The organism is Paractinoplanes globisporus DSM 43857 (assembly GCF_000379645.1).
Classification (GTDB): domain Bacteria; phylum Actinomycetota; class Actinomycetes; order Mycobacteriales; family Micromonosporaceae; genus Actinoplanes; species Actinoplanes globisporus.
This window is the reverse complement of the sequence record NZ_KB903303.1, coordinates 1-57,671: the sequence shown is the minus strand read 5'-3', so window position 1 is coordinate 57,671 and position 57,671 is coordinate 1. Positions and strand designations below refer to the sequence as shown.

45 protein-coding genes (1 of these 45 running past the window's edge) are annotated in these 57,671 nt (G+C 70.9%); 25 read left to right on the top strand and 20 right to left on the bottom strand.

The window, feature by feature from the left end; translation table 11 throughout:
* Positions 1-2,112, top strand: partial view of an ArnT family glycosyltransferase gene (locus tag A3CQ_RS0117575; RefSeq protein WP_020512256.1) — the 3' portion only. Its footprint begins 24 nt before the window's first position; only the last 2,112 of its 2,136 coding nucleotides appear in the window; its start codon lies beyond the left edge, outside the window; the stop codon is at positions 2,110-2,112.
* 236 nt (positions 2,113-2,348) lie between these two features.
* Positions 2,349-3,854: a carboxylesterase/lipase family protein gene (locus tag A3CQ_RS53220; RefSeq protein ID WP_020512255.1), complete on the top strand. Its 1,506-nt coding sequence runs from the start codon at positions 2,349-2,351 to the stop codon at positions 3,852-3,854.
* A gap of 214 nt (positions 3,855-4,068) precedes the next feature.
* Here the strand turns inward: A3CQ_RS53220 and A3CQ_RS53215 are convergent, their stop codons facing one another.
* On the bottom strand, positions 4,069-5,142 hold the full coding sequence (locus tag A3CQ_RS53215) for a winged helix DNA-binding domain-containing protein (RefSeq protein WP_020512254.1): 1,074 nt from the start codon (positions 5,140-5,142) through the stop codon (positions 4,069-4,071).
* Positions 5,143-5,184: 42 nt separating this feature from the next.
* Positions 5,185-7,851 carry a hypothetical protein gene (locus A3CQ_RS0117560; protein WP_157296012.1) on the bottom strand — a complete coding sequence of 889 codons (2,667 nt, stop codon included), beginning with the start codon at positions 7,849-7,851 and terminating at the stop codon, positions 5,185-5,187.
* Between the two features lie 183 nt (positions 7,852-8,034).
* Between A3CQ_RS0117560 and A3CQ_RS53210 the strand changes: the two genes are divergently transcribed.
* Positions 8,035-9,186 (top strand): hypothetical protein, encoded by a 1,152-nt coding sequence (locus A3CQ_RS53210; protein ID WP_020512252.1) that lies wholly within the window; start codon positions 8,035-8,037, stop codon positions 9,184-9,186.
* An 81-nt stretch (positions 9,187-9,267) separates the two neighbouring features.
* A complete protein-coding gene (locus tag A3CQ_RS0117550) occupies positions 9,268-10,428 on the top strand; it encodes a TetR/AcrR family transcriptional regulator (protein WP_020512251.1) in 1,161 nt (386 codons plus the stop codon).
* 6 nt (positions 10,429-10,434) lie between these two features.
* Here A3CQ_RS0117550 and A3CQ_RS0117545 read toward each other — a convergent pair whose 3' ends face one another.
* Entirely contained in the window at positions 10,435-11,643 is a 1,209-nt protein-coding gene (locus tag A3CQ_RS0117545) for an oxygenase MpaB family protein (protein ID WP_020512250.1), read from the bottom strand.
* Between the two features lie 161 nt (positions 11,644-11,804).
* Here A3CQ_RS0117545 and A3CQ_RS0117540 point away from each other — a divergent pair, with 161 nt between their 5' ends.
* The 5 genes from A3CQ_RS0117540 to A3CQ_RS0117520 all read left to right on the top strand — a co-directional run bounded on the left by A3CQ_RS0117540 (position 11,805) and on the right by A3CQ_RS0117520 (position 16,227).
* Positions 11,805-12,803, top strand: coding sequence for a nitronate monooxygenase (locus A3CQ_RS0117540; RefSeq protein ID WP_020512249.1), 999 nt, complete (start codon positions 11,805-11,807; stop codon positions 12,801-12,803).
* A gap of 64 nt (positions 12,804-12,867) precedes the next feature.
* Positions 12,868-13,380, top strand: a complete 513-nt coding sequence (locus tag A3CQ_RS0117535; protein ID WP_020512248.1) for a SigE family RNA polymerase sigma factor — start codon at positions 12,868-12,870, stop codon at positions 13,378-13,380.
* Positions 13,381-13,414: 34 nt separating this feature from the next.
* Positions 13,415-14,683 carry a hypothetical protein gene (locus tag A3CQ_RS0117530; protein ID WP_020512247.1) on the top strand — a complete coding sequence of 423 codons (1,269 nt, stop codon included), beginning with the start codon at positions 13,415-13,417 and terminating at the stop codon, positions 14,681-14,683.
* A gap of 82 nt (positions 14,684-14,765) precedes the next feature.
* Complete coding sequence (locus A3CQ_RS0117525) at positions 14,766-15,035, top strand: YggT family protein (RefSeq protein ID WP_020512246.1); 270 nt, start codon at positions 14,766-14,768, stop codon at positions 15,033-15,035.
* A 76-nt stretch (positions 15,036-15,111) separates the two neighbouring features.
* Positions 15,112-16,227: an aminopeptidase P family protein gene (locus A3CQ_RS0117520; protein WP_020512245.1), complete on the top strand. Its 1,116-nt coding sequence runs from the start codon at positions 15,112-15,114 to the stop codon at positions 16,225-16,227.
* Positions 16,228-16,697: 470 nt separating this feature from the next.
* Here the strand turns inward: A3CQ_RS0117520 and A3CQ_RS0117515 are convergent, their stop codons facing one another.
* Positions 16,698-17,531: a hypothetical protein gene (locus A3CQ_RS0117515; protein WP_026205807.1), complete on the bottom strand. Its 834-nt coding sequence runs from the start codon at positions 17,529-17,531 to the stop codon at positions 16,698-16,700.
* A gap of 60 nt (positions 17,532-17,591) precedes the next feature.
* Between A3CQ_RS0117515 and A3CQ_RS63660 the strand changes: the two genes are divergently transcribed.
* Positions 17,592-17,720 (top strand): hypothetical protein, encoded by a 129-nt coding sequence (locus A3CQ_RS63660; protein WP_281171494.1) that lies wholly within the window; start codon positions 17,592-17,594, stop codon positions 17,718-17,720.
* An 86-nt stretch (positions 17,721-17,806) separates the two neighbouring features.
* Here A3CQ_RS63660 and A3CQ_RS57500 read toward each other — a convergent pair whose 3' ends face one another.
* Positions 17,807-20,950, bottom strand: a complete 3,144-nt coding sequence (locus A3CQ_RS57500; protein WP_026205806.1) for a cyclic nucleotide-binding protein — start codon at positions 20,948-20,950, stop codon at positions 17,807-17,809.
* A 272-nt stretch (positions 20,951-21,222) separates the two neighbouring features.
* On the opposite strand from A3CQ_RS57500, the gene A3CQ_RS0117500 reads away from it, so the two are divergent.
* A complete protein-coding gene (locus A3CQ_RS0117500) occupies positions 21,223-22,284 on the top strand; it encodes a CinY protein (protein WP_157296010.1) in 1,062 nt (353 codons plus the stop codon).
* A gap of 24 nt (positions 22,285-22,308) precedes the next feature.
* Here the strand turns inward: A3CQ_RS0117500 and A3CQ_RS0117495 are convergent, their stop codons facing one another.
* Positions 22,309-23,007 carry a TetR/AcrR family transcriptional regulator C-terminal domain-containing protein gene (locus A3CQ_RS0117495; protein WP_020512242.1) on the bottom strand — a complete coding sequence of 233 codons (699 nt, stop codon included), beginning with the start codon at positions 23,005-23,007 and terminating at the stop codon, positions 22,309-22,311.
* A gap of 75 nt (positions 23,008-23,082) precedes the next feature.
* Here A3CQ_RS0117495 and A3CQ_RS0117490 point away from each other — a divergent pair, with 75 nt between their 5' ends.
* Positions 23,083-24,516, top strand: a complete 1,434-nt coding sequence (locus tag A3CQ_RS0117490; protein WP_157296008.1) for a hypothetical protein — start codon at positions 23,083-23,085, stop codon at positions 24,514-24,516.
* Here the strand turns inward: A3CQ_RS0117490 and A3CQ_RS0117485 are convergent.
* Complete coding sequence (locus A3CQ_RS0117485) at positions 24,497-25,531, bottom strand: LacI family DNA-binding transcriptional regulator (RefSeq protein WP_084699124.1); 1,035 nt, start codon at positions 25,529-25,531, stop codon at positions 24,497-24,499. The two genes, A3CQ_RS0117490 and A3CQ_RS0117485, sit on opposite strands and share 20 nt — an antisense overlap.
* Positions 25,532-25,668: 137 nt before the next feature.
* Here A3CQ_RS0117485 and A3CQ_RS0117475 point away from each other — a divergent pair, with 137 nt between their 5' ends.
* From A3CQ_RS0117475 to A3CQ_RS0117460, 4 genes are read left to right on the top strand one after another with little or no spacing between them, the layout of a single operon-like run.
* On the top strand, positions 25,669-26,739 hold the full coding sequence (locus tag A3CQ_RS0117475) for a Gfo/Idh/MocA family protein (protein ID WP_020512238.1): 1,071 nt from the start codon (positions 25,669-25,671) through the stop codon (positions 26,737-26,739).
* Entirely contained in the window at positions 26,736-27,725 is a 990-nt protein-coding gene (locus tag A3CQ_RS0117470) for a Gfo/Idh/MocA family protein (protein WP_020512237.1), read from the top strand. Before A3CQ_RS0117475 ends, A3CQ_RS0117470 begins: the two co-directional genes overlap by 4 nt.
* Positions 27,722-28,744 (top strand): Gfo/Idh/MocA family protein, encoded by a 1,023-nt coding sequence (locus A3CQ_RS0117465; protein WP_020512236.1) that lies wholly within the window; start codon positions 27,722-27,724, stop codon positions 28,742-28,744. The genes A3CQ_RS0117470 and A3CQ_RS0117465 overlap by 4 nt, the downstream gene beginning before the upstream one ends.
* Positions 28,741-29,826 carry a Gfo/Idh/MocA family protein gene (locus A3CQ_RS0117460; RefSeq protein WP_020512235.1) on the top strand — a complete coding sequence of 362 codons (1,086 nt, stop codon included), beginning with the start codon at positions 28,741-28,743 and terminating at the stop codon, positions 29,824-29,826. The genes A3CQ_RS0117465 and A3CQ_RS0117460 overlap by 4 nt, the downstream gene beginning before the upstream one ends.
* Positions 29,827-29,868: 42 nt before the next feature.
* On the opposite strand, the gene A3CQ_RS0117455 is transcribed toward A3CQ_RS0117460, so the two are convergent.
* The 5 genes from A3CQ_RS0117455 to A3CQ_RS0117435 all read right to left on the bottom strand — a co-directional run bounded on the left by A3CQ_RS0117455 (position 29,869) and on the right by A3CQ_RS0117435 (position 36,037).
* Positions 29,869-31,815, bottom strand: a complete 1,947-nt coding sequence (locus A3CQ_RS0117455) for a cellulase family glycosylhydrolase (RefSeq protein ID WP_020512234.1) — start codon at positions 31,813-31,815, stop codon at positions 29,869-29,871.
* A gap of 82 nt (positions 31,816-31,897) precedes the next feature.
* Positions 31,898-32,911 carry a LacI family DNA-binding transcriptional regulator gene (locus tag A3CQ_RS0117450; RefSeq protein ID WP_020512233.1) on the bottom strand — a complete coding sequence of 338 codons (1,014 nt, stop codon included), beginning with the start codon at positions 32,909-32,911 and terminating at the stop codon, positions 31,898-31,900.
* A 70-nt stretch (positions 32,912-32,981) separates the two neighbouring features.
* Positions 32,982-33,806, bottom strand: a complete 825-nt coding sequence (locus A3CQ_RS0117445; protein WP_020512232.1) for a carbohydrate ABC transporter permease — start codon at positions 33,804-33,806, stop codon at positions 32,982-32,984.
* The gene (locus A3CQ_RS0117440) at positions 33,803-34,729 is read right to left on the bottom strand and encodes a carbohydrate ABC transporter permease (RefSeq protein WP_020512231.1); all 927 of its coding nucleotides are present in this window, start codon (positions 34,727-34,729) and stop codon (positions 33,803-33,805) included. The genes A3CQ_RS0117445 and A3CQ_RS0117440 overlap by 4 nt, the downstream gene beginning before the upstream one ends.
* Before the next feature lie 60 nt (positions 34,730-34,789).
* Positions 34,790-36,037, bottom strand: a complete 1,248-nt coding sequence (locus A3CQ_RS0117435) for an ABC transporter substrate-binding protein (RefSeq protein ID WP_020512230.1) — start codon at positions 36,035-36,037, stop codon at positions 34,790-34,792.
* A 337-nt stretch (positions 36,038-36,374) separates the two neighbouring features.
* Here A3CQ_RS0117435 and A3CQ_RS62115 point away from each other — a divergent pair, with 337 nt between their 5' ends.
* Complete coding sequence (locus A3CQ_RS62115) at positions 36,375-39,113, top strand: fascin domain-containing protein (RefSeq protein WP_020512229.1); 2,739 nt, start codon at positions 36,375-36,377, stop codon at positions 39,111-39,113.
* Positions 39,114-39,188: 75 nt separating this feature from the next.
* On the opposite strand, the gene A3CQ_RS0117425 is transcribed toward A3CQ_RS62115, so the two are convergent.
* Complete coding sequence (locus tag A3CQ_RS0117425) at positions 39,189-39,770, bottom strand: TetR/AcrR family transcriptional regulator (protein ID WP_020512228.1); 582 nt, start codon at positions 39,768-39,770, stop codon at positions 39,189-39,191.
* 121 nt (positions 39,771-39,891) lie between these two features.
* Between A3CQ_RS0117425 and A3CQ_RS0117420 the strand changes: the two genes are divergently transcribed.
* Both A3CQ_RS0117420 and A3CQ_RS0117415 read left to right on the top strand, forming a co-directional pair.
* Complete coding sequence (locus A3CQ_RS0117420) at positions 39,892-42,027, top strand: alpha/beta hydrolase (RefSeq protein ID WP_020512227.1); 2,136 nt, start codon at positions 39,892-39,894, stop codon at positions 42,025-42,027.
* A 26-nt stretch (positions 42,028-42,053) separates the two neighbouring features.
* Positions 42,054-43,109: a class I SAM-dependent methyltransferase gene (locus tag A3CQ_RS0117415; RefSeq protein ID WP_020512226.1), complete on the top strand. Its 1,056-nt coding sequence runs from the start codon at positions 42,054-42,056 to the stop codon at positions 43,107-43,109.
* A gap of 96 nt (positions 43,110-43,205) precedes the next feature.
* Here the strand turns inward: A3CQ_RS0117415 and A3CQ_RS53200 are convergent, their stop codons facing one another.
* Both A3CQ_RS53200 and A3CQ_RS0117405 read right to left on the bottom strand, forming a co-directional pair.
* Positions 43,206-44,093, bottom strand: coding sequence for an SDR family oxidoreductase (locus A3CQ_RS53200; protein ID WP_020512225.1), 888 nt, complete (start codon positions 44,091-44,093; stop codon positions 43,206-43,208).
* Positions 44,090-45,463 (bottom strand): FAD-binding oxidoreductase, encoded by a 1,374-nt coding sequence (locus A3CQ_RS0117405; protein ID WP_051115272.1) that lies wholly within the window; start codon positions 45,461-45,463, stop codon positions 44,090-44,092. The genes A3CQ_RS53200 and A3CQ_RS0117405 overlap by 4 nt, the downstream gene beginning before the upstream one ends.
* A gap of 67 nt (positions 45,464-45,530) precedes the next feature.
* Between A3CQ_RS0117405 and A3CQ_RS57495 the strand changes: the two genes are divergently transcribed.
* A complete protein-coding gene (locus A3CQ_RS57495) occupies positions 45,531-47,132 on the top strand; it encodes a bifunctional AfsR/SARP family transcriptional regulator/alpha/beta hydrolase (protein WP_157296004.1) in 1,602 nt (533 codons plus the stop codon).
* Here the strand turns inward: A3CQ_RS57495 and A3CQ_RS0117395 are convergent.
* Positions 47,129-47,644, bottom strand: coding sequence for an ester cyclase (locus A3CQ_RS0117395; RefSeq protein ID WP_026205801.1), 516 nt, complete (start codon positions 47,642-47,644; stop codon positions 47,129-47,131). The genes A3CQ_RS57495 and A3CQ_RS0117395 overlap by 4 nt on opposite strands.
* 63 nt (positions 47,645-47,707) lie before the next feature.
* Between A3CQ_RS0117395 and A3CQ_RS0117390 the strand changes: the two genes are divergently transcribed.
* The gene (locus A3CQ_RS0117390; protein WP_020512221.1) at positions 47,708-48,346 is read left to right on the top strand and encodes a TetR/AcrR family transcriptional regulator; all 639 of its coding nucleotides are present in this window, start codon (positions 47,708-47,710) and stop codon (positions 48,344-48,346) included.
* A 6-nt stretch (positions 48,347-48,352) separates the two neighbouring features.
* Here the strand turns inward: A3CQ_RS0117390 and A3CQ_RS0117385 are convergent, their stop codons facing one another.
* Positions 48,353-48,898 carry a CGNR zinc finger domain-containing protein gene (locus A3CQ_RS0117385; RefSeq protein ID WP_020512220.1) on the bottom strand — a complete coding sequence of 182 codons (546 nt, stop codon included), beginning with the start codon at positions 48,896-48,898 and terminating at the stop codon, positions 48,353-48,355.
* Positions 48,899-48,992: 94 nt separating this feature from the next.
* On the opposite strand from A3CQ_RS0117385, the gene A3CQ_RS0117380 reads away from it, so the two are divergent.
* Positions 48,993-49,610 (top strand): LysE family translocator, encoded by a 618-nt coding sequence (locus A3CQ_RS0117380; protein WP_020512219.1) that lies wholly within the window; start codon positions 48,993-48,995, stop codon positions 49,608-49,610.
* Positions 49,611-49,637: 27 nt separating this feature from the next.
* The gene (locus A3CQ_RS0117375) at positions 49,638-50,555 is read left to right on the top strand and encodes an NADP-dependent oxidoreductase (RefSeq protein ID WP_020512218.1); all 918 of its coding nucleotides are present in this window, start codon (positions 49,638-49,640) and stop codon (positions 50,553-50,555) included.
* 96 nt (positions 50,556-50,651) lie between these two features.
* On the opposite strand, the gene A3CQ_RS0117370 is transcribed toward A3CQ_RS0117375, so the two are convergent.
* Both A3CQ_RS0117370 and A3CQ_RS0117365 read right to left on the bottom strand, forming a co-directional pair.
* Positions 50,652-51,431, bottom strand: a complete 780-nt coding sequence (locus A3CQ_RS0117370; RefSeq protein WP_157296002.1) for a hypothetical protein — start codon at positions 51,429-51,431, stop codon at positions 50,652-50,654.
* 276 nt (positions 51,432-51,707) lie between these two features.
* On the bottom strand, positions 51,708-55,892 hold the full coding sequence (locus A3CQ_RS0117365; RefSeq protein WP_157296000.1) for an NB-ARC domain-containing protein: 4,185 nt from the start codon (positions 55,890-55,892) through the stop codon (positions 51,708-51,710).
* Positions 55,893-56,047: 155 nt separating this feature from the next.
* Between A3CQ_RS0117365 and A3CQ_RS0117355 the strand changes: the two genes are divergently transcribed.
* Positions 56,048-56,251 carry a hypothetical protein gene (locus tag A3CQ_RS0117355; protein ID WP_026205799.1) on the top strand — a complete coding sequence of 68 codons (204 nt, stop codon included), beginning with the start codon at positions 56,048-56,050 and terminating at the stop codon, positions 56,249-56,251.
* A gap of 2 nt (positions 56,252-56,253) precedes the next feature.
* Here the strand turns inward: A3CQ_RS0117355 and A3CQ_RS60840 are convergent, their stop codons facing one another.
* Positions 56,254-56,397, bottom strand: a complete 144-nt coding sequence (locus tag A3CQ_RS60840) for a hypothetical protein (RefSeq protein WP_157295998.1) — start codon at positions 56,395-56,397, stop codon at positions 56,254-56,256.
* Positions 56,398-56,752: 355 nt separating this feature from the next.
* Here A3CQ_RS60840 and A3CQ_RS0117345 point away from each other — a divergent pair, with 355 nt between their 5' ends.
* A complete protein-coding gene (locus A3CQ_RS0117345) occupies positions 56,753-57,646 on the top strand; it encodes an IS982 family transposase (protein WP_020510166.1) in 894 nt (297 codons plus the stop codon).
* Positions 57,647-57,671: the final 25 nt, after the last annotated feature.

Below are 57,671 nucleotides of genomic sequence, written 5' to 3'. Positions count from 1 at the left end.
CCGGCGCTGGATTCGCCCGGTTCCGCGCCGAAGCGCCGCTCCTGGCTCGGCGACCCGGCCTGGTCCCGGCCCGCGCTGTGGGGGCTGCTGGCCGCGACCGCGGTTCTCTACCTGTGGGACCTTTCGGCCTCCGGCTGGGCCAACGAGTTCTACGCAGCCTCGGCCCAGGCCGGCTCCCAGTCGTGGAAGGCGTGGCTGTTCGCGTCGCTCGACGCCGGCAACGCGATCACGGTCGACAAGCCGCCCGCGGCCATGTGGGTGATGGGCCTGTCCATGCGGATCTTCGGGGTGAACAGCTGGTCGCTGCTCGTGCCCCAGGCGCTGATGGGCGTGGCGAGCGTCGCGCTGCTGTACGCCGCGGTGCGCCGGTGGTTCGGCCCGGTGGCCGGCCTGCTGGCCGGGGCCGTGCTCGCGGTCACGCCGGTCGCGGTGCTGATGTTCCGCTTCGACAACCCGGACGCGCTGCTCGTGCTGCTCATGACCGCGGCCGCCTACGCCACGGTCCGCGCGGTCGAGAAGGGCTCGTGGAAGTGGCTCGCGCTCACGGGCGTACTCCTGGGATTCGGTTTTCTCACGAAGATGATGCAGGCGTTCCTCGTGTTGCCCGGGTTCGCGCTGGTCTACCTGGTGGCGGCGCCGATCGGGCTGTGGCGGCGGGTGCGTGACCTGCTGATCGCGGGCGCGGCGCTGGTCGTGTCGGGCGGCTGGTTCGTGCTGCTCGTGTCGCTGTGGCCGGCGTCGTCGCGGCCCTACATCGCGGGTTCGACGAACAACACGCTCTGGCAGCTCGCGATCGGCTACAACGGGCTCGGCCGGATCTTCGGCGGCGACGGCAACCCGGGCGGGAACGGCGGCGGTCCCGGCGGAGGCGGTGGCGGCGGTGGCGGCATGTTCGGCGGGTCGACGGGGATCACCCGGATGTTCGGCGACTCGTTCGGGCTCGAGATCTCGTGGCTACTGCCCGCTGCTCTGGTCGCGCTGGTCGCGCTTCTCGTCGGTACGGCCCGGGCGCCGCGCACCGACCGCACGCGGGCCGCGGCCGTCATCTGGGGCGGGTGGACGCTCGTCACGGCCCTGACGTTCAGCTACATGAGCGGGATCGCCCACCCGTACTACGCGGTCGCGCTGGCGCCGGGGATCGCGGCGCTGGTGGCGATCGGCGCCCGGGTGCTGTGGGGATGGCGCGCACATCCGGCGGCCCGGGTGGGACTCGCGGGGATGGTCGCGGTCACCGCGGTCTGGGACTTCGAACTACTCGGCCGGGTGTCGTGGGCGCCCGGGCTGCGGTGGTTCGTGCTGGTCGGCGGCATCGTCGCGGCGGCGGCCCTGCTCGTGCCGGGGTCGGCGCTGCGCCGGGCGGGTGTGGTGGCCGTGGCGACGCTCGCGATCGTGACCACCGGGGCGGCCGGTGCCGCCTGGGGGGTGGGGACGGCCGGGACCGCGCACACCGGGTCGACGCCGACGACCGGGCCGGCCGGGGTGTCGACCGGCGGCGGCTTCGGGCGCGGGGGCGGGTTCGGCGGGGGCCGGGGCGGATTCCCCGGCGGCGGCGCCTTCCCGGGCGGCGGCACTCAGGGCGATGCGCAAGGCGCTTTCCCGGGCGGCGGCGCGTTCCCCGGCGGCGCGATCCCTGGCGGCGCGATCCCTGGCGGCGCGATCCCTGGCGGCGCGATCCCTGGCGGCGGGCAGAACGGCGCGCCGCAGGCCGGATCGGACCAGAACGGCGCGGGCCAGAACGGGGGCGGCTTCGGCGGAGGCGCGGGCGGAGGCGGCCAGGCCAACTCCGAGCTCGTCGCACTGCTGAAGGCGACCACCACCCGCTGGGCGGCGGCCACGAACGGCTCGATGCAGGCCGCGCCGCTGCAGCTGTCGAGCGGCAAGGCGGTCATGGCGATCGGCGGCTTCACCGGCAGCGACCCGTCCCCGACGCTCGCCGAGTTCCAGGCCTACGTGAAGGCGGGCGAGGTCCGCTACTACATCGCCGGCGGTGGCATGGGCGGCGGTCGGGGCGGTGACAGCTCGATCAGCGAGTGGGTGGCGCAGAACTACACCTCGACCACGGTCGGTGGCAGCACCGTCTACGACCTCTCACAACCGACGACAGTGGGTTAACTCTCCGCGTACGGGAAAGGAAGGCCCGCCGTGACCAAAAGTCACGGCGGGCCTATTTTCTGCAACCTAATGTTTCGGGATTGTTTCGTGACCGGCTTGACCGCGGCGCGTAACGATGAAACAGACCAGCTCTCGCGCCGCGCTCGCGACCGGCGCCATCGTCCTCATCGGACTGCTCGCCCCCTCGCTCGTCTCGCGGCGCGGAAACCCCCGCCCAGGGCGGCGTATCGACCCTTGTGGAGACCACCGGCGGGAAGGTGCGCGGTCTCCAGCAGACCGGGTACAACGAATGGCTCGGCATCCCCTACGCGGCGGCGCCCACCGGCTCACTGCGCTGGACGGCACCGAAACCCGCCGCATCCTGGCACGGGGTGCGCGACGCAACATCCTTCGGGCACCGCTGCGTGCAGGGCAGTGGGTGGGATCCCGGTTACGAGAACCCGATCCTCACCGAGGACTGCCTCTCACTCAACGTGTACGCGCCCAGCGGCACGCGGGGTAAGCGGCCGGTGCTCGTGTGGATCCACGGCGGCGGCTTCACCGGTGGGGCGGGGCAGGACACCGACCCGCGCAAGTTCGTCCGGCAGGCCGGCGCGGTCTACGTGACGATCAACTACCGGCTCGGGGCGATGGGCTTCCTGAACCTGCCCGGGCTCGGCTCGGCGGCCGGGACCTTCGGGCTGCTCGACCAGCAGGCGGCGCTGCGCTGGGTGCAGGCGAACATCGCGCGGTTCGGCGGCGACCCGCGGGATGTGACGATCGCGGGGCAGTCGGCAGGCGGGAGCTCGGTCTGCGACCAGCTCTCGTCGCCGACCGGGCGGGGGCTCTTCGCGCGGGCGATCATCATGAGCGGCGGCTGCAGTCTCGGGTCGACGGCCTCGGCGCAGCAAGCGTCGCAGGCCTTCGTGCGCGAGGCCGGATGCTCGACGGCCGCCGACGTGGTCGCCTGCCTGCGGGCGGCGCCGGCTGCCACCCTGCTCGCCGCTCAGCAGCGGGCCGGGGTGCGGCCGTCGGTCGGCGGGGTGGCGTTCCCGGTGGATCCGGCCGACGCGGTGCCGGCCGGGAACTTCAACCGGGTGCCGGTGCTGCTCGGGCAGGTCAACAACGAGCGGGCGCTGTTCACCTTCCAGAACTACGACTACGCGGGCAAGCCGGTGACCGCCGCGCAGTACGAGGCCCTGGTGCGGTCCACGTACGGCGCCAATGCCGATCGCGTGCTGGCGCAGTATCCGGTGACCGCCTATCCCACGCCCGGCGAGGCGTGGACGGCCGTAGGCAACGACTCGACGGCCACGGTGCGTGAAGACGTCATGACCGCCTTGTCCTACTATGTACCGACTTATGCGTATGAGTTCTCCGAGAGCGACACGCCCCAGTTCACCTCGATCTACCTGATCCAGCAGAAGAGCGAGACGGCCCGGAACTTCCCCTTCGGCGCCACCCACGTCGACGATCTCGGCTATCTCTGGGACTACCTCGGGCAGACGCTCCCGTACGACGACGACCAGCTGGAGCTGTCGAACCAGATGATCGCCTACTGGGGCCGCTTCACCGCCTCGGGCGACCCGAACGGCGACCGCACCCCGGCCTGGCCGCGCTACCGCACGTCGACGGCGCAGATGATGTTCCTGAAGGCGTGCGACACCGCCCCGGCCGGTGGCGACTCCCCCGCCGCCTGCTCCACGGTCGCGGACGACTTCGACACCGAGCACAACACGGGCTTCTGGCGCTCCCTCACCTAGGTCGTCGCCGTGGATGAACCACTAATGCTTGCCGCCAAGCAGCCCAATGGTGGTAGCGACTCGATCCAGATCGCCCACTTGATGCGCCTGGCGGCCAGGCGTGGGCGTGAACGAATGCAGGCCTCAGCGAGCCGGGCCACGCCGGAGCGGTCGCGAGGGCCACCCAGATGGTCAGGTCGCCGTCGTACATGGCCCACGTATTCGCCCCTTGTCGTCAGGGGTAGGCGAGCCGGGGGCCGAGTCCCAGAAATCGGCCGTAGCGTTCGGCGGCCTCGTCGAGGGCGTCGGTCTGGGCCGGGGTGAGTGGCTGGTAGGGCCACAGGTCGAAACGTACGTGGTCGGGGGCGATGGTGCGTCGCATCGCGGCGGTGAGCTGGCCGTCGGTCAGGGCCATGCCGATGGCGGCCTCGCGGGTTCGGGGCACGGCGCCGGCCGCGTCGAGCACCCAGCGGGAGTCCTGGTAGCCGCGGTAGATCTCGTCGAGCACCTGCAGCAGGTGGCCGGCCGGTTCCTGCGGCCGGACGGGTGGATCGCCGGGGGCGTGCCAGAAGGTTCGCCCGTCGTGGTCGAACGAGTCGAGCCGGTCGCGCACCTGGTGCAGGCCGGCGCGTACGTCGGTGAGGGTGAGCGTGGCCCAGTAGGCGAGGTCGCGCTCGGTCGCCGGGCCGTGGCCGGTGAAGTAGCGCAGGGCGAGCTCGGCCAGGGCCTGGGTGCGGTCGAGCCGCCGCGGCGCCGGCACGCGCTCGGCCATCAGCGCGTACGTGTGCTCGCCGCCGTCGGGCGCGCCGCCGCAGATCAGCCCGTCCAGCTCGGCGTGCGCGAGCAGGATCATCAGCAGCTGGCCGTTGCCCGCGATCCCGCCCTCGCCCAACTCGGCGGCGAGCTGCGCCCGGGACAGGTGCCGGCCGGCCAGCGCGTCGGCGGCGGCGGCGGTCGCCCGGTCGATGCCGTGCTCGTCGAGACCGTGGACCGTGCGCAGCTGCTGCCCGGTGACGCGCTGGACGCGCGGCCCGGTCAGGTCGAGCAGCCAGCCCAGGTCCTCGGCGCGTACGAAATGCCAGGTCGGCCGCAGCACGTGCGTGCGCACGACGGCGCCCTCGTCCAGCTGGGTCGCCAGATCGGCCGGGTCCGGGCGGTGGGTGCGGGCCGCCACGGCCCACGCCGCCTGACTCGGGTTCTCCGCCTGGACGGCCAGCAGGGAACCGACGGCCTCGCCCGCCGACGCGGCGTGCGGCCCGACCAGGTGCTGACTGCGCAGCCGCCATCGAGCAACATCGACATCCCGCATCCCGCCGCCTCCTTCCGTCCAAGCCGGGGACAGAGTAGTGACCTAGCCGCCGTCGCGCATGGCCTTGACCAGCTTGTCGGCGATGTCCCAGGCCTGGTCGTGCAGGTTGCCCTTGAATCCGGGGGCGATGGCGCGATAGAGCTGGTCGGCGCGCATGAAGCCGTCGTTGGCGTCGAAGATCTTTCGCAGGCCGTTGAGCTCGTGCATCTCGTGGCCGATCACCGCGACGATGGCCTCGTCGCTGTTCAGGACGCCGTTGGACAGGCGTACCGGGATCTGCTGGAAGCGGTTGTAGAACTGCTCCCAGGAGATCATCTGGCCGGCCGAGGTGGGCCGGCCGAGCTGGGCGTACTCGGCGAAGGCGTTCGGGGGCAGGGTGTCCTGGGCGACGCCCACGAAATTGATGTCCTCCGGGATGATCACGCCGCGCCGGCGGGCCAGCGCGACCGCCTGGTCGATGGTGCGCACCTCGCCGCCGGGGTTCGGAACCCATTTCAGCGTGGGGCTCTGCGCGAAGCCGCCGATCCGGAAGCCGGCGACCTGCCGGATGCGGGCCAGCAGCTCCTCCCGGGCGGTCCCGGTCAGCGTCTCGAGCTGGCGGGCCAGCGTGCGCTCCGACATGCCCAGATCGCGGGCCACCGATGCGAGGTTGCGTTCGCCGCTGCCGAGGGCGGCGACCACGTCCGGCATCGCGGCGGCGTGGGACAGCCGCGCGGCCAGCCGGCCGGCCGCCACGAAGCCGCCGACGTCCAGGATGGTGAGACCGAGTCCGATGTACGCCCAGGTGCGGGCGGTCGCGGCCTGCTCGGGCGAGGCGAGCTGGAAGCCGCCCTTGAGGTCCATCTTCGACATCGCGCCGAGCAGCCGGGCGTTCTCGAAGGCCTCGACGGTGCCGTGCACGCCCAGCATCGTGGCCGCCCCGGACGCGGCGAGCGCGGTCAGACCGGCGGTGAGAAAACCGGTGATCACCAGCCCCAGCTGCAGGACGCCGAGGCCGATCGCCTTCGCCAGCTCGCGCAGGCTGTGCCCGGCCACCGCCAGGTGGATGAAGAACCGCTGGAACTCGGTGAAGCCGCCCAGGATCTGGTCGTGCAGCGGTTCGAGGTCGAGGACCGCGTCCGGCTCGCGGAGGAAGTGACGGCGTACCTGATCGATGTTGTCGAGGCGTTCCCAGAGCTCGTCCGCGACCCGTCCCGCCGCGTCCTGCGGGCCGCCCGGCGCCGCCTTGTCCTCGAACTGGTCCTCCTCGGCCGGCCCGGTGGCGTCCTTGTCGCGGTGGCTGATCACCATCATCGCGGCCATCGGGTTCTCGGCCTGGATCCGGCCGATCTGCTCGAGGGTGAACTCGATCTCGACCCGCTCGTCCTCGGTGAGGTCGCGGTTGCCGGTGGAGGCCGCGAAGTCGGTCGCGTCGATCATCAGTTGCCGCAGCGTCGCCGCGGTCTCCTGGACCTCCTTGCCGACCGGGGTCTTCGGCTTGAGGGTCCGCTTCCAGTAGCCCGGCTGCGTGTTCCGGACCAGGTCGATCATGTTCCATTCCACGCCGTACACGACGGCCAGCTGCTCGCGCACGCGCCGCTCGGCCGCGGCCAGGTTGACCAGCAGCAGGTCGAGGGTCATCTGGCGGAACAGCGCCACCGCCTCGGCGTGCCCGAGGTCTCCGCCCTGTTCGGCGAGGATCTTCTCGTCGGCGGCGAGGTGCTCCTCGGGCTTGCGCGCCTGGGTGCCGCCGAAGAACCGCTCGCCGGTGGCCTTGAGCACATATCCATCGCTGGTGGTGAGCGTGATGTCGGCCGGCGTCGACGGCACCGGGACGACCTCGGTGCGCGCCTCCTCCCACTGCTCCACCAGGAAGATGTCGCTCCGGTCGTACTGATGGTCAAGCTTGAAAAGATAAAAACGTTGCTTGATCTGTACGACTCCGCAGGCGTACCCGGACATGCGTGCCCACGCCACCGCCTCCGGCTTCTCCTCGGTGCCCTGGCGCGGATAGAGCAGTTCCTCGAGGTGTACGTCGTCGTCGGACCAGAACATCACCTCCTTGCTCGCGACCAGCTTGCCCTTCCACTTCTCCGCCTCGGCGGCCAGCGCGTCCAGCCTGATCTGCTCGGCCTGTTTGGCGTCGGCCACCGCGACGAGCACGGCCACCGTCTCGTCCGGGCGCCCGGTGGCGAAGAACTCGCGGATGCGCAGCCCGGCCTCCCCAGCCTCGACCCAGACGGAGGCCATCCCGGCGTAGTCCCACTCGTACTCGCCGACGACCGCCGCGATCTCCTGCTCGGCGGCCGGCTGATTGGTGGCGCGGTAGTAGTCCTTGAACTCGTCCAGCTTCGCCGCGACGGCCGCGTTGAAGGCGAGCAGCCGCACGATGCGCGCGTCGTTCGCGTACAGCCCATCGATCTTGCCGGCCCCGAACCGCGCCACCAGCCGTTCCCGCACGATCTTGTACGACTTCGGGGCGGCGCTCTCCAGATCGCGAAGGCTGGTGAAATGGAACAGGTCGACGACGCTCCCGGCCAGGTCGGGCTGATTCTCGAGGATGCGGACCAGCTCGTCGTCCGCGATCCGCCCAGGCGCCGCCGCGCGCTGCGTGGCCGCGTTGCCCGCGTTCCCCAGCACCGCCTGCGTCACGCCCGGATCGGCCTGCGCCACCACACGGTTCGGAACGGCCGGCGCGGTGACCACAGTCCCCGGCGCGACGGTATCCACCGGCGTGACGCTGGCACCGCCGGACGGGTCACGCTTCGGAGTGGGCCCACCCATCGCCATCGAGGATTCCGCACGACCGCAAGCCGCAGACCCCCACGTCGGATGCCGGACATCCCCGGCCGCCGGGCCGGGCGTCGATGATCTGTCTTTGACCTGCGGCGGTGTCGGGTGGAGCGTGCTTGTATGGGCGCGTCGGAAAGTGTTCCCGAGCGAGCGGGCCGAGTCGGTGGACCCGTCCGGCCGGGATGGCGGGAGAGCACGCTCACCCGGGCCAAGGAGATCGAGACGCTGACGGCCTGGGCCGCGGCCCACGACCAACCCCAGTGGAACGGGCCGTTGGCCACGAGCATTGCCGAGCACCTCGCGGCCGCTCGCGATGCCGCCAGGTCGGTCGCGCTCGACCCACGGCGGTGGTTCGGCCTGTTCCGGAACGGCGCCCTGCACGAGCGTGCGATGACCAACCTCGACGCCGCGGAGGCGAATCTGCTGAACATCGCGCCGGCCAGCTACCTGCTGGGGCAGATGCCGAGCGTGCTCACCCACGTTCGGAGCCACCTGGTCTCGAACGACCCTCGCCGCCTGGAGATGGACCGGATCGGCCGCCGGATCGGCCTGGCCGAGCAGTCCTCGATGACCCACGAAACCGCGACGCCGGTCGAGCGAATGGTGGCGATCGTCGACGCCGAGCGCGCCACGATCGTGGCGGCGACCCGGGCGGCCGCCTCCGCCAAGATGCGCGAATTCGCAAGGCTGCGCAACTTCCGGAACACGCTGGTTTACGCGACGGCCTCGATGTCGCTGATCGCGATCGGCATCGCCGTCGTCGGACTGGTCGCGCCGACGCTCATTCCGCTGTGCTTCGCCCCGCAGGACGGTGGCCAGGCGATCGTGGTCTGCCCGATCGGCCAGTCCGAGCGCTTCGCGGTGCCGACACCGGCGACCGGTCTGGACATCGACGATTACGTCCGGATGACGGTGACCTCCCGCGATCTGCTCGTCGTCGAACTCATCGGCCTGGTCGCGGCCGCCGTCGCCGCCGCGGCGGCGATCCGCGGCATCCGGGGATCATCGGAGCGGCTCGGTGTGCCGACCGTCCTCGCACTGCTGAAGCTCCCGACCGGTGCGATCACGGCGTTTCTCGGCCTGTTGCTCATGCGCGGCCAGTTCGTGCCGGGGCTGAGCGCGCTGGACACCTCCGCGCAGATCCTGGCCTGGGCTCTGGTCTTCGGCTACGCCCAGCAGTTGTTCACCCGGCTCGTCGATCAGCAGGGTCAGCAAGTGCTGGACAGCGTGCGGGGCGCGGACAAGGCCACGCCGGCGCTGACACCCCAGTGACAGCAGGCGTGGACGGCGCCGGCGCTGTGATTGACTGGCACGCATGGCTCCGTGTTCGCCCGCGTCCGCTCACGTCGTCCGGTGACGGCCGGGCCGGCTGCGGCGACTCGGCCGCGTAACCGCAGGCAGCTCATCGTCGAGGCGGCCGGGCAGGTGTTCAGCGAGCGGGGCTATCACGCGGCGTCGATGGAGGGGATCGCGGCGCGGGTGGGGATCAGCGCGGCGGCCTTGTATCGGCACTTTCCCAACAAGTACGCGTTGTTCGCCGAGGCGGCGAACGTGATGGTGGATCGGCTTGTGGTGGCGGTTGACGAAGCGCCGGCGGACGCCGCGCTGGCCGACGTGCTCGCGGCCGTCATCCGGGTCACGGTGGCGCACCGGGCCTCGGGCGGGCTGTACCGGTGGGAGGCCCGCTACTTGGAGCGCGCGGACCGGGGGCTGCTCCGGGCGAAGTTCGGGCACGTCGTGGGCCGCGTGACCGAGATGGTGCGGCGGGAGTTTCCGCTGCCGGACGAGCGGCTGCGGGCCGTGGCCGCGCTCGGCGTGATCGGATCGGTCACGATGCACCACACGACGATCGGGCCGCGGCGGATCGAGGATCTGTTGCTGGAGTCGGCCATGCGGGTGGTCGCGACCGATCCGGCGGCGGCCGCGGGCAGCGCGCGCCTGGTCGAGCTGCCGGCCCAGCCCGTGCCGCGGACGCGGCGCGCCGAGATTCTGGCGGCGGCGATCCCGTTGTTCGCGCGGGACGGGTTCGCGAACGTCACGAACGTGCAGATCGCTCAGGCCGTCGGGCTCGCGCCGTCGGCGATCTACCGGCACTACCCGGGCAAGGTCGACATCCTGGTGGCCGCGTGCCTGCAGGCGGCCGGACTGCTGGCCCAGGCCGTGGACCGGAGCCTGCACCGGGCGGCCGACCCGCGCCGGGCCGTGACGGCGCTGGCGGCGGCGTACGTGGCCTACAGCTTCGAGCACAACGCGCTCACCAGCGTCGCCGAGGCCGAGCTCGCCGGTCTGCCGGCCGATCTGCGGCGGCCCCTGATTCTCGCCCAGCGCGAGCACATCGCCGTCTGGGAGCAGCAGCTGCGGGCGGCCCGGCCGGAGCTGGACTCCCGCCAGGCCCGCCTGCTCGTACACGCCGGATTCGGTGTGGTGGTCGAGGCCGGGCGTGCCCTGCGCTGGCAGGACACCCCCGGCCACCGGGACGCGGTGACGGCGCTGGTGAGCGGAGCCCTGATGTGAGGGCGATCAGGGCCGGTTGCCGGTCGGGATCGTGATCGGCGTGTAGCTCGCCGACGTGCCGTTGTTGAGGAACAGCATCGCCAGGGCGCGCACGAACTGGTCGAACATCGAGAACCCGCTCGGCACGATCGGCGACAGGCCCTCACGGAAGGCGACGTACGCCGGCCAGCCGACCTCGATCAGGCCGCGCGCGATGAGGTCGCGGGGCAGCCGGAGCCAGTCGCCGATCTTGTCGCTGAGCACGTAGCGCACGAACTCGTTCAGGAAGCCGCGGGTGACGCCCAGGTCGATCTGCGCGGTCAGTCCGAGCAGGACGTTGGCCAGGTCGATGCCCTCGGGCGTCGGGGCGAGCAAAGGCGTCAGCGCGTACGCCGACTGCTGTTTCGCGGCGGCCCAGCTCGCCGGGATGAAGTCGTCCCGCACGCCCAGCAGGTGCAGCGCTACCTGCCACTGGTGCAGGTAGGCGGCCTGCTCGGCGGACGACATGCGGATGCCCCAGGAGCTCAGCTTGCCGTACACGTACGTGCCGAGGCTGTGGAACGTGATCAGGATGTCGCCGTTGCTGATCGGCCGGAAGTCCTGGTCGTTGGTGACCCCGTGCCAGGCCGGTGACTGCGGCAGCAGGTGGCGGACCGCGGCGTGGGTCAGGCGCGTCTTGTTGGAGGTGACCACGAAGTGGCCGGTCGGCTGGAACGCGTCGGCCGCGCTCAGGTCGTAGCCGTACGTGAAGGTCTTGGCCGCACGGGACTGCATGTCGGCGCCGCCTGCGGAGTAGTAGACGTTGCGGGCCTCGCGCGGGATCACCGTGCTCATGATGCCGCTGCCCAGGCCGTAGAGCAGGAACAGGTACATGCTCATGCGCTTGTTGAACTGGGCGGCCTGGGCCAGCTTGGTCCGGTCGGCCCACGACGGCAGCACGTTGACCTGCTGGAGGTACGCGGTGAGGGTGGCGGGCAGGCCGGCGGGGAGCGCGTCGCCGTTGCTGATCCACGATTCGAAGGCGGTGTTGACGGCCGGGATCTGACCGTTGTCCAGGAGCGAGGCGACGAGCGGGTCGGTGGCGTCGTCCCAGACGGACCACGGGTCGGTGACGGTGTCGGTCGCGGCGAGAGAGTCGGCGGACGACCACGCCCACGCTTTGGCGGGGTCGGCCACGGTCGCCAGGCCCAGCGCGGCACCGAGGGTCAGGACGCGTCTTCTGCTGAGATTCTGCATTAGCTTACCTCCATGACGGAAGGCCAGGCACCACCCTGAACAGCGGTTACAAATGTGTCCAGGATGTGATTTTCAATTAACATAGCGAGGGTCGGAGCCATCGGCAAGGCTGGATGTTTCACTTGATGGGGCCCGCCCTCGCGGATGAGTAGGGTCGGAGGATGCTCGATCTCCTCCCGCCGCTGATCGTCGCGCCGATGGCCGGTGGCCCGACGACGCCGCGGCTGGTCATCGCGGTCGCCGGGGCGGGCGCGCTCGGCTTCCTCGCCGCCGGGTACAAAACTCCCGCCGCGGTCGAGGACGAGCTGCGCGCGGCCGGGCGAGTGGCGCACGGGCTCAACATCTTCGTGCCGCGCCCGGCGCCCGCCGACATCGAGCCCCTCGAGCGCTACCGGCGGCTCCTGCGGCCCGAGGCCGACCGCTACGGGATCGAGCTTCCGCCGCTGCGGCTCGACGACGACGACTTCTTCTCCGCGAAGGTCGAGCTGGCCATCGCGTACGCGGTGCCGATGGTCAGCTTCACCTTCGGCGTTCCCGAACCGGTCGTCGTCAAGGCCCTGCGCGACGCCGGCAGTTCCGTGCTGATCACCGTGACCTCGGCCGAGGAGGCCCGCCGGGCGATGGCCTCGGCGCCCGACGCTCTGATCGCCCAGGCCGGGACGGCCGGGGCACACTCGTCCACGATGCGGCCGGAAGAGTATCGGGGCAGCTCCGACGCCGCCGGGGTGCTCGCGGCGGTGCGCGCGGTCGCCGACGTGCCGGTGATCGCGGCCGGCGGCACCGCCTCGGCCGCCGACGTGCGAGTCCTGCTCGGCGCGGGCGCCGCGGCCGTGCAGTCCGGCACCTACTTCCTGCTCGCCGACGAGGCCGGCACCCGTCCCGTCCACCGCGTGGCGATCACGTCGGGGAGCTACCGTGAGACCGTGGTGACCAGGGCATTCACCGGCCAGCCGGCGCGCGGCCTGCGCAACCGGTTCACCGACGCCTACTCGGCGGCGGCCCCGGTCGGCTACCCGGCCATCCACCACCTCACCGCGCCGATCCGGGCCGCGGCGGCCGAACGCGGCGACGCGAGCGCGGTCCACCTCTGGGCCGGCACCGGCTTCGCGGCCGCCCGCTCCGGCCCGGCCGCGGAACTGGTCGAAAGTCTTCGGCCGTAGCTGACAACCGGACCGTCGGCCAACCCCGTCTGAGGGGTGGACAAACCCAACGGAGGGACGGGCGATGCCGGACGGTTCGGAAGAGGACTACGTCGACTACGTCTCGGCGCGGATACCCGCGCTGCGGCGCCTGGCGTACCTCCTGACCAGCGACCCACATCGCGCCGACGATCTGGTGCAGCAGACCATCACCACGCTGTACGTGAAGTGGCGGCGCGCGCGAGCCGCCGACAACCTCGACGCGTACGTGCGCACGATGCTGGTCCGGACTTACGTGGACGAGAAACGGCTGGCCTGGGCCCGGGTCCGGCTGTTTCGCGAGATGCCCGAGCCACCGCCGATCGAGGACGGCGGCAGCGAGGACAGGCAGGTGGTGCGCGCGGCGCTGCGCCGGGTGCCCCGCCGTCAGCAGGCGGTGCTGGTTCTGCGGTTCTTCTACGACCTCACGGTCGAGGACGTCGCGACGACGCTCGGCTGCTCCACCGGCACGGTCAAGAGCCAGACCTCCCGCGGGCTTGCCACCCTGCGGCGCCTGCTGGGCGAGCGGGACTTAGCCGCCTTCAGCGCCGCCAAATAAGCAGTACAGGGCCGTTTTGATGAAGGAGCCGACCATGCCATCCGAGATCGACCTGCTGCGGCAGCTCGACCCCGAGCCCCCACAGCCCTCGACCATCGATATCTCGCGGGCCATCTCCGCGGGGCGCAGGCGTCGCGTGCACCGCGGCCTGGGATACGCCGGCGTCGCCGCGGTGACGACGCTCGCCGTCGCCGGCGCGGCCGTCGCCGTCGGGCAGCACCACAAGCCGACAAACGCGGTGGCTGCATCGCCGTCGGTCAAGGCATCACCCTCGAAGTCGGCTCTGCCCAAGGGCAACTACACCATTCCGGGTACGGCGGGATGGGCGGCGCCGGAAGCGATTCCCCCGACCAGCTGCACGATCGAGAAGCTGGCGGTGCCCGACGGCGTGAAGATGGCGATCGTGGGCGCGTCCGACCCGAGCGGCAGTTACTTCGTGGGCCGCTCCTACCCGAAGAACGGGTACCAGGCGGTCATCTGGCACAACGGGACGCCGACCAAGGTGATGCTCCCGGGCGATCTGGAGGAGTCGCTGCAGGACGTCAACTCGAGCGGCGACGCGGTCGGCTGGAGCTGGGCGCCCGACAGCGGCGCGACGATCGCCGGTGCGGTTCCCTACGCGTACGCGGATGGGAAGGTTGTGAAGCTCAAGGGTGTGGCCCGCGGCGAGGCGCGCGCGATCAACGACGCGGGGGCGATCGCCGGCGAGGACGGCACCCACGCCCTGGTCTGGCCGTCGGCCACGGCGTCACCGATCCAGCTTCCCGTCCCGAACGGCACCAAGGGCGCCACCGCGACCGACATCGACGAGGACGGCACGGTCGTCGGCAGCCTCGACCTCAAGGTGCCGTATGTCTGGTTCCCCGACGGCACCTACCAGGCGCTGCCGCTGCCCACGATCGACGGGAAGAAGGCGGTGGGCGGCCGGGTCTTCGCCATCCGCAACGGCTGGGCCATGGGTGTCGCCGACCTGACCGAGCAGTCCCGGGCCAAGGGCGGTGGCGGCGCCGGTGACGGGGCCGCGGTCCGGTGGAACGTGCGGACCGGAGACGTGCAGGTCACCGGAGACTGGGACCACATGGCCGACGCCATCAACGCGCAGGGCTGGCAGATCGGCATCTCCAAGGGAAAGGCGGCGCTGATCGCGGGCGGCAACCGGGTGCTGCTGCCGGCGCTGGCCGACCACCCGCTCGACTCGCTCAGCACCATCCCGAACGCGATCAGCGACGACGGGAAGATCATCGCGGGGCAGTCCGACGACGCGTCCGACACCATCCGGGCGGTTGTCTGGCATTGCAAGTAGCGGGCACAGAGGGCGCTCAGCGGACTCACAGTAAACCGACGCACAGTAGTAGGAGCTACCCCGTTCGGTAACTGGAGGAAAGATGTTCGCCCTCGTCAGCCTGGTACTGCTGCTGGTGCAACTGCTGCTGGTTGCACGCGCCGTGCTCGACTGGTCCGTCGCGCTCGCCGGCCCGTCCGTGGCCGGATCGCTCCGGTACCGTCTGACTCGCGGGGTCACCGCGGTCACCGAGCCGATTCTCGCGCCCGTCCGGCGGGTCATCCCGCCGCTGCGGGTCGGCGGCCTCTCGATCGATCTGGCCTTCATCGTCGTGTTCTTCGCGATCGTCCTGGTCCGTTCCCTGCTTCCCTGACCCTTTCCCGTACGCCGCACCTCATCCCCCTGAGCGGATGAGGTGCGGCGTCTTTTCCGGCCGGAATACTGGCCTCATGTCCGTACAGTTCACCGCCGACGACTACGCGGCCCGGATGCGTCGCGCGGTCGAGGCGGCCACGGCCGCCGGGCTCTCCGGAATCCTCGTCGGGATAGGGCCCGATCTCACCTGGCTCTCCGCGTACAAGCCGACCGCGGTCACCGAGCGCCTCACGCTGCTGGTGCTCACGCCCGACCGGCCGCCGACCCTCGTCGTGCCCGCCCTCGAGCGCCCCGACGCCGCGGCCGCCGTGGGCGCGCCCGCGCTGACGCTGGTCGACTGGACCGACGGCAGCGACCCCTACCAGACGGTGGCGCCGCTGCTGCGCCCCGACGGCCGGTACGGCATCTCCGACGCCACCTGGGCTATGCACCTGCTCGGCCTGCAGAAGACGTTGCCCGGCACCTCGTACGAGTCGCTCTCGGTCTGCCAGCCGATGCTCCGGGCGATCAAGGACGAGCACGAGCTGGCCCGGCTGGCCGCCGCCGGTGCCGCCGCCGACGGCGCCTACGGCGAGATTCTGGGCGTACGCTTCGCCGGCCGCCGCGAGACCGAGGTGGCCGCCGACCTGGCCGCGCTGCTGCGCAAGTTCGGCCACGAGCAGGTCGACTTCACGGTGGTCGGCTCCGGCCCGAACGGCGCGAACCCGCACCACGAGGCCGGCTCCCGCGTCATCGAGCGCGGCGACGCCGTGGTCCTCGACTTCGGCGGCCTGCTCGACGGCTACGGCTCCGATACGACCCGCACGGTCACGGTCGGCGAGCCCTCCGACGAGGTCCGCGAGATCCACGAGATCGTCCGGCGCGCCCAGCAGGCCGCGTTCGAGGCGGTCCGCCCCGGCATACCCTGCGAGGAGGTCGACTGGGTGGCCCGCCAGGTGATCCGCGAGGCCGGTTACGGCGAGTACTTCATCCACCGCACCGGCCACGGCATCGGCGTGACCACCCACGAGCCGCCGTACATGGTCGCCGGCGAGAAGCAGCCGCTGGTCCCGGGCATGTGCTTCTCCATCGAGCCGGGCATCTACCTGCCCGGCAAGTTCGGCGTACGCATCGAGGACATCGTCACGGTCACCGCCGACGGCGGCCGCCGCTTCAACAACACCGACCACGGCCTGGGGGTCGTCGCGTGAGCCCATAGGGGCGCCGAACGAGGCGGCGGCCCCAACGGCTGACGAACGACCAATGGGTCGGGCCTGAGGCTGTACTGCCTGAGGTCCGGATGGCCCGCCCAAACACGGGATCGCCGGACGGTGATCAACGCGATCCGATGGCGGGTCCGGACCGCGTCACCAGGTTGCCGATGGCCGGCAGCGATCAGCCGCTCGACGACCTCGCGCAACTGGGCGGCGGTGACCATGGCAGCGTCGTCACCCGGAACCAGCCGGCGGATATCCAGCGGGGCAGTCCACGAGCTGCGGCCCGTCTCCAGCGCGGTCACCAGCGAATACGGCCATCCCGGGATCATCATGTGGGTGCCTTTGCCGCGGCCGTCCGCCGCCCGAGGCGGCACAGCCGTGGCTACTGCGGTCTTGAGCGCTTCGACCTCGATGCGGCCACGGTTCAACGCCGCATGGCGCGCGGCTGCGGGTTGAAAGCCAAGCTAGCCGTCTTTGCGCCACACCGTACGGTCGAGCCAGCCGTCGCCGTTGTCGTCGTACATCCGCTTCTCGAACACGCCGTTGTCGTCCTTGTCGTAGTCGGCGTAGTCGACGAGCCCGTCGCTGTTGGTGTCGTGCCCGACGAAGTCGGCGTGCCCGTCGTGGTTCACGTCGACGCGGATCTCGACACCGTGCCCGTCCGTACCGGTGAAGGTCGCCTTGTCCCAGTGGCCGTCGCCGTTGGCGTCGATGTGCGGGTGGTAGCCCTCGGGCGGCGCAAGGTGCGCGGCCTCGGCGATGAACCGGCCGGGCCCCGCGAACCCGCTCCTCGGTGGGTCGCCAAGGCCACTCCGGGGCGCCTCCCCCAGCCCGCTCCGGGGTGCGTCGCCGAGCCCGCTGGAGGCGGGCGGAAGGCCGGCCCCACCGGTGCCGCCGTCGCCGACGGGCGGCCAGCTGCCGCCACCGCCCCCGGGCGCGTCGCCGAATCCTTGCCCGGCGCCGTGCGTGCCGACCGCCTCCGCGACGTGTTGCGCGGCCACACCGGCCGCACCCTCGGACCCCGACCACGGCCCGGCCGCGTCCTGGGTCGATTCGGCCAGCGTGTGGCCGACGTCGACGAACGCCGAGAACAGGCCGAAGGTGCTCGACTTGTTCGTCCGCGTCTCCACCGCGGCCAGCCCGCCGCCGGAGTCGGGCGCGGCCTGGCTGCGCAGCAGCTCGACCTCCTCGGCGTCCAACCGGTAGCCGGACAGCGCCGCGTCGGGGTCGGCCGCCAGCGCGGCGGCGAACGACGGCTCGTTCAGCAGGCGTTCCAGCACCGCATCGAAGTCGCTCATAGCGGCCAGGCTAGAAGCTCGCGTCGAGTACGGGTATCAGACCGTCAGTCGAGTTCTGGCATGGCCACCGGTTGGGGGCGCGGCCGGCAGGTACCGCACTGCACGGCGTCCTCCACCACCAGCGCCTCCGCCCGGCCGCGCTCCTGCGACCGGGTGACCTGCAACAAGTACGGCCCGAAGCGCGCGTGATCCTCGCAGACCCCGCGTCCGCAAAAACGGCACAAACCCCGCGCCGCCTTGGCGCAGAACCAGCAGAGCACGTTTCTCCTTGAAAATCAGGTGATGATCGGCGGTGTCGAGGTCGACGTCGAGGGCGACGGGGACCGCGAGGGCGACGTCGACGGTGAGGACGACGGCGAGGTCGAGGGCGAGGTGGTCGGCTTCGTGGTCGGTCGGGTGGTCGGCGGCGTCGGCGTCGTGGTCGGTGCGCGGGTGGTGGTCGCCGGTGGCCTCGTGGTGGTGGTCACCGGGTTCGGCTGCGTGGTCCGGCGCGGCTGGGGAATCGTAGTCGGAACGTTCACCGTGGTGGACGGGACACTCGCGGACGGCGTGACCAGGGTCGGCTCCTCGGTCGGCGAATCGCTGGGCGACTCGCTCGGCCCGGCCGCCGGCGGCGTGACGACGACCCCGTCGCCGCAGGTCAGATCGCCCGAGGTGGCGGCGACGGGCACGCCGGCCACGACGGCCGATCCGGTCGAGACGGTGACGTCGCTCGGGTCGACGGCGTACCAGGCCCGGCCCGTGTTCTTGACGTCACCGCTCAGGCGCAGCACGACCAGCGACAGCGGCCGGAACGCGCCGCTGGTGCTGGCGGTGTCGACCAGCAACCGGCCGGTGTCGACGCCAAGGGTGCCGTGCGTCGCGTAATGCCGGCCCTTGTCGGTCCAGAGCGCACCCACGTTCGTCCGGGAACCGGGGCAGAGCACGGCCACCGATCCGCCCGAGAAGGTGAGCCGTCCCTCGGACCCGGCCGGCACCTCGATCCACGAGCCCTCGCCGACGTAGCGCCGGCCGCCCTGGGCGATCTTGACCGTCGTGGCGCCGTCGACCACCGAGAGCGGGCCCTGGTTGGCCGAGAGCAGCACCCGGTCGGTGGGCATCTCGGCCCAGGCCGGGCCCGGGGCGAAGTTGGCCACCGTGAGCAGCAGCGCGAGCAGGAGAAAGAGCAGAACGAGCCACCACATGCGGCGCTTGAACCGGCGGTCCACCTCGGGGTCCTCGGTGCCGTCGGGCGGGCCGGGCGGCACGGCGAGCGGCGGATAGACACCGGCGCCGTGCACGCCGGAAGCCGTGGTCGCCCGGCCGCCCGGCAGCGGCGGACCGGCGACGACCGGGACCGTGGCGCCGACCAGCGGCGGCAGGGCGGAGGCGTCGGGGATAACCCAGAGCCGGACCTGCGTACGGGTCTGGGCCACCATGCCGGGGTCGCCGTCGCCGACCGGGCCGATCAGGGTGCCCCGCCGCAACTCGACGCCGTCCTGCGTGGCGATGACACCCGACTCGACGACGACCGCGTGGGTCGGCCCGGGCAGGATGACCGGGTCGCCCGGCTGAAGGTCGACGGGGTGGGCGGCGACGATCAGCGCCAGCCGCGCGTCGTGGTTCAGCTCGGCCAGCGCCGGGGTGTCGGCGAACAGCGTCTCGGCCTCGGAGCGGTCCTTCGGTGGCGGACCGGCCAGCGGGCCGATCACCGTCGCGACGGTCGCGGTCGGCACGGTCAGCAGCGTGGTGCCGGCGGTATGCCAGTTCAGCTGGGTGGAGCGGCCGGTCAGCGCGTTGGCCAGGCCGACGACGCCGCCGGGGCCGACGTGGTGCCGGATCATGCCGCCGGGGTCCCCGGCCCGGCGGGCCTGCATGGCGCCGTCGACGACGACGTACACCTCCTGCTGGGCGCCGCCGGCGACGACCAGCTGCCGGCCACTCCGGGGGCGCAGCCAGTGCGCCCGGGCGGCGAGGCCGGCCAGCGCCGGTTCGGGCAGGCCACCCAGGTCGGAGGCGCGCAACGCGGCCAGGCGGCGCGGGGCGTCGGCCTCGCGGGCACGTTCGGCGGAGCGCTCCCGGTAGCGCCGCCACCACACCGCCAGCCGGCCCACCAGCAGATAGATGATCGGTGCGAACAGCCCGATCAGGATGAGCCCGAGCAGCGCCCGGCCGCCGGCGCCGTTGTGCCACAGGCCGGTGACCAGCCCGGAGACGCGGTCGGCCCAGACCCGGTACAGAAGGTTCGCGGCGATGACGAGCCAGAGCAGCGCGAGAACCCCGTACAGAGCAACGATTTTGCCCTCGATGTCGAGCCCGGCCCACGCCGGCGGCCGGCCGCGCAGCCGGCTGGTCACCCAGGCGATTCCGCGGGCCCGCAGGTTCGGGATCTCCAGCCAGTCCATCAGGAGGTAGTAGCCGTCCAGCGCGAGGAACGGGTTCAGGTTGAACAACCCGTTCAGGTACCAGGCGAAGGAGAGCTTGAACGCCAGCGCGCCGATCGCCGGGAACGCCAGGCCGGCCAGCTGCATCGAGCCGGCCAGCACCAGGCCGGTCAGCGGGCCGGCCGCGGTGACCAGGATCCGGGCCCGCCGGCCGGCCATCCAGGCGTCGGTCGTGTCCACGAAGACCGAGGGGATGCCGAAGTAGACGAGCAGACCGGCCGATGGCACCTCGCGGCCCGCATGTTTGGTGGCCAGCGCGTGCCCGAGCTCGTGGCAGGCCAGTGCCAGGACGTTGAGCAGCAGCAGAACGAGGGCGCCGAGCAGGTACGAGCCGTTGGTCAGAAAGACCGCCTGGCTCCCCCGCCACCAGGTGACCGCGAAGATGCCGAGCCCGAGCACGGCGACGATCGCCAGCAGGATCGCGACGACCTTGGTGAAGAAGAACCGGCCGACGGTCCGGTACAGGCCGGAGACGAAGCCGTCGATGTCGACGACCATCATCCGGCGCCCGCGGATGACCGCGAGCAAGCCGCTGCCGACCCGCTCGGGCAGCGCCTTGTGCTGAATCTGCTGCAACGGGCGGAACGCGTCGACCGGCAACTCGTCGAGCATCCGGTTGCCGGCCAGGTCGGCCACGACCCGGCGGACCTGGTCGGGGGCGAGCCGGCCGGCCAGGCGGGCGAACTCGGCGACCAGCCGCGCCACCGTGCGGGTGCCGTCCATCATCTGGGCGAGCTGCCACTCCTGCGGAGTGAGCCGCAGATAGCAGGCGCGGCCACCGTCGTCGGGCGAGCGGAGCATCACGTACGCCGAGCCGCGCACGCTGGTCAGCTCGACCGTCTCGATGCCCGCGCGCAACACCGGCCGCGCCCGGGCAGGGTTGAGCCGCTCGACAACCGCGCCCCACAGGCCGGGGTCCGCGGGTCCGAGGGGCTCACCGGGCGCACGCCCGGCCAGGGCCTCCCAGACACTGATCCGGGTCTCGACGTAGGTCACTCGGGTAGACCTTCCACTCACCGTTGGCGAATGGAGACTAGGCGTTCGGCCCGCGCAAGGCGAACCTCCGTCGATGGCTGAAAGAACCCAACCCCACAAAACCGGCGCAAAGGTACGGTGACCTGCGCCTCCAGCAATGGTTTCGTCATCCGTGGCGGGGGATCCCCGCCCACGGATGATGCGGCAACGTGAGGGGAGCCGGCGGCAGCCACGCGGCGCGCCGCCGTCCGAGGAGGCTGGGCGGTGTGTCCCGTAGGGCCGGTGCTGTGGCGATGGCGCTCCTCGCGAGCTGTGTCGTGTGGATGCCGAGCCCGGCCGTGGCGTTCGGCACGATCGACGGCGGGGGACAGAACCGGGAGCACGAGCGCATAACCCGTGCCGCGATGGCCTGCCCGGCCGGCGCCGAATCGGACGGCGACTGCTTCGAGCCGAAGTCGTTGGACCAGCTCGCGGGCCACGGGAAGTCGTTCGGCGCGGTCGGGGCGCCCGACCGCACCGAGGTTTCCGTACCGGCCGCGCACTGCGATGACGCGGACTATCTCGACGGCAGCTATCCGCGGACGCGTGCGCAGGCGTCCGGAAGTCTTCTGGATTGCGTCAACCATCTGCGCGGACGCTTCCGGGAGGCGGTCGACATCGCCGCCGATCTGCTCGACGACCAGGGTGAGCTTGTCGGCGCCGAGGTGGATCTCGGCACCGACTGCGTGCTGGACCCCGGCTCCGAGCAGCGGGCCAAGTGCAAGACCGTCGAGGCCTTCGGCCGGGCTCTGCACGGGACGCAGGACTTCTATTCGCACAGCAACTGGGCCGATGCCGCGGACCCGTCCCGGGCGATCGGCGCCGACAACCCGCCGGGCCTGAACCTGCCCGCGCCGAGCGCGGTCCTGGACCTGCGTGGCACCAGCGCGCCGGCCGTGCCCGCCGCCTTGTCGACCGGCTGCTTCGTCCTGCGAGACCGTGTTCCCGGCGTCGAGGCCTGCGAGGGGCGCATCACCCACGCCGGCCTCAACAAGGACAACGGGCTCATCGATCCGAGCACCGGCAGCACCACGGAGCCGACGACACCGCGCGGCAAGGTGGGTGACAACTTCGCCAAGGCCGTCGCGGGGGCGATCGTGGAGACGCGGCATCAATGGCAGGATCTCCGAGCGGCGCTGGAGGCCGGTTACGGCCGGCAGAAGGCGTCCCTGATGATCTGTGCGCTCACGCACGACGATCCGCTGAACGACTGCCGGCGACGCAGCCCGGCGACCGTCGTCGTAGTGATCTCCATCGGTCTGATCGGCCTGGTCGGCGCCGGTTTCCTGCTGTTCCGGATGCGGCGCCAAGCCTGATCGGGCGCCGTCGGCTGGGATCGCTCAGGGGCGCAGCTGCCTATCGATCCCGTCCAGGATGAAGTCCAGTGCCTGCGCCACCTGCTCGTCGCTCGTGGGGCCGGTCGGCGCCGCCATCCAGCCGGACAGCAGCGGGTAGGCCTGCGGATCGGCCACCGATCGGTAGGTCTCGCGGATCGCCGCCATCAGGTCGTCGGCGTTGTCGATGCCGTACGCCTGCGCCATCCCCCGCTCCTCGGCGTCGACGACCGCGGCGGAGAACACGTGCCGGTCGAGCAGTGCCAGGTAGGACAGCGCCTGTGGCACCGCCGCCCCGGCCTCCACCAGCAGCCGGAGCACCGCTTCCGTACGGCGCATGGTGTTCGGCCCGAGCGGCGGCCGGGTGTGCACGAGCTGGGCGTACCAGAGGTGCCGGTGGGCCATCTCCCAGCTGTCGAGACCGAGCTGCCGCAGCGCCGGGCGCCACCCGTGCGCGGGATCGGGCAGGGGCACCTCGGCGATCGCGGTGTCGAGCATGAGGTCGATCAGGCCCACCTTGCTCCGCACGTAGCGGTAGAGCGACATCGACGTGTAGTCGCCGAGTCGGTCGGCCACCGCGGCCATGGTCAGCGCGGCCGCGCCGTGGGCATCGGCGACCTCGATGGCCGCGGCGACGATCGACCGGCGGCTGAGCGACCGGCGGGCCGGCGGGGCCGGCGTCGACCAGATGAGGGGGGACGGCACGAAAACAGTTTCCCTGCGTACTCGATGTTTATATGGTAAGCATGAAGTTTACTACATAAACGTTGGAGGTCGACGGTGATGATTCGGCTGGGCATCGTGCGGGCCATCTCGTACGGGATGTTCGGGCCGCCCGAGGAGTTCATGCCTCAGCTGCGACGCCTCGGCGCGGGGCTGGTGCGCGTGTACGTCTACTGGGCGCAGGTGGAGCCGCGGCCGGGCGAGTACGACTGGCGGGTGGTGGACGCCCTGCTGGCTCAGCTTCAGCCGGCCGACGACGTGTGGGTGACCGTCTGTTCAAGCTCGCCGTGGGCGACCCAGGTGCCGACCGACTTCCAGCCGCCGTCACCGGCCACGGACGACGAGGCGTACCGCCGGTTCGTGCGGAAACTGGTCGAGCGGTTCGACGGCCGGGTCGGCTGGTGGCAGTGCAACAACGAACCCAGCAACGCCGGCCTGCTGTGGGCCGGCACCGCCGACGAATACGTCCACCAGCTGCGGATCTTCGCGCGGGAGGTGCGCGCGGCCGACGCCACGGCGAGGGTGGTGCTCGGCGGGTGCGGCTACGACATGCTGTCCAGCCCGGTCGGCAGCGAGCCCTGGCAGTTCTTCGACACCGTGGTGGGCGCGGCCGGCGACAGTTTCGACTGCTTCGACGTCCATCTGTACGACGACCCCCGCCACGTGCCGGGTCACGTGCGGCGGGCACGCGATCTCATGCGTTCCCACGGCTACGAGAAGGAGATCGTGGTCGGCGAGCACAACGGCCCGACACTGTTCGACTTCCCGGGCGCCCTGGCCGCGCTCGAGCAGGCGATGATGGCCGCCTTCGCCGAGTCGGCCCAGGTACCGGCGGCCGCGATGAGCACGGCCGACCTGGCCGGCCAGCTGGTCGCGGAGACGCCCGACCGCCGGGCGCTGCGCCGGCTGTACGACGACGTCGACCGGCAGCCGCGCGAGCTGCGGATGTTCATGGCCGACCCACCGGCCGAGCTGGCCGCCCTGCGTAACCGGGTCGCCTGCCGCCAGCTGGTTCAACGGGCACTTCTGGCGTTGGCCGAGGGAGTGCGGACGCTGGTGTGCTGGAACCTCGCTGCGGTGATCGGCGGCTACTCCGACCCGTACAACGTGATGGATTTGATGTTCGGCACTTTGGTCCTGGCGGACTGGCGCGACGGGCGCATCGCAGACATCCGGCCGACCGGCCACGCGCACCAGCTGCTCGCCCGGCACGTGGCCGGGGCACGCGGCGTCGAACCGCTGGACATCGGCGGCGCGCACGCCTTCCGGATTGCCACCGCCACCGGGCCCGACCGGCTGGTCGCCTGGGCCGACAACGACGACCCACTCGACGAAAGCCGTCCGCCGCGCCGGCTCCGGCTTCCCTGGCCGTCCGATGCCGCGAAGGCTACAGATGTGTTCGGCCACCATCCGTCGCTGCGGCTCGACGCGGGGTGGGTGGAGGTCGAGGTGGGCGCGACCCCGGTCTTCATCACGGCGCCGGAGGCATGAACGCCGGCGAGGTGGAGGCGCGCACGACGACCTCGGTGGGCAGGACCACGCGCCGGGAGGTCGGCCTCTGGTCGATCATCGCGAACAGCATCTCGGCGGCGGCGCGGCCGATGTCGTGCAGGGGCATGCGCACGGTGGTGAGCGTGGGCTGGGTCAGCGCGCCGAAGGGGCTGTCGTCGAAGCCGCTCACCGCCAGGTCGTCCGGCACGGAGAGGCCGAGCGACCGTGCCGCGTCGAGCACGCCGGCGGCGATCGTGTCGGACGCGCAGACGATCGCGTCGGGCGGGGAGTCGCCGGAGAGCAGCGTCAGCGCCTCGGCCGTGGCGGCGGCGGTGTCGAACGGCACGCTGACCTCGCGCGCCGACGCCACCGCCGGGCCGGCCTCTGTCACCTCGGCCCAGAAACCGGCCGAGCGCAGCTTGCACGCCGACACGTGGACCGGGCCGTTCATCAGCACGAGGTCGCGGCGGCCGGCGTCGAGCATCATCCGGGTCACCTCTCGCGCCGCCGTGTCGTGGGTGCAGTCGACCCAGCCGACGGAGGGCAGCCGGCTGCGGTGGCCGATCAGCACGACCGGCGCGCCCAGGTCGGTGAGCTGCCGCAGCAGCGGGTCGCGCGGGCCGGCGGCCGGCATCACCACGCCGTCGACCCGGCGGCGGACGACCGTGTCGCGCACGTGGGCCGGCTGGTCCCTCGACATCGTGAGCAGCAGGATGTCGTAGCCCGCCCGCTCGGCCGCGTCGCCCAGGGCGCCGAGCAGTTCCGGATAGATCGGGTGCATGACGACCTCGGACGCGTGCAGCGGGAACAGCACGCCGAGGGTGTTGCTGCGGCCGGTGGACAGCTGGCGCGCGGTCGCGTCGACCCGGAAGCCCTGCTCGGCGATGATCTCCGAGATACGGCGGCGGGTGTCGGCGCCGACGCCGGGCAGCCCGTTCATGGCGCGGGACACCGTGCCGGCCGAGACGCCGGCCATCGCCGCGATGTCCCGGATCGTGGGTCTGTCGCTCTTCACTGTCACGGCCTCCTACGCAACCGGTTGAGCCGAGGCGGGGCAACGGTATCAGGCCCCTCTTGCGTGCCGGCACCCCGTCGGGTCAGGATAACGCAACCGGTTGCGTAAACCGGTTGCGTCGAGCCGAGGAGCGACTCGTGTCAGACCTGAGAATCGGGATCGTCGGACTGCACAACCACTACCATGCGTATCCGTTCGCGGACTATCTGCGGCGCGGGCTGCCGGGCCTGCGCCTCGTCGGGGTCGCCGACGAGCGCGCCGAGCTGGCCAAGGAGTTCGCGGCGCGGTACTGCGACGGCGACTGGACGGACGACTACGCCGCGTTGATCCGGCGCGACGACGTCGACGCGGTCATCGTCACCTCGTACACGTCCGCGCACGCCGACCACGTCGAGCTGGCCGCCGAGGCCGGCAAGCCCGTCCTGCTGGACAAGCCGATCGCCACGACCATGGCCGACGCGCGCCGCATCGTGGCCGCGTCCGGGCGGGTCAAGGTGATGATGGCGTACCTGCTGCGCTACCTGCCCGCGTACCGGGAAATGCTCGATGCCGTCCGCCAGGGCGCGGTGGGCGACCTGGTCTCGGGTTTCTACTCGATCCGCTTCCCGGTGGGCGCGATCACCGGCTCGCCGAACGAGAAGACCCAGGGCTGGTACGCGGACCCGCTGCTGGGCGGCGGGGGTGGCTTCCTCGACCACGGCGTCCACTTCACCGACTTCTTCCGCTGGTTCTTCGGCGCCGACGCGGTCGACGTGACCGCGCGGACCGCGTCGCTGACCTACCGGGACCTCGGCGTGGAGGACTACGGCATCGCGACCTACACGCTGGACACCGGCGCCGTGGTGACGGTGGAGAGCACCTGGCACGCCGCCGACTACTTCGGCCCGCTCTCGTCGCCCGACCACGCGTCGCTCAGCGGCACCCGGGGCGAGATCGAGCTGCACTACCAGAAGAGCCCGCAGACCGAGATCCAGGGCGTCGACGGCCCGTGGCGGGGACGGCGCTACCTGGACCTGGTCGGCGAGGAGCGGTACGAGGCCTGCTACCGCGACCTGCTGCTGGCTTTCCGCGACCACGTCGGCGGCGCCGAGCAGGACGGGCTGCCCACCGCCGAGGACGGCCTCAAGGCACTGGAGATGATCCTCGCGGCGTATGAGGCCGACCGCACCGGCCGCCGCGTCTCGATCCCGCTGGCGGACCCGTCATGAGCGACATCAGGGTGGCGCTGGTCGGCGCCGGCCGGATCGCCCGGGTGCACGCCGAGGCGTACCGGCACGTTTCCCGCGGCCGCCTGGTCGCCTGCACGGACCCGGTCGACCAGGCGGCACGCGCCCTGGCCCACGACTACGACCTCGCGGTGGCGCCGGACCTGGACGCGCTGCTCAAGGACCCGGAGATCGACGGCGTCCTGATCGCCTCGCCGAACGCCCTGCACCCGGAGCAGGCGATCGCCGCGCTCGCGGCCGGCAAGCACGTCTTCTGCCAGAAGCCGATCGCGCTCACCCTGGCCGACGCCGACCGGGTGGTCGCCGCCGGCGAAGCGGCGCCCGGCCAGGTCCTGCAGCACGGCTTCATGCTGCGGTTCACGCCGCCGCTGCCGGGCCTGCGCGACCGGGTGGCCGGCGGCGAGCTCGGCACGCCGATCGCGGCCCGGGCGGCGGTGTTCGGGTGGGAGCCGACCAACGACTGGTTCTACGACCCCGCGCAGGGCGGCGGCGTCATCCTCGACACGCTCGTGCACTTCGCCGACCTCATCCTGTGGCTGTTCGGCCCGGCCGAGACGGTCTACACCGAGGGCGGCGCGTACGTGCTCGACGGCGCGAAACGGCACCACAGCCCGGACAACGCCACCGTGACCGTGCGGCACGCGTCCGGCGTGGTGACCAGCATGTACGTCACGTGGACCGCCGGGCACGGCAACTTCACCCTCGAGACGTACGGCAGCGGGGGCAGCGCCGAGGTCGACCTGGTGCGGGCGCAGGCGATGAGAACGTTCGCCAAGCCGTCCGGCTGGAGCTATCCGGACCTGGTCTGGGACTACGGCTACCAGGGCGAGCAGCAGTACTTCGTGGACCGGATCGCCGGCGTCGTCGACGGTTCGCAGGCGGCCACCGCGGCCGAGGCACGCGACGCCCTCGCGCTCGTCCTCGCCGCCCAGCAGTCCCTCGACGAGCGCCGGGTGGTGACCCCGTGACCGACGTGAGCGTCCTCGTCGTCGGGGCCGGCTTCTGGGCGCGGGAGATGCACCTGCCCGCCCTCGCCCAGCTCCCCGGCGTCCGGATCGCCGGCGTCGTCGCCACCTCCGAGGCGTCCGCTGCCGCCGCCGCCGGCCCGTACGGCGCGACCGCGTGGACCGACCTCGACCGGGCCCTGGAGGCGACCGGGGCCGACGTGGTCGACGTGGTCGCGCCGCCGGACGTGCACCGGCCGGCGGTCGAGGCCGCGGCCCGGCACGGCCGGCACGCCATCTGCATCAAGCCGCTGGCCCGGTCCCTCGACGAGGCCGACGCGATGCTGGCCGCGGTCCGGGCGGCGGGCACCCGGCTGTTCTACGCCGAGAACGTGCCGTTCATCCCGGCCCTGCACGAGGCCCGGCGGGTGGTCGACGCCGGGCAGATCGGCGACGTGTTCCGGGTGAAGGCCTGCGAGGGCATCGGCGAGCCGCACTCGAGCTGGTTCTTCGACCCCGGGCGCAGCGGCGGCGGGGCCATCATCGACATGGCCGTGCACAGCATCGCGTTCTGCGCGTACTTCGCCGGCGCACCGGTCACCAGCGTGTACGCCGACGCCGACACGTACGTGTGGCGCGGAAGGACCGACGCCGAGGACACCGCCGTGCTCACCCTGCGGTTCGCCAACGGGGTGCTCGGCCAGTGTGAGGACAGCTGGAGCCTGACCGGCGCCATGGACTCCCGGTTCGAGATCTTCGGCACCGGCGGCCGCGTCCTCATCGACAACCTGCACCGGCAGCCCCTCCAGGTGGCCGGCGCCGGCGGGTGGTCGTACCCGCTGCCCCTGCCCGGCCTGGTCGCCGACGGCCACCTGGCCATGCTCGGCCACTTCGTCGACTGCCTGCGCACCGGCGCGCCCTCGCGAAGTGAGGGCACGACCGGCCGCGACATGCTGGCCGTGGTCGACGCCGCCGTCCGCTCGGTCGCCTCCGGCCGGCGGGAGAACGTCCACTCCACCGTCCCACAAGGAGGGCGACCGTGACCGAGGTACGCGTCGGAATGATCAGCTGGGCCCACGTGCATGCCGAGTTCCGGGCCAAGGCGCTCGCCGAGATCCCGGGCGCCCGGGTCGTCGCGATCGCGGACGAGGACGCGGCCCGCGGCAAGGCGGCCGCGGACCGGTTCGGCGTCGAGTCCTACGTGGACGACTGGCGCGACCTGGTGACGCGGGACGACGTCGACGTGGTGATGGTGCACTCGGAGAACGCCCGGCACGCCGAGCACGTGATCGGCGCGGCCGAGGCGGGCAAGCACGTCTTTTGCGAGAAGCCGATCGCCACCACGGTCGCCGATGCCAGGGCCATGGCCGATGCGGTACGCGCCGCCGGGGTCGACGGCACGGCCGCGTTCGTCAGCCGGTTCAGCAAGGAGGCGGACCGGGTCAAGCGCATCGTCGACACCGGCGTGCTCGGCCGGATCCTCGTGACGCGGAGCTTCATCGGGCTCGCCGGCATCGCCGAGATCGGCTGCCCGCCCGACATGACGCGCTGGATGGAGGACCCGGCCCTGGGCGGCGGTGGCGCCTGGATCGACGAGGGCTCGCACGGCATCGACCTGCTGCGGTGGCTCGTCGGCGACATCACCGAGGTGTCGGCGTTCACCGCCAACCGCGCGAAGCCCGGCCTCGACGGCGAGGACATCGCCGTCGCGATCCTGCGCTACGCGGACGGCGGTCTCGGGGAGATCGGTACGGTGTGGAGCCTCGCGGCCGACATCGGCATGCGGAACGCCCTGGAGATCTACGGCACCGGCGGCTCGCTGGTGATGCGGGCGACCGACCCGTTCCCGCGGGTCGAGGTGTACCGGGCGGACGACGATCCGCTCTACCGCGGCTGGACCACGCCGCACATCGAGCCGGACGCCGCCGAGCCGCACGACTACGGGTCCTGGCCGCCGCACACGCACCACTACAAGCGCGAGGTCGCCGCGTACGTCGAGCGGGTGCGGGCCGGGACGCGGCCGTTCGGTCCGACGCTCGACGACGGGCTGGCGTGCCTGGAGGTCATCGCGGCCGGCTACGAGTCGGCCGCGTCCGGCGGAAAGGCCGTCACGCCGGCCGGCTGAGACAGCGGGGTACGGGGCCGGGCGGAGTGTCGCCCGGCCCTCTCAGGCTTCGGCTCGAACCAGCACCTCGACGCCGTACGGCGCGAGCTTGACGGAGTCGACCGCGCTCCCGTCGCGCCGGGTGAGCGACGATCCGGGCGCCTCCGGCATCACCTCGATCGGCTCCGGGGACTGGCTGACCAGCCAGACGAACCGGGTCCCGTCGTCGCGGACCAGCTCCGCGCACATCACCCGGGGATCCGCGACCCGCACCGGCCGCCGTACGCCCGCCTCGTCGGCGAGCGCGTCGTAGATCCGCCAGGTCGGCTCGGGGTTGGCCTCCGGCCGGACGGCCGCGAAGTACTCGAACGGGATCGTCGCCAGCACCATCGCGCCGGCGCCGGTCCGGCGGCGCAGAAGCACCGGCCGTCCGTGCTGGTCGGTGGCGAGCACCTCGGCCGTGTCCGGCTCGACCGGCAGGTAGGACCGGGCGGTCTCGGTGCCGCCGACCGGGAAGACGAGCGTCTCCCCGGCCGCGATCCGGCCGAACGGCACCCGGAAGGTGACCTCCACGACCGGGTCGGCGAGCAGGTCGACCAGGCCGTACCGGGTCTGCTTGACCACGCCGAACATCTCGTCGAGGCCGGGCCACCACAGGCCCCGCTGCGGGCCGTGGTCGCCGACAAAGTACGACGCGTACACGATCGCCCCGCGCTCGGCCGCGGTCACCAGCGCGCGCCACGTCGGCCCGGTGAGCGCCTTGGTCGACGGCACCAGGAACAGGCCGACATCGTCGGGCAGCCCGTCGGCCTCGCGGGCCACGCCGATCGGGATGTCCGCCTCCTTCGCCGCCACGTACGCCTGCCGGGTGGTGCTGAGCACGAGCCCGGCGTCGACGCTGTCGGTGAACGGGTACCGCGCCTCCAGGAACGACGAGACCACGATCGCGGCCGAGGCGTCCGGCCGGGCGAGACGCTCGACGCCGAGCTCCCCGGCCAGATCGGCGAACGCCCGCATCTCGTACGCCTGGGGCTTGGGCTCGCCGTGGCGATCGGTGACTCCGAAGTGCATCTCGAACGGGTGATGCGAGTACGGCGCCTGCTCGACCAGGTCGTCGTAGTCGGTGTTGTTCCAGCACAGCCAGCCGGTCGCGCCGGCCAGCAGCGAGTTGTGCAGGACCTGGCGGTAGTAGGCGGCCGCGTTGGCGCCGCTGACGTAGTCGCTGGTCACGCCGAACTCCTCCACCACCACCGGCTTGCCGCCGATGTCGAGCAGCTCGCAGAGGTACGCGGCGGCGAGGTTCTGCCGTACCGGATCGGTCTCCATCCGGTAGACGTGCGGGCCGTGGAAGTCCACGAGCGGAGCCAGGTCGCGGACCCGGAAGCCGTTGTCGCTGCCGCTGACCTCGAGGCCCCACACGCCGTCGCCGATCGACACCGGCTGGGTGCCGCCACCGGCGCGTACCGCGTCGATCAGGATCTGCGCCCAGCTTGCGATCACCGCCGGGTCGTTCTCGCCGTGTCCGCCGGTGCGCTCGTGCGCGTAGATCGGCACCTCGTTGCTCAGCAGCCAGGCCTCGACCGCGGGGTGGCCGGCGAACCGGGCGGTGAGCTCACGGACGTACCAGGCCTGCCGGGCCACCATCCACACGTCGCGGTAGAGGTCGCGGCCCTCGCGCCACGCCGGGTCCCAGTTCTCGCCGGACATGTGGCCGACCAGGAACGTCGGGATCGTCGTCATGCCCAGCTCGGTGTGCAGGTCGAGAAACCGCCGGTAGCGGCCGGCCATCTCCTCGTCGATCGTGGCCGGCGTCGGCATGAAGTCGGGCCAGTAGAAGAAGCTGCGGGTCAGCGGCATGCCCAGGTCGCGCATGGCGATCAGTTCGGCGCGGACGACCTCGGCGTCGAACCGCGCCCACATGCGTGGCCCGCCGGCGCGGGACCAGAAGTTGACGCCGATCCAGGTGGCCGGGCGGCCGTCGCGGGTGAGGTGGGCTGAGGGTCGCTTCATGCGGGAAGTCCTCTCATTGTCCGGGGGACTTAAGCGCTTCAGTTGCGTTCCCGGCAGTAGCCGGCGACGAAACCCGGAGGAGTCAGGAACGAGTGGGCCGGCCGGTGGTGCCGCGCGGTTGCAGCACCGCGCGCGGGCCCTCGACCCCCTCGACGCCGCCCTCCGAGTCGATCAGCTGCAGGAGCAGCGACGTCGAGACGGTGCCGAGGGCGAGAACGTCCCGATGCATGGCGGACAGCGGCGGGTGGGTGATCTCGCACAGCGGCGAGTCGTCCCAGGCCAGCAGCGACAGTTCGCCGGGCACCGAGAAGCCCAGCTCGGCCGCGACGCCGAGACCGGCGACCGCCATCACGTCGTTGTCGTAGATGATCGCGGTGGGCGGCTCCGGCCGGGAGAGCAGCGAGCGGGTGGCCCGGGCGCCCGCCTCGCCGGAGAAGTCGGTGTCGATGACCGTGGGACGGGGAAGGCCGGCCGCCGCGGCGACCTCCTCGAGCGTGCGGTGGCGTACGGCGATGTGCCGGTAGGACGGAACGCCGCCCACCCGCGCGATCCGGCGGTGGCCGAGGCGGATGAGGTACTGCGCCGCCTCGCGCATCGACTCGTCCTCGCACGTCCACACGTGCGGCTGGCCGGGGTCGTCGGGCGCGTTGCTGAGGTACACGGCCGGTATCTCCAGCCGCTCCACCACCGCGATGCGCGGGTCGTCGATCGCGAGGTCGAGCAGGATCAGGCCGTCGACCCGCCGCTGCGACGCCCAGCGTTCGTAGATCCGGATCTCCGCCTCGACGGAGTCGGCGAGCAGGAACGACAGGGCCATCTCGTTACGGGTGAGCACCGCCTGGATGCCGGCCACGAACTCCATGAAGAACGGCTCGACGCCGAGCATGCGCGGGGAGCGGACCGGCACCAGCCCGATCGAGTCGGCCCGGGACCGGGACAGGGAGCGGGCCGCCGGGCTGACCGACCAGCCCATCCGCTTGGCGATCGTGATGACGCGGGCGCGCGTGTCCTCGGAGACGCCGGGCTTGTTGTTCAGCGCGTACGAGACCGAGCCGATGGAAAGGCCCGCTTCCCGTGCGATATCGGCAATGGTCACGCGTGCGATGGTCGATCACCTCTGTCACAGTGCGCGCCGGTGCCCGACGCGGTCCATTCTGCCATCGGCCTCATCCCTTCACCGCGCCCGCCGTGGTGCCGGCGGCCAGATACTTCTGGATGAAGAAGCCGAGCACGATCATCGGCACCATGGTGGCAGTGGCGGCCGCGCTGGACTGGCCGGCGTTCACCGAGACCGCGCCGACGAAACCGGCGATCCCGACCGGCAGCGTGTACGTGTCGAACGAGGTGAGCTGCAGCGAGAACAGCAGCTCGTTCCACGAGTACTGCATCGACAGGATGAAGGCGGCCGCGACGCCGGGGACGATGACGGGCAGGACGATCCGCCAGAACGTCTGCATCTTCGTCGCGCCGTCGACGAGCGCGGCCTGCTGGAGTTCCTCGGGCACGTCCCGCATGAAGCCCATCAGCAGCCAGACCATGAACGGCAGTTGCAGGGCGGCGTGCGCGATGATCGGGGCGAGCAGCGTGCCCCGGATGCCGATCATGTTCATGATCACGAAGAGCGGGAGCACCATGGCGATCACCGGGACGAGCCGGCCGACCAGGAAGCCGTTCGCCACCCAGTTGGCCCAGCGGAAACCGAACGACGTCAGGGCGTACGCCGCGAAGGTGGCCAGGGTCAGCACGAGCACGGTGGAGACGAGCGCGACGACCGTCGAGTTCACGAAGTACTTGAGGAAGTCTCCCCGTACGAAGGCCTGCTCGAAGTTGTCGAGGGTGGGCTTGAAGATGAGCTTGGGCCGCTCGGTGAAGATGTCGAGCGGCGTCTTGAACGCGTTGGAGACGACGATCGCGATCGGTATGACGGTCCAGAGGGCGAACAGGATGACGGCCACCCATTTGGCCACGGTGACGAGCCTGCTCCGGGTCATCGCGGGTCCCTCTCCCTCGCCGAGTTGCGCATGAGCGGTCCGAACAGGACGACGAGCACGATGAGGGTCAGGATCGACGCGGCCATCCCGAAGCCGAGCTCACCGTTCTCGAAGGCCTGCTTGTACGAGTAGATGCTGAGCGACGAGGTCGAGTTGGCCGGCCCGCCGTTGGTCAGCGCGTAGATGATGTCGAAGGTGCGGAACGCGTCCGTGCCGCGGATCATCACGACCACCGCGAGCACTTTGGTGAGCAGCGGAAGCGTGATGCGGAACAGGATGCGCAACGGGCCGGCGCCGTCGATGCGGGCCGCCTCGTAGAGCTCGCCGGGCACGACGGTCAGGCCCGCCGAGACGACCAGCAGGACGAACGGCGTCACGTTCCACACATCGGCCAGCACGATGCTGACCAGCGCCGTCTTGGTCGAGGTCAGGCCGCCGAACGAGTCGTCCAGCCCGGCCAGGCCGAGCAGCCAGTAGACGAAGCCGTACTGCCGGTCGTACATGTACCGCCAGATCAGACCGACGATGATCGGTGAGATGAGCAGCGGCATCGAGAAGAACGCCCGGAAGAAGTTGCCGGTACGCCGGGGGAAGCTCTGCAGCAGCACCGCCATGCCGACCCCGAGCAGCAGACACAGGGCCAGGTTGAGCGCCGTGTAGAGGGCGGTGTTCCACAGCGACCGGAGCGCCACCGGGTCCCGGAAGAACCGTGCGTAGTTGTCGAAGAACACGAACGTCGAGCCACTGTTGCCGGGATGGTCGAAGAAGCTCGACGTCACCGCGTACCCCAGCGGGACGAACATCACCACGACGATCGTCAGGACCGCCGGGGCGACGAGCACGATCCCCAGCAGCGTGTGCCGGTTGATCAGCACCGGCTTGGGCGACGGCGCCCGCGGCGGGGCCGGTCGCGTGGTGGTCATGGTCACGCTGATGCCTCCCTGCGGAGCGGTCGCGCCCCCGGCACGACCGCCCCGGCATGGTCAGAAGTCGGACGCCAGCTGCTGCTGCACGGACTGGAGCATCTGGGCCGGGTCGCCGCCCTTCACGAACAACCCGTTCATCCCGGCGCCGAGCGCGTCGGTCAGCTTCGCGCCGTTGGCCGAGAGCGGCGGGGTGGTCGCGTTGGCCAGCGTCTCCTTGACGGCCGGCAGCCACGGCGCCTTCGCGGCGAGGCTGGGGTCGTCGAAGACCGACGTGCGCAGGCTCAGGTGGCCGGGGAACGCCTGGATCATCTTGACCTGGGTGTCCTTGGAGGTCAGCCAGCTCGCCAGCTGGTAGGCCTCCTTCTCGTGCTTGGAGCCCACCGGGATCGAGTAGCTCCAGGTCGCGAGCAGGCCGGCCGCCGTCTGCTGGTACGGGATCGGCGCGTAGCCGAGCTTGCCCGCCACCTTCGACTGGGCCGGGTCCTCGGCGACGCTGAACAGACCCGAGACGCAGATCGCCAGCGGCGCCTGCCCGAACTGGACCGCCTTGGTCGTCTCGTCGTAGTGCCAGCCGGCGCTGCCGTCGAGCGATTGCTTCATCAGGCTGGTGAGGAAGGCCGCCGAGTCCACGACCGGCTGGCTGGTCAGCGCGAGCTTGCCGCCGGCGTCGAACAGGCCGCCGCCGTCGCCCTTGGCCACGACGCTGAGCACGTCGACGACCGCGCTGCCCTGCCGGCCGGGGAAGGCGATGCCCGTGCCCTTGTCCTTGAAGACCTTGGCCGCCGCGAGCAACTCGTCCCAGTTCTTCGGGACCTGGACGTTCTTGGCCGCGAACTCGTCCTTGTTGTAGACCAGCAGCGGCGACTGGAGGAAGTCGGGCAGGCCGTAGATCTTGCCGCCGCTCGACGTGATGTCGAGGGCCGTGGAGTTGAAGTCGGCCTTGTCGGCCGCGTCGAGGTACTGGTCGAGGGCGACCAGGTAGCCGGCCTTGTTGTACTCCTGGTACCAGGCCTCGGGCACGTACAGCAGGTCGTAGTCGCCGGTCTTGTTCTGTGCGGCGAGGGTCTGCTTCTGCTTGAGCTGGGCGTAGTCGATGGCGTCGACCCGCACCTTGATGCCGGTCTGCTTGGTGAAGTCCTTGAGCAGCTGGACCTCGGCCTCGGCGGCCGGGCCGGCCCAGCGGGAGACGGTGAGGGTGACGTCGGAGCCGGTTCCGCCGGTGCCGTTGTCACCGCTGCCGCAGCCGGCGGCCAGCAGGACCAGGGCGGCTATCCCGACGACGGCTTTGGCTCGTGAGATACGCATATATGGTCATCCTTCGTGATTCTGAGTGCACGGCGGACGAGGGAGAACGACGGTGGAACGCTCCGGGCCTGAAGTTTCCACACCGTAACACGGATGCCTTAAGCGCTTAAGACCCTGAATCCGCTCTTCTGAGATTTCTTTGCTCGACCGCAGCCGAAGCGCTTCATCGGATCGCTCGCGATCGGCGCCGAAGTAAACAGCGGATGTTTGTTTCTGCCCGAGCCCGCACATGAGGCGATTAGTAGCATATTCGGAACGTTGACCGCGCCAAACATTGGATGTTTACTGCGGAGGCAGCCGGTCCCCAACGGCTCCCCGTCCCCGGAGGGTCCCCATCATGAAGGTGCGTACCCCGATCCTGGCGGCCGCGGCCGCCCTCCTCACCCTCGGCGCGTCTCTGACCGTGCCGTCGCCGGCCCTCGCCTCCACCACCGACGCCGCGTTCAACGCCGGCACCGGCGCCCTGAACGTCAACTACGCGGCGTACATGTCGAAGCACGACATCGTCTACAACAGCCCGAACACCGACCCGCTCAAGGGTTTGACCGTCGGCAACGGCCGGACCGGCGCCATGGTCTGGCAGCAGAACGGCCTGACCATGCAGGTCTCCGGCGTCGACCTGGCCGAGCAGTCCACGTACGCGGCCGGCAACGTCAACCTGCAGCTGGACACCACCGCCTCCACGTTCCAGCAGCGGCTCTCCCTGTACGACGGCACGCTGACCACCAGGTACGACAGCAACCGCACGGTCACCGTGCTGGGCTCCCCGAACTCCGAGGTGATGGGCGTCCACGTCGACGACTCCCGCGGCGGGTCGGGCACCATCGCGCTCGACCTGAGCCTGTGGGACCTGAACAGCGTGCAGAACATCGCCGACGTCCCCAACCTCACCACCTGGCGGCAGGCGAGCACGTTCGCCGACTCCACCGGCGTGGGCCTGAGCCGCGGCCAGGCCGACCCGAACCGCTTCGGTTACACGCTCGCCGCCACGGTCGAGGGCGCCGGATTCACCTCGCAGGTGGTCAACGGCACGCGGGTCCGCCTCACCATCACCCCGACGTCGAGCTACACGATCTGGTTCACCGCGGCCAGCCGCGTCAACGCGCCCGGCAACGACTCGGTCCAGCAGGCCCGCAACCAGCTCGCGGCGGTCAAGCAGACCGGGTACTCGACGACGCTGACCAACTACAAGAACTGGTGGCACTCGTTCTGGCAGAGGTCGTTCGTCCAGTACGCCACGGGCGGGTCCGACTCCGACTATCTGGAGAACGTGTACTACCTGGCCACCTACATGATCGCGGCCGGCGGCTACGGCAACTACCCGGTCCACTTCATCAACGGCGTGTTCCGCACGACGCAGGACAACTCGAAGTGGAGCAACGGGTACTGGTACTGGAACCAGCGCGACGTCTACAACTCGTTCTACGCGTCCAACCACGCCGACCTGATGAAGACGTTCAACAACCTCTACTCCCGGAACCTGGGCGCGCTCAAGGCGTACACCCAGACCCGGTACGGGACCGACTCCCTGTGGGTGCCGGAGACGATGGGCTGGGACGGCAACGCCCGCGGCACGGTCGGCAGCGACTTCGTGAACGACATCTACTCGACGGGCACCGAGGCCGCGTACAACATGTACCTCTACTACCGGTACACCAACGACACCTCGTACCTGCAGAACGTGGCCTACCCGTTCATCAAGGACGCGGTCCGGTTCTACCAGAACCGGTTGTCCCGCAACGGATCCCAGTACTACATGGCCAGCTCCAACGCGCACGAGACGTACTGGGACGTGAAGAACGCCATCACCGATCTCGCCGCGGTACGGCTGCTGTTCCCCATCGCGATCCAGGTCTCCACGCAGCTGGGCCTGGATTCGGGACTGCGGGCCGGCTGGCAGGACGTGGTGAACAACATCGCGCCCTATCCGACCTCGAACGGCGCCTACCTGCCGCACGACCCGCCCACCTCGCAGATCCGCAACGGCGAGAACGTGGAGCTGGAACCGGTCTGGCCCTATGACCGTACGGGCATCGGATATTCGGACACGCAGACCGCCATCACGACGTGGAACCGGCGCATCTTCCCGTACGGCAACATCTGGGCCAACGACCACGTGCAGGCCGCGCGCCTCGGCCTCGGCGACCAGGCCGTCGCCGGGATGCGGACGATGCTGCAGAAATACCAGAACTATCCGAACGGTATGACCACCAACACCAACGGCGTCTTCGAGTACCTCGGCATCCACCTGGCCGCGATGAACGAGTCGCTGCTGCAGTCGTACAACGACAAGATCCGGGTCTTCCCCGCGGTCCCGGGCGGCTCCTTCGCCGGCAAGTTCACGCTGCTGGCCGAGGACGGTTTCCTGGTCAGCTCCGAGCGCGAGGCGGCGGAGACGAAATACGTCGGCATCCGCAGCCTGTACGGCAAGCAGGCGCGCGTGGTGAACCCATGGGGCACTCAGGAGATCCGGGTCCGCCGCGCGTCGGACAACGCCGTCCTCACCACCACGACCGCGAGCGAGGTCAGTTTCGCGACCGCGGCCAACACCACCTACGTCGTCGAGAGAACCGCGAAACCGCTTTCCGCGTACGCCTCGACAACGCTCACCGGCAGCGCGAACAACGGCGTCAAGGCCCTCAGCGGAACCGCCTCCACACTGGGCATCGGCAGCGCGACCGGCGGGGGCGGCGGCACGGCGCTGTTCGCACAGGCCAACAACAAATATGTCAGCGCCCCGGCCGGCGGCCCGCTGATCGCGAGCGCCACGGCGATCGGCACCACCGAGCGCTTCGACATCGTCGACCTCGGCGGCGGCAACGTCGCCCTGCGCTCCCGCGCCAACAACATGTACGTCTGCGCGGAGAACGCCGGCGCCCAGGCGCTCATCGCCAACCGCGCCTCGGCCGGTTCCTGGGAGACGTTCGCCCGGGTCGACAACGGCGACGGCACGATCAGCCTGCGGGCGACGGTCAACAACAAGTACGTGACCGCCGAGAACGCCGGCGCCGAACCGCTGATCGCCAACCGGGACGCCATCGGTCCCTGGGAGAAGTTCACCCTGGTCTCCGGCTGACGCCGGAGCGAGGACCTCGTCGTGGTGCCGCCGCCCCCCAATGGCGCCACGACGAGGTCCGGCTTCTAGCCGCGGTCAGCTCTCCTCGATGTGCCGGATCAGCTTCACCAGGCTGCGCAGCGCCGTCCGCACCCGCCGCGCCCAGCTCTCGTCGCCGAGCAGGATCAGCGCCTCGCCGCCGAGGAATGACATGCCGACCAGGGCGGCGGCATCCTCCGCGGTCAGCGGGCCGAGCCGGGCCTCCGTGCTGCTCACGGCCGCCTCCAGCACCGCCTGCCAGCTCTGCAGAAGCGCCAGCACCTGCTGGGCGACCTTGGTGTCCGACCAGCCGGCCGCGATCATCTCCTGCAGGACCCGGACGTACCCCGAGGCGATGTCGTCCTCCAGGAAGTCGCAGGCCTGCTCGTACCGCTTCCACAGCGGCGCGTCGGCCGCGTACATCCGCTGCTGCCGGTCGACCAGGCGGGTGTTCTCGTGGTCGAGCAGAGCCAGCACGAGTCCCTGCTTGCCGCCGAAGTGGTAGTGGATCTGGCTGAGTGGCACGCCCGCCGCGTCGGCGACCTTGCGCGTGGACAGCTTCGCGTACCCCTCGGCGAGCAGGCAGCCGCGCGCCGCCTCGAGGATCTGGATCGGCGTGCCGGCGGTGCGTTCGGACAACGTGTGTGGTTCCCGTCTCAAGTGACTATCGGGCTTGTCGGTCGGTCGACCGAATGCTAGCTTAGCCTACACCGGTCGGTCGACCGACCGAAAGCGCGAATCGAAGAGCAAAGGGTGGGGCATGCGGGCACGGGAGGCGGACAGCGAAGGCTTCGTCGAGTACGACGGGGTGAAGATCCACTACGAGGTGCACGGCGACGGTGGTCCGACCATCCTGCTGATGCCCAGCTGGACCATCGTCCACGCGCAGACCTGGAAGATGCAGATCCCTTACCTGGCACGGCATCACCGGGTCGTGGTCTACGACGGACCGGGCAACGGGCGCTCCGACCGGACCCTGCGACCGGAGGCCTACCACCACAAAACCCAGGTGGAGTACGCGCTGCGGGTGCTCGACGCGACCGGCACCGATCGTGCGGTCGTGGCCGCCCTGTCCATGGCGGCCCGCTGGGCGCTGGAACTCGCCGCCGACCATCCCGACCGGGTCCTGGGCATGATCACGATCGCCGGAGCGGTGCCGCTGCGCGACGCCGACACCGACGCCGACGCCACGTTTCTGGCCTCGCCGCCCGACCTGCCGCGCTCCCGCGTCCCCGAGCTCGGCCAGGACCCGGCGGAGCACTGGGCGAAGTGGAACCGGCAGTACTGGCTGGACCACTACGAGGACTTCACCACGTTCTTCTTCGGACAGTGCTTCTCCGAGCCGTTCTCCACCAAGGCGATCGAGGACGCCGTCAGCTGGGCCGGCGAGACCACGCCGCAGGTGCTGCTGGCCGAGGCCGCCTCGCCACCGCCCAGCCATGCGGAGATCGAGAACTGGAGCGCCCGGCTGCGCTGCCCGGTGCTGCACCTGCACGGCAGCGACGACCGTGTCGTTCCGTTGCGGGCCGGCGAGGAACTGGCCGAGTTGACCGGCGGGCGCCTGGTGGTGCTGGAGGGCGCCGGGCACGTGCCCGTCGCCGGCGATCCGGTGCGCTGCAACGTTCTCATCCACGAGTTCGCCGAGCGGCTGCGACCACTCCCCCTCAGGGCTCGCTGGACCCGCTGGACCAGCCGGTCCCGGCGGGTGCTCTACCTGTCCTCGCCGATCGGCCTCGGGCACGCCCGGCGGGATCTGGCGATCGCCCGCGAACTGCGCCGGCAGGTGCCCGATGTGGAGATCGACTGGCTCGCCCAGCACCCGGTCAGCCGGGCACTGGAGCATGCCGGCGAGCGGGTGCACCCGGCCAGCCGGTGGCTGGCCGGCGAGTCGGCGCACATCGAGAGCGAGGCGGGCGAACACGATCTGCACTGCTTCCAGGCGTTACGCCGGATGGACGAGATCCTGGTCGCCAACTTCATGCTCTTCCGCGACGTCGTCCGCGAGCAGGCGTACGACCTTGTCGTCGGCGACGAGGCCTGGGAGGTCGACCATTTCCTGTACGAGAACCCGGAGCTCAAGCGGTTCCAGTACGCCTGGATGACCGACTTCGTGGGCCACCTGCCGATGCCGGACGGCGGCCGGCGGGAGGCGCTGGTCGCGGCCGACTACAACGCCGAGATGCTCGAGCACGTGGCACGGTTTCCGCGCCTACGGGACCGGGCCGTCTTCGTCGGCGACCCGCAGGACATCGTGTCCGACCGGTTCGGTGCGGACCTGCCGTACATCCGCGACTGGACCGAGGCCAACTACACCTTCGCCGGGTACGTCACCGGGTTCGACCCGGCGCCGTACGCCGACCGCGCCGCGCTGCGTGAGCAACTCGGGTACCGCCCCGACGAGCAGGTGTGCGTGGTGACCGTGGGCGGCGCGGGCGTCGGAGGTCACCTGCTGCGCAAGGTGGTCGACGCGTACCCGGTGATCGCCAAGCGGGTGCCGGGGCTGCGCATGGTGGTGGTCACCGGGCCCCGCATCGACCCGGCATCCCTGCCCGCAGCTCCCGGGCTGGAGGTACGCGGGTACGTGCCCGACCTGTACCGCCACCTGGCGGCCAGTGATCTCGCGATCGTCCAGGGCGGACTGACCACGTGCATGGAGCTGACCGCCACCGGGCGGCCGTTCGTGTACATCCCGCTCCGCCACCACTACGAGCAGAACTTCCATGTGGCGCACCGGTTGCGCCGCTACGGCGCCGGGCGCCGGCTCGACTACGCCGACATCACGCCCGACCGTCTGGCCGAGGTGGTGGCGGCCGAGATCGGCACCAGCCCGGCGTACCAGCCGGTCGCCACCGACGGCGCCGCGCGCGCCGCCACCCTCCTGTCCGAACTGTTGTGACTCCCGTACACATCGAAAGGTTGACCATGAATCCCGAACTGATCGAACAGAACGCGAACCGCCTGCTCGGCGCGATGATCGGCGCGGCCACCACGGCCATGGTGGCGGTCGGCGACCAACTCGGGCTGTACCGGGCACTGGCCGCGGGCGGCCCGGCCACCCCGGAGGAGCTGGCCGCCCGCACCGGCACGACGGCCCGCTACCTGAAGGAGTGGCTGTCCCAGCAGACCGCGGCCGGATTCCTCACGTACCAGCCGGAGGATGGGCGCTACGCACTGCCCGCCGAGGCGGCCGCGGTGCTCGCCGTCGAGGCCTCGCCGGCTTTCCTGGCCGGGGGCGCCACCATCACCCGCGGTTGGTTCGCCGGCATCGACCGGCTCACCGCGGCCTTCCGTACCGGCGAAGGAATTGCCTGGGACCAGCAGGACCCGGCGGTCTTCGAGGGCACCGAGCGGTTCTTCCGCCCCGGTTACGCCGCCAACCTCACCACCGAGTGGGTCCCCGCGCTGCCCGGGGTCGCCGAGCGGCTCGCCGCCGGTGGCCGGATCGCCGACGTCGGCTGCGGTCATGGTGTGGCGGCCATCCTGCTGGCCGGCGCCTACCCGCGGGCTAGCGTCCACGGCTACGACTTCCACGACCGCTCGATCCAGGTCGCTCGGCAGCGCGCCGCCGAGGCCGGCCTCGCCGACCGCGTCCAGTTCGAGACGCTCGACGCCGTCAGCTACCCGGCCGACGGTTTCGACCTGATCTGCCTGCTGGACACCCTCCACGACCTCGGTGACCCGGCCGCCGCGCTGGCCCACGCCCGCAAGGCTCTCGCCCCCGACGGCACCGTCCTGGTCGTCGAGCCGAACGCGGCCGACGACTACGCGACGAACCTGGCCAACCCGTTGGCCGCGCTCAGCTACGCCGCGTCCACGTTCCAGTGCACGCCGGCCGCCCTGGCCCAGCCCGGCGGCGTCGCGCTCGGCGCCCAGGCCGGCCCGGACGTGGTGCGCCACCTGGCCGAGGGCGCCGGCTTCAGCCGGTTCCGGAAGGTCACCGAGAACCCGGTCAACGTGGTCCTCGAACTCCGGCCGTGACCGTCTTCATCCCGGTCGTCCGGCAGTGGTTTCCCAGCGGGGTCTGCGTCGTTCGCACACCCGCCCAGCAAACCGGCAACGGCAATCCCGGCCGCGTCAGGGGTGCCGACCGGCGGGCACTGTCTGAGGTGTGAACGCGGCGGCGAATTCGTGGGTGAAGGCTGTTATGTCGCGGGCGGGCCGTCCGAGGATCACCCGGACGTCGTCGGTGGCACGCTCGAAGCCGCCGGCGCGGATGACACCGAAGACGCCGGCCAGGTGGGCGGCGAGCCAGTCCGGCAGGGCCGCTCCCTCGAACCGTGTGCGGGCCTGCTCCTCGGTCAGGTCGACCGAGCCGACGGGGCGCCCGGTCGCGTCCGTGAGCGCCACCGCCACGTCCGCGAACGAGATCGGCGACGGTCCGGTCAGGTCGTACCTCTGCTCCACATGCCCGTCGGTGACCAGGGTGATCGCGGCGACCGCGGCCACGTCGCGAATGTCGATCATTGCTACTCGCCGGCCGGCGGTGGGCGCGTACAGCATGCCGGTTTGTGCGACGCCGCCGGCGATCATGAGAAGGTTGGTCATGAAGAAGGCGGGCCGGAGTATCACCGCCGGTATCCCCGATCGGATCAGGTGCGCCTCGATCTCGCCGTGCCAGCGGTAGGCGGGCAACGCCGACTCCGGATCGGCGTGCATGGCCGAGAGCTTCACGATCCGCTCGACGCCCGCCTCGGCGGCGATGTCGATCACCGCGGACTCGTGTGCGACCTTGCGAGGACCGTCCGCGGCGCAGAGGTACACCCGGTCGACACCTTTCATCGCGCGCCGCAGCGACGCGGGGTCGTCGAAGTCGCCCACCGCAACTTCGACATCGCCGAGTACGGCCACGGCCGCCCCCGGATCACGGACGAAAGCGCGGACGTCCGCCGCGCGGGACTGCAACTCTCGGACGACGTGGGCGCCGACGGTGCCCGTCGCGCCGGTGACCAGGGTGCGGGTCATGGGATTTCCTTTCGATCGGGCGCCGGCGGGATGGTGTGGCCGAGGTGGAAGACGTTGGCCGGGTCCCAGGCGCGCTTGATGGCGGTCAGCCGGGCGTAGTTCTCCGCGGTGAACGCCGTGCGGGTCTTCGTGTGGTCGGTGAGCAGGTTCAGAAACGAACCGCCGGTCGCGTACGGACGCAGCCGGTCGACGAGGCGGTCGAGAGTCGCGTCGGCGGCAGTACGGTCGGCCGACAGATAGGGGGCAACGGCGAGGACCGAGAACGGCACGTCGCGGTGCCCGGCCGGGCCGGCGTCCGGGCCGGGATCGGCCATCGCTCCGCCCCAGTGCCGCACCTCGACGAAGGCGAGCGGGGAATCGGCGGCGCCGGCCTCGACGATCGCGTGCAGTGCGTCGTCGGGCAACGCGCGGAACATCTCGATCTCCTGACGGTTGGCCATCGGCGGCGCGTCCGGGCCGTTGGTGGCGTCGCTGGCATCCGGGAACTCGCGTACGCCGAACGCGTCGAGCAGCGGTGGCCCGGCCGCCTCGAGCAGCGGGGCGAGAACCTGGCGGCCGTTTTCGCCGTGGTGGAAGGCCCGGATAGCCAGTACCCGCTTGCCCCGCAGCGGTTCGGGAAACAGTGGTGACGGCGGGAGGCGAATCAGCAACACCGCGGTGTTCATGGCCTCGGGCTCGTCGAGGGCCCACTGCCGATAGGCGGCGAGGGTGTCAAACGCGCGCTCCGCCGGGTAGACCGACATGCCGCAGTAAACCCGGCTCACCGGGTAGAGGCGGAACTCCAGCGACGTGACGACACCGAAGTTCCCGCCGCCGCCGCGCAGGGCCCAGAACAGGTCGGGGTGCTGCCGCGCGGTCGTGGTCAGCGCGACGCCGTCCGCGGTGACGAGGTCGGCGCTGACGACGCTGTCGGCGGCGAACCCGAACGTCCGTGACAGCCACGACTGCCCGCCGCCGAGCGTGTATCCGGTCACCCCGACCGTGCCGCAGCGGCCCGCGAGCCCGGCCAGGCCGTACCGGGCGGCGGCGCGGTTCACGTCCGCCCACACCGCGCCCGGGCCGACCCGCGCGATTCGGCGTACCGGGTCGATCTGGATGTCATTCAGCGCGGTCGTTTTGAGCAACAGGGCGCCGTCGGCGGGGACGACGGTGCCATGGCCGGTCGCCTGCACCGCAAATTCAAGATCATTTTCCCGTACGGCGAGAACCGCGGCCCGCACATCGGCGGCCGACGCGGCGGCCGCAACGATCGCCGGGCGGGACTCAAAAGTGCGGTGCCAGCCGAGCCGGTGCTCGTCGTAGCCTGCGTCGCCGGGCCGGAAGAGGGCTCCACCGAACCGCCGCCGCAGATCTGAGTCGTACATGGTCATGGGCTTGAAGTTAGGCAGCGCCCGGCCGGAAACGGATGTGCTCCGGATGTGGTCCTACGCTGAGCCTGTGATTGTTCGGGTGCTCGGGACCGCGGGCGTCCATGCCCCCGGCGGCGCCGCGCCCCGATTGGAGCGCAAGGCGCGCGAGCTGCTGAGCATCCTGACCGTCCGCGCTCCCGCCGCCGTAAGCCTGGACGAGCTGGCCGCGCTGCTCTGGGACGACCCACCGCCCGCGGCCGTCAAGACGCTGCGCGCTCATCTGTCCCGGATCCGGTCCGCCCTGCAGGCCGCCGAGCCCGGCGCCGACGTCGAGCGGGTCGGCCGCGACGGGTACCGCCTGGCCCTCCCGCCCGACCACACCGACGTCGGCCGCATCGCCGCCGCCCGAGCCCGGGCCCGCCGCCTGCTCGCCGACGGGCGGCCCGACAGCGCCGCCGCCGTACTGGCCGAGGCTCGCGCGCTGTGGTGGGGCGAGCCCGAACTGCCGGACACGGTCGCGTCCGCGGCGTTGCGGCAGGGCTGGCGCCAGGAGCGGCGGCTTCTCGTGCAGGAGCACCTCAGCTGCCTCGCGGCCGGCGGCGACCCCGGCTCGGCCCTGGGCGAGCTGGAGCAGCTGACCGCGGCCGACCCGCTCGACGAACCGTTCTGGGTGCTCCTGGTGCGCGCTCTGCACCGGACCGGCCGGCAGACCGAGGCGCTGCGGGCCGCGGCCGCCGCCCGGGCCGCGCTCGTCGAGGTCGGTCTCGACCCGTCCGCCGCCCTACGCGAGGCCCAGGCCGAGGTGCTGCGGCCGGCCCCGCCACCGCCCGACGCCGCCCCGGCCCCGGCCGTCGCGGTGACGGTGCGCTACGCCACCGGCAGCGACGGCTCGACGGCGTACACCCGTCTGTCCGATCGCGGCCGCGACCTCGTGGTGCTCAACCCGGCGATGCTCACCATCGACGGCCTGCTCGACGGCGCGTACGCCCGGGCGGCGCTGGCGGCCCTCGCCGAGCACACCGCCGTCGTGTGCCTCGACCGGTCCGGGATCGGGCTCTCGGACCCGCTCGACCCCCGGCGGGCGCCGCTGGACCAATGGGTCGCCGACCTGCGCCGGGTTCTCGACGCGCTCGCGATCGCCCGGGCCGACCTGTTCGCCAACTTCGACACCGGGCTCGTCGCGCTCGAATTCGCCGCACGGTACCCGGAACGGGTGGGCTCACTGGTGCTGGCACAGTGCTATCCGCGATACACCCGGAGCGCCGATTACCCGTACGGGCTGGACCGCAGCACCGCCGAAACTCTGATCCGCGACACCGTGTCGCCCGCGGACCCCGCTCAGGGCGTGGACTCGGTCGCCCAGGCCGCCCCGAGCGTCGCCGCCGACGAGAGCTTCCGGCAGTGGTGGAACCGCCTGGGCCGGCGCGCCGCCGGGCCCGCGGTCGCCACCACGATCCGCACCGTCGCCACGGGCACCGACCTGCGTCACCGCCTGCCCGACGTGACCGCGCCGACGCTGGTGCTGCACCGCCGCAACTGCTTCAACGTCGACGTCGGGCACGCGTCCTATCTGGCCGCCCATCTGCCGCAAGCTCGCCTGCAGACCACGGCCGGCACCGACGCGCTGTGGTTCACCGACTCGGACGAGTTGCTGCGGCACGCCATCGGCTTCCTCACCGCGCCGGGCTAGTGGGCCGGATTGCGGCGGGCGAGCCGCTTGGCCCGGGCCATCCGCCACAGGTACGCCGGAGTGGGCGGGACCCAGCCGAGTTGCGTGGCCAAGCCGAGATCGTCCCGGTTGGCCCAGTGCTCGACGACCTGGCCGTCCTTCATGCGGAACCAGTGGCTGTGCGTGATCGCGAACGTGCGGCCGGTCGACGGGAACGCCTGGGCCACCTCGCCCCGCTCGTCGTACGCCACGAACGGGCCGACCTGGCGCCCCGACATGGTGCAGTGCACGGCGATCAGGTCGCCGTCGGCCACCGTGTCATGGACGTCGAAGCTCAGATCCGCGAACGCGGCTCGTAGCCAGCGGGCGGTGGCCGCGAACGCGGCCGGTCCCCGTCCCCGGCAGGCCGGCGGCTCGTCCTTCGCCTCCCGGTTGACCGCTTCCGGGTGCACGACCTCGGTCAGATCGTCGAGGTCGCCGGAAGCCATGATCGTCATGGAGCGAACGCAGATGCCTGCGTCGATGGTACGCATGATGCCTCCTCCAGAGATATCAGATACAGTTGAAGAGTATTCGATACAGCAGGACGGTAAACAATGCCTCGTCGCGTTTACGACAACACCCGCCGGGCCGAGCAGGCGCGGCTCACCCGCCGCGGCATCCTCGACGCCGCCCGGGAGCTGCTCGTCGATCGCGGCCCCGCGGCGGTCACCATGCGCGACGTGGCCGCGCACGCCGGCGTCTCCGTCGAGACGGTCTACAAGACGTTCGGCACCAAGGCGGCGCTGATCAAAGACGTGTACGACGTCACGCTCGCCGGCGACGACGAGCCCATCCCGATGATCGACCGCCCCGAGATCCAGGCGGTGTTCGCCGCGTCCGACCCCCGGGACAAGATCGCCCGCTACGCCACCACCGCCCGCCTGGTCGGCGAACGGGTGGGCCCGCTGCTGGCGAAACTGCTCGCCGGCGCGCGCGGCGGCGACCCCGACCTGTCGCGGTTCCGCGAGACCATCAACCAGGAGCGCATGGCCGGCGCCGGCGGCTTTGTGCGCCACCTGGCGGTAACCGGCGGCCTGCGTGCCGACCTCGATCCCGACCGGGCCACCGACATCGTCTGGACGCTGATCTCGCCCGAGGTCTACGAGCTGCTCGTGAGCGATCGAGGCTGGTCCCCCGACGAGTACGAGCAGTGGCTGACCCGAACGCTGACCGACTCTCTCACCACGCGCTAGCCGGGCTCACCGTGTTTGCGCGAGGCGGGCCCGGTGTCGACGTACCGCGGCGCGGTTGGCGCACCGGACGCTGCAGTATCGCTGGCGGCCGTTGCGGGTGATGTCGACCACCACGTTGCGGCACGGGTCGCTCGGGTCGGTCCCGGCGTCGCATCGATGGAGCCGGTGCATGCCGCGCGTGGTCAGATGCAGCGCGGTGCCCACGCTGATGACGGCTTCCAGGACGTGCGGGAGACCCTGATCCTCGTCGCGGTAGTGGAGGTGCCAGCCCTCATTGTCATGATCGGTCAGCCGTGGGTAGGCGGCGGCCGCCGCGAGGTGCTGGTTGAGCAGGTCGGCGCGCCGACGCGGCATGCCTTCGTCGACGACTTCCAGCCAGTTGTCGATCACCGCGCGGACACCGGCATGGTCGCTTGGTCGTGCCTTCGCAAAGGGCATCTGCATCCCGTACGCGCTCGTCCGGTCGACGATGCCCGCGCGGTCCTCGGGCCAGTCGTTCGCGAGCGACGCGGCGAGGAGGACCGCGTACTCGCCGTAAGGGTTGAGATGCATAAGGACATTACAGCATGCTGGAGGTTGATTTCGGCGAGAGGAACGGATCGTGACGGTGCTGGGTAATGGGGTCTCGTGGGGTGCGGTGGGCGGGATGGCGCTGGCGGCGCTGGTGATGGTGCTCACGCCGGGACCGAACATGATCTATCTCGTCTCGCGCAGCATCGCACAGGGCCGGGTTGCCGGCATCGTCTCGCTGGCCGGCACGGGCGTCGGGTTCCTGGTGTACATGACGATGGCGAACCTGGGGCTGGGGGTCGTCTTCGTGGTGGTTCCCTGGCTGTACATCGGGCTCAAGGCGGCCGGCGTGCTCTACCTCGCCTGGCTCGCGTTCAAGACGCTCCGCCCGGGAGGAGCGGGCTTGTTCGAAGCGCGCCCGCTCGCGCACGACTCGCATGGCAAGCTGTTCCGGATGGGCTTGCTCACCAACCTGCTCAACCCGAAGACCGCCGTGATGTACCTGGCGCTCATCCCGCAGTTCATCGACCCGGCACACGGCAGCACCACCGCGCAAGGATTCACGCTCGGCGCCCTCCAGATCACCGTCAGCATGATCGTCAACGCCTCGATCGTGCTCGCCGCCGCGACGATCGCGGGCTTCCTCGCGATCCGGCCGTCCTGGATCAAGTGGCAACGGCGCATCACGGGCAGCCTCCTCGGCGCGGTCGCAGTTCTGCTGGCCAGGGAAGTCCCTCAGGCCGCTCGGCCGTAGCCAGGCCCGATCCGTACGGAGGTAGTAATGAAGGCAATCGTCGCGACGAACCGGGCCGCGGAAGCAGCCGGGATCGCCCTCACGGAGCGACCCGAGCCGACCCCGGCGATCAACGACGTCGTCGTCGAAGTCCACGCGTCCGGCTTCGTGCCCGCGGAGTGGGAGTGGCCCTCGACGTGGGTCGACCGCTCCGGTCACGATCGAGTCCAGCCGATCATCGGCCACGAGTTCGCCGGCGTGGTCTCCGCCCTCGGCTACGGCACGACGGGACTCTCGCCAGGCCAGCGGGTCTTCGGGATCACCGACTGGCACCGCGACGGAACCCTGGCCGAGTACGCGGCCGTGGAGGCACGCAACCTCGCGCCGCTGCCGGGCAACGTCGATTTCACGGTCGGTGCGAGCCTGCCGATCTCCGGCCTGACCGCCTGGCAGGGCCTGTTCCAGCACGGTCGCCTGCAGGCCGGACAGAGCGTCCTCGTACACGGCAGCGCCGGCGCGGTCGGGTCGGTGGTGACGCAGCTGGCCCGAGAGTTCGGCGCCTACGTCATCGGAACCGGGCGCGCGGCGGACCGCCAGGCTGCACTCGACTTCGGCGCGAACGAGTTCCTGGACCTGGACCACGAGAATCTCGACGACATCGGCGGCGTCGACCTGGTCTTCGACGTCATCGGCGGCGACATCCAAAGACGCTCGGCGAGCATCATCCGCCCGGGCGGCACGCTGGTGTCGGTGGTAGGGCCGGCCGAGGCTCGCCCCGTCGACGGTCTCACCGTCGACTTCGTAGTCGAGTCCGTTCCGACCCAGCTGGCAGAGATCGTCGACCGAGTGCGGGACGGACGCCTTCGCACCCACATCGGCACCGTCGCAACCCTCGACGACGCCGTCCCCGCGCTCAACCCAACCGACCGACGCAAGGGCAAGACCGTCATTCGAGTACGCCCCTGAGCGCTCTGAAAGCCAGTTGACCTGCCGACACGGCGTTGAGCAAGAACAGTCGAGCGGTCGACGGTCAGCTGGCAATGCGTCGCCGCGCGAACGCCGTCAGAGCTCAGGGATGTCGGAGGCGGCGGCGCGGGCACGACGTCGCCGTGCCCGCGCAAGCAGGACGAAGGCGCTGGAGCCGATCACGGCGATGCCACCGGCGGTCACGGCCCAGGCCGTGCGCGTGGCATTCGCCGTGAAGCCAGTGTCCTCGATATTCGGTAGTGCGCCAGCCGTGAGGCTAGGGGTCGGATCCGTCTCCGGTGCTGCCTGCATCGCCGCGGGTTCGCTCGCGCTCGTTGTCCCGACCCGGCTCGGCGGCGGTGAAGCGGTTCGCCGAGCGGCCGGTGACCGACCCGTACTCGTCGGGGTCCGGGTGGCGCTGGGCTTGGATGACGGCTTGGCGGTTCCCAGGATGGAGATGTGGAAGTACAGGTCCACGTCGTCCGTGCCGCCCTTGCGGTCCAACGCCTCGTAGAAACTGAAGGTGCCCATCTCCCATTCGGGGTGTGGCACCGTTTTAACGATCTTGTAGCGGAGGACGACCGTCTGGGACTTGCCCACCGCCAGCGGCCCCGGGCTGGAGCAGTACTGCCCGCCGTCCGGATCCGGCCGACAGCCGGTACCCGCGGCGAACCTGGTGCCTTCCTGGGTCTGCACACCGGTCAGCGCCCATTCCGGCTCTACGGCCGGACCGTGGTTGGTGACCGTTACCCGGATGCTGACCGTGTCACCGACGTGCCCCTTGGCGTCCGTCGTGGACACCGACAGGTGCGTTGAACCCTCGACAGCGCGGGCCGAGGCCGGGAGCGGCGCCGAGACGAGCAACAACACGGCCACAGACATCAGCCCGCCCGACGCCCACATCCGCGGTACCTCCCGACAGCCCCGTCCCATCAGCGGGAGAGCATACCGATCGATCGGTCCATCCGATCTTCCTCTCCCCGGCCACTGCCGTCGGCGCGAGCGTGCATCGACACCGCAACCGGGGCGGCGGGCACTTCCGGCGAGTCATGCGGCTCGCAGAAGTCCTGTCACCGCTGGGTTCACGCCGCCAGGGGCCAGCCGTATTAGTGTCGCGCGAAGGGCTGGTGCACCGCGTCAGCTACCGCCGGCTCACTCCTCGGCGGATCCGCCACCCCGCCACCGGAGCGGGTAGGACGACATCCACGCCTCGCGATCCACCTCGAGTGTCTCGCGAAATATCGATCGGAGCTGGATGGTCATGCCATCCGCCGCTGTGGTGGTCGGCGCACCGGGCCACCAGCGTTCGACGGTGTCGATCGCCTCGACGACCTGCTCTGCCAGCGGAGCCGAGCTCAGCGAGCGGCAGGCGTCGGTCACGGTAGCCAGGAGGACCGGACGGCCGAGCTGGCCGGCGTCGATGATCGCGCGGCGCCAGTCGGCTACGTCGCGCGTCCGCTGGGCGATCGCGGTGTGCACCGACAGCCGCTCCGGGTGTGCGCGGATCATGGCGGCGATACGGCGCAGTTCGTCGAGGAGTTCGGCCGGTAGCAGCGGGACCAGCGTGATGGCGCGGCGTGACCGCTGTTCGTCGTCGAGCTCGCCTGCTATGCGGTCCAGTGCTCGGCGGGCTATCTCCTCCGTCTGCTGACGCGTCAGGTGTGGCAGGAGACGGGCGTCGAGGTGGGTCGCGGTCGACGGGCGGAATGCCTGGACGGCTTGGGCGACAAGCGCGTCGCGGTGCTCCGGATCGGCGTGAACGGCCAGGTCGAGCAGCAGGCCGGCGTCGTCTGGCACAAGGCTCGCGACCCGTACCCGCTGGTACGGAGAGAGCGCCCCCACGACCGAGGCTATGACGGCGTGCTTTCCCTGCCCCTCGAGTGGTCCCTGGTCGTCCTGCATCGCCTCCAGCCGGTCGAGCAGGGTGTCCAGCAGTTCGTGCCGCCGGTTCCCGGAAAGGTGGTGGGCTACGCAGATCAGCCGCCGGACGGCTGCGTCCGGGTCTCTGTCGTACCCGTCCACGAGTGCGGGCGGCCGGTCCGGGCCGAGCAGATCCCGGATCTCTGTCTCAGTCAGGGGTTCGCGGTCCGGCTCAGGGACGTATCGGGTTGCGTCGGCAAAGGCCAGCTCGATGCGGCAGTAGGTGGCGTCGTCGTGGTTGTGTGGGGCGCATGCGGCGGCAAGGGCCGTACGCAGCAGGCTGGGCCTCGATACCGAAGGCAGGTATCGGACGAGGACAGTGAGCACGGCCGCGTACCGGCAGGCATCCAGAGCGGGCTGCGCCATCCGCACCGCCCGTTTGAACACGTCGTCCGGTAGTGCCAGGTCCGGAAACGCTGACGGCGGAACGGCTCGGTGCAGGTTGCTGAGCTGCTCGGCCAAGAAGGCGGCACCCAGCAGCTGTGCAGGATCCGCTGTCTGTCCGGCCAGCTCGGCCAGGTCGAACGGCTCGGTTTTCATCTCCCGGGCCGCGGCCAGGGAACGGTCGTGGATCACCGCCCGGCGCGGCAGGTGATCGTGGACCGCGAGGGCCGTCAGCGCCGCCACCCGGGCCTCGGCACCGGCGTCGTCCGCAATGAGGCGTTCCGCCGTGCCGAGGTGCTCCGCGGGGAGGTGCTCGGCGAGGTCAGCGACGAGAGCGGCCCGCAAGTCGGCGTCGTCGAGCTGCTCAATCTCGGCAAGTACGTGCGGATACCGGTCGGTGGGCAGCAGCGGTGCGAGCCGGGCGAAGGCTCTTGCGCGATCAGCGGGCGAGTCGAGGGCCTGGAGCCGGTCCACCGCCCGGTGCAGCAGGCCGGTGGGCAGGAGGGGCGCTAGGTCTTCCAACAGCTCCGTCCGGCGGTCGGGATCGTCTGTCGCGCACACAAGGTCGAGCACGGCGGCGAGTCGGCAAGCCGGCAGGAAGGGCGCCAGTGCGACGGCTGCCCCTGCCTTGCCGGCGTGTGCGTCGAGCAGCTGCTCGGCAAGCTCGGGGCGTGGCCGCAGTGCCGCGATAAACGGCGGTGTCCCGGCCCTGATCGTCACCTGGAGCACGAGTTCGTCGCCCGGTTCGATCCCGAATGCGAGCGCCACCTGCAGCGCTCTCTCCTCGAGACCCGGTCTTGACGCCAGGACGTGGAACAGGCCGGACGGCTGCGGGTGCGCCGGTGGGTCGACCTCCGAACGCAGCTCCCGCAGGGCCGTCCAGGCGTTCGCCAAGAGCACAGCGCGCTCGTCCTCGGCCGCGACGTCGAGCAGAGCGCAGGCCACCCGAAGTCTGACTCCGGGATGCATCGATGCCGTGGCCGCCCGCAGGGTCAACCGCAACGCCGGGATCTCGCGCGCCGCCACCAGTAGGGGCTCAATGTGGGGCCGGGTAGCCCGGAGGTGGGCATCGGCCTGTTCGGGCAGGTACCGCGCCAGCCGCGCCATGATCCAGTTCAGCAGGTCGCGGCGCAGGGATTCCGGGTGCAGCTGTTCGAACAATGCCGCCCGCTCGCCGACGGGAACACACGGGATCAGCGCGGCGATGGCCCATGCCCGGTCCGTCTCGCGGGGAACGGCGGCCGCCGCGTGCTTGGCCTGGTTCGTCCGCACGGCGCGCTCCGGCCCGGCGGACTCGGGGAGCCGCAGCAGCGCGCTCAGCGCCCTTGCCCGGGCGGCGCGGGGGCTGATTGTGGAGGCGTACGACCAGGCTTTCTCGAACGGCCATGCGCCACGGTGGACCAAGGCTGCCAGCAGTGGGTGGGCGATCGTGGCCGCGATGCCGACGACGGAGGCGCGGATCAGTGCGTACCGCACCTCTCGCGCGATGTCGGCGGCATCCTGCGCCAGGCGGGCGGCCCGGTCCACGTCGGCGATGAACTCGGCGATCGAGCCGGCCGCGTCGTGCGCCGCGAACCAGGTGCTGCGGTTGCCTTCTTCCGCCGCGAGCAAGTCGTGCAACAGGTCGGCCCGCCCGGCTTGTTCCAAGTGATGGGCCAGGTGCGCACGGGCGTAGCGGTCGATGCCGCTGAGGTCGTCCAGGTAGCCGGTTGCCAGGTGTTCGTGAAGGGCGGGTAGGCGGTCGCCGGTGCGGGTGAGCGCGTACTTCGACAGCAGGTCGTGCAGGGAGAACTCGTCGGTAGCGCGGTCGTAGGTCAACAACGATCGTCGGGCCAGACGCCGGACGAGTACGCTGGCGTTCCGGCCGCCCCACAGCCGGGCTGCTACGGCGACCGGGATCGCGCCCCGGCCGTCGAAGACCGCCAGCTCCTCGTAGCGGGCGCGCTCGTCGTCGGTGAGCATGCCGGCCGCCACCTCGAAGGCGGCGAGCAGCGTGCGGTGCGGATAGCCGCGGAACGCCTTCTCCAGGTGGTCCAGCTGCGCCGACTCGAGCAGCTGCACGATGTCGGCCCAGTCGTACTCGTCGTTGACCATGGCTCCGCAGATCGCCAGCGCGAGCGGGAGCCCGGCGCAGCGGTCAAGGACCGTCTCGGCCTCGGGTGGCAGCTCGTCTTGCCGGGCGTAGCGGCCGAGTAGCTCGCGGGCCGCCGGGCGGTCCAGCGGTTCCAGGGTGAACCGGTGGCTGCCGACGGGGAGCAGGTCGCGATCGGTGGTGGTGACCAGCAGAGCGCCCGCCGGCCCGAGGACGCCGGCCACGTCGAGCTGCTCGAACAAGGTTACGTTGTCGACGACGACTAGGCAGGTGGCCTGCCGGAGGCCGTCCACGGCGGCGGCCTGCCGGTCGAGGTCAGCGCGCAGCAGGTCGGGGGTCCGGGCACCGCGTGCGTCCAGCCAGAACACCCCGTCCGGGAACGCTCGTGCGACCCGGGTGTCAGTCGCGATTCGGTGCGCCGACACCGTCTTGCCGACGCCGCTCATACCGGCCAGCGAGACCAGCCGGTGCGGCTCGCCGGGCGTGCACAGCAGGTCGATGACCTGCTCCTCCACCTCGTCGCGCGGCGTCAGCAGATCGGTCGGTGGCGGCAACGGCAGGGTGGACCCGGCGGGTGCAGCGGGTGCGGCGCCTCGACGGGAAGGCCGGGACTTGGCGGCGTCGAACATCTGCCGCCAGGTGTTCAGATCCGGCACGCTCCCTTCCGGGAGGCGCTGGATCAGGACGTCGAGCACCTCTTTTAGCTGCTGCCAATGCACGGGCTGCCGGGGGTGATTCGTGGAGCGCCATGAGCTGACCGTCCGACCCCTGATGGCCATGGTCGCGGTACGGTTCCGGACTCCGGGCTCCCGCACGGTGTTTCTGTCGAGCCGCAAGTTGGCGAGCGAGGCGATGTTGTTGTTCGTCAGGCTGGTCCTGCGGACGAGGGCGTCCAGATCGCGGGCCAACCGCTGCCTGGGGGTCAGCTGATCACCCGTCACCGCGCTCCTCACCTTCCGATGCGGATCCGCATCGGAACGCTGCGGAAAGCCCTTTACCTGCGAAAACAACGATCCACGGTGGAGCTGCTCCGGTTCACAGCGGCCAATGGCACCCGCGTGCTCGTACCGTGCGGGCCGCCGATCAGGAGTGTGTCATGTCCGTCCGTACCATTCTGTTCCTCCTTGTCCTCGCCGTCATTTTCCTCGTCGGGCTCCTCGTCGCGGCCGTGGCGTTGTTGCTTGGCCACGTGCGGGGCCTCCACCCGGCCCTCTCGATCGCCGCGGCGGCGGGTGCGTTCGCGGCGACGGTCTCCCTGGAGATCGGCGTCGCGGCCCTCGGCTACACCGTCCTGTTCTGACATCAGTGGCGGATCGTGTCCAGGACGACGGTTTTCTCCACGACGCCGCCGTCCTGGCCGGTGACGGTGCCGCGGATCGGCACCGCGTCTGCGGCAGCACGCGGCGCACCTTCCGAAGCGGAGGGGTCGCCGGCCTCTGCGGGCATCCCGTCGCGCAGGCTGCAGCCGCCCGGCCGCCCCCCGCCTGGTCCAGGTGGAGCAACCCCACCGTCTGACCGACCTGGACCAGGCGGGCGCGGTCTGGCTGCCTCCCGGTGTGCGACAGATAACCGCCAGGGTCCGGGCATCCCCGAGTCGCCAGAGTCCAGGGGCAGAGCCCTGGGGGCCGGAGGCATTTCCCGGGTCGTAGGGCCGGAGGCCCGAGAGCGCGCTCGTCAGGGCCGCTCACCGGGCGCACATCGGGGCCGCCCTAGACGAGTAAGTCCTAACTCGGCTAGGCGGACGACTAGTAGGCGGATGCTATTTACACCTGTGTAGGAGAAGGGTGTCGATGATCTGTTTGTGACGACAGACATCAACACCCTTCTCACCGCACTGTACGTGAAGATCGACGACTGGCTCGTACGGCCTCGCCGCGCTGGGCGTCCACCGAAGCTCTCCGACGCTGAACTGCTGACCATCGCGGTTGCCCAAGCCTTGCTCGGTATCCGCTCCGAGGCCCGCTGGCTGCGGTTGCTGCCCGCCCATCTACCAGGTGCATTCCCGTACCTGCCCAGCCAGTCGGGCTACAACAAACGTCTGCGTGGCGCTCTACCCTTGCTCAAGCAGGTGATCCGCCTGCTCGCAGCGGACACCGATCTGTGGCACGACGACGTCTGGGTCACCGACTCCACCCCCGTCGAGTGCGGCCGATCCCGGCCCACCGCCAAACGTTCGGACCTGGCCGGCTGGGCCGGTTACGGCTACTGCTCGTCACACTCGCGCTTCTTCTGGGGCCTGCGCCTGCACCTGATCTGCACACCGTCCGGGCTCCCGATCGCCTGGACCCTGGCAACCCCGAAGACCGACGAACGCCACATCCTGACTGCCGCCCTGGAAGACGACCCCGCCCTGCTGTCCGGCCGGCATGGGCAACTGATCATCGCGGACAAGGGCTACGTCTCCGCTGAACTCGACCGGTGGCTGACCGACCGCGGGATCCGGCTGCTGCGCCCGTCTTACCGCAACCGAACCCCACACCCTGGCGAGCACCTGCTCAAACCCATCCGCCAGCTGATCGAGTCGGTCAACGACACGTTGAAAGGCCAGCTCGACCTCGAACTGCACGGCGGCCGCAGTATCGAAGGCGTCGGCGCCCGCATCGCTCAACGCCTACTCGCCATGACCGCCGCGATCTGGCACAACCGCGCTACCGGACAACCTTTGACCAGGTCATTGATCGCCTACGACCACTAACCCAAGTTGGGACTTACTCGTCTAG

Bases quoted from the DNA above. Each gene is read 5' to 3' on its own strand.
- A3CQ_RS53215 (WP_020512254.1), bottom strand. From the start codon at position 5,142: ATGCGGGATGTCGATGTTGCTCGATGGCGGCTGCGCAGTCAGCACCTG.
- A3CQ_RS53210 (WP_020512252.1), top strand. From the start codon at position 8,035: ATGGGCGCGTCGGAAAGTGTTCCCGAGCGAGCGGGCCGAGTCGGTGGA.
- A3CQ_RS0117545 (WP_020512250.1), bottom strand. From the start codon at position 11,643: ATGCAGAATCTCAGCAGAAGACGCGTCCTGACCCTCGGTGCCGCGCTG.
- A3CQ_RS0117540 (WP_020512249.1), top strand. From the start codon at position 11,805: ATGCTCGATCTCCTCCCGCCGCTGATCGTCGCGCCGATGGCCGGTGGC.
- A3CQ_RS0117535 (WP_020512248.1), top strand. From the start codon at position 12,868: ATGCCGGACGGTTCGGAAGAGGACTACGTCGACTACGTCTCGGCGCGG.
- A3CQ_RS0117530 (WP_020512247.1), top strand. From the start codon at position 13,415: ATGCCATCCGAGATCGACCTGCTGCGGCAGCTCGACCCCGAGCCCCCA.
- A3CQ_RS0117525 (WP_020512246.1), top strand. From the start codon at position 14,766: ATGTTCGCCCTCGTCAGCCTGGTACTGCTGCTGGTGCAACTGCTGCTG.
- A3CQ_RS0117520 (WP_020512245.1), top strand. From the start codon at position 15,112: ATGTCCGTACAGTTCACCGCCGACGACTACGCGGCCCGGATGCGTCGC.
- A3CQ_RS0117515 (WP_026205807.1), bottom strand. From the start codon at position 17,531: ATGAGCGACTTCGATGCGGTGCTGGAACGCCTGCTGAACGAGCCGTCG.
- A3CQ_RS63660 (WP_281171494.1), top strand. From the start codon at position 17,592: ATGGCCACCGGTTGGGGGCGCGGCCGGCAGGTACCGCACTGCACGGCG.
- A3CQ_RS0117500 (WP_157296010.1), top strand. From the start codon at position 21,223: ATGGCGCTCCTCGCGAGCTGTGTCGTGTGGATGCCGAGCCCGGCCGTG.
- A3CQ_RS0117470 (WP_020512237.1), top strand. From the start codon at position 26,736: ATGAGCGACATCAGGGTGGCGCTGGTCGGCGCCGGCCGGATCGCCCGG.
- A3CQ_RS0117455 (WP_020512234.1), bottom strand. From the start codon at position 31,815: ATGAAGCGACCCTCAGCCCACCTCACCCGCGACGGCCGCCCGGCCACC.
- A3CQ_RS0117445 (WP_020512232.1), bottom strand. From the start codon at position 33,806: ATGACCCGGAGCAGGCTCGTCACCGTGGCCAAATGGGTGGCCGTCATC.
- A3CQ_RS0117440 (WP_020512231.1), bottom strand. From the start codon at position 34,729: ATGACCACCACGCGACCGGCCCCGCCGCGGGCGCCGTCGCCCAAGCCG.
- A3CQ_RS0117435 (WP_020512230.1), bottom strand. From the start codon at position 36,037: ATGCGTATCTCACGAGCCAAAGCCGTCGTCGGGATAGCCGCCCTGGTC.
- A3CQ_RS62115 (WP_020512229.1), top strand. From the start codon at position 36,375: ATGAAGGTGCGTACCCCGATCCTGGCGGCCGCGGCCGCCCTCCTCACC.
- A3CQ_RS0117420 (WP_020512227.1), top strand. From the start codon at position 39,892: ATGCGGGCACGGGAGGCGGACAGCGAAGGCTTCGTCGAGTACGACGGG.
- A3CQ_RS0117415 (WP_020512226.1), top strand. From the start codon at position 42,054: ATGAATCCCGAACTGATCGAACAGAACGCGAACCGCCTGCTCGGCGCG.
- A3CQ_RS53200 (WP_020512225.1), bottom strand. From the start codon at position 44,093: ATGACCCGCACCCTGGTCACCGGCGCGACGGGCACCGTCGGCGCCCAC.
- A3CQ_RS0117405 (WP_051115272.1), bottom strand. From the start codon at position 45,463: ATGACCATGTACGACTCAGATCTGCGGCGGCGGTTCGGTGGAGCCCTC.
- A3CQ_RS0117395 (WP_026205801.1), bottom strand. From the start codon at position 47,644: ATGCGTACCATCGACGCAGGCATCTGCGTTCGCTCCATGACGATCATG.
- A3CQ_RS0117390 (WP_020512221.1), top strand. From the start codon at position 47,708: ATGCCTCGTCGCGTTTACGACAACACCCGCCGGGCCGAGCAGGCGCGG.
- A3CQ_RS0117385 (WP_020512220.1), bottom strand. From the start codon at position 48,898: ATGCATCTCAACCCTTACGGCGAGTACGCGGTCCTCCTCGCCGCGTCG.
- A3CQ_RS0117380 (WP_020512219.1), top strand. From the start codon at position 48,993: ATGGCGCTGGCGGCGCTGGTGATGGTGCTCACGCCGGGACCGAACATG.
- A3CQ_RS0117375 (WP_020512218.1), top strand. From the start codon at position 49,638: ATGAAGGCAATCGTCGCGACGAACCGGGCCGCGGAAGCAGCCGGGATC.
- A3CQ_RS0117355 (WP_026205799.1), top strand. From the start codon at position 56,048: ATGTCCGTCCGTACCATTCTGTTCCTCCTTGTCCTCGCCGTCATTTTC.
- A3CQ_RS60840 (WP_157295998.1), bottom strand. From the start codon at position 56,397: ATGCCCGCAGAGGCCGGCGACCCCTCCGCTTCGGAAGGTGCGCCGCGT.